The sequence below is a fragment of the Citrobacter sp. Cpo030 genome (assembly GCF_030333005.1).
Taxonomy (GTDB): Bacteria; Pseudomonadota; Gammaproteobacteria; order Enterobacterales; family Enterobacteriaceae; genus Citrobacter; species Citrobacter portucalensis.
On sequence record NZ_JAOWGT010000047.1, the window covers coordinates 115344 to 172477 of the forward strand.

Consider the following 57134-nt stretch of genomic DNA (forward strand, 5'->3'; position numbering starts at 1 on the left):
CGTTACAGAATAGTTCGTCATTTCCAGCTGTTTTTTAGCAAAGTTAATGCGGATTTCATTAATAATCTGCATCGGCGTTTTGCTGTAATAACGCTGGGTAGCGCGGGTCAGATACTCCTGGGATTTCGCGGACAGGTGTACCATATTTTCCAGCGCATTCTCGCTAAACTGCCGTTTGTCGTGCATGGTCTCGACGGTGGTTTTAAGCCACTGCGGAATATCATCCAGCACCTGCTCTTCGCGATGATGGCGTAACCGATTTATAATATAGAAGGTGACCACTTCTACAAATTCATCCAGCCCGCTCTCACGAAAGTTCAGTGATGCAATAACCGTTTCAATGTAGGTAAGAAACGAGTTATTTGCCCGGTAGACCTGCGATGCAACGAAACAAAATGGCAGCAGCGGGTGATAGTGCTGTTCAAAAAAACGTTTACTGATGCCGACGTTAAGGATCCTTGTCGCACCAAAATCATAAAAACTCTGGTGGTGCGATCCCAACGGGATAAAGACAAAGTCTCCACGTTCGAGCAGGACGCGTTTACCGTTGATTTCCTGATAATAGCGCCCGGTTAAAACCAGGGTAAATTCATAGTAGTCATGCTGATGCAGCCCGCTGATGCTCTCAGTTTTGTTATAGATGAACACATGGAAATTTTTGCCATTAAACAGCTGCTGTTCATAAACGGTTTTGATTTCCGGTGCGTTAATCTGTAGCTGCATTATGCACTCCTCGCTATTTCAGCTTTTCGTGAAGCTCAATCAGTTCAGTCACCAGCTCACGCGCCAGCATTGATGTCATCAGGTGGTCCTGTGCGTGGACCAGCACCAGGCTAACTTTCATTTTACCTTCGCCCTGATCGCCTTCAATCAATTTCGTTTGCACGAGGTGCGCTTCGTTCAGCGCCAGACGAGACTGGTCCATCATGGTCTTAGCTGACTCGAAATCACCCTGCTTGGCCATTTTGAGTGCGCCGTACGCCAGGCTACGCGCCTGACCGGAGTTGATGATGAGGCCCATCACCACTTCTTCAAGTTCTTCTGCTTCTGACTGCGTGTCGACGATGTTCTCGATATCCAACATACTTTTTTCCTCTGGTTCAGTCCGGCATGACCGTAAAGCCATGCCGGATTAAATTTAGAATTTTAATGCGTTAGCGATATCTTCTTCGCTTTCTTCTTGGTCAATAACGTTCTGCGCTTTGTTGGCTACCACCACGAACGGCAGGTAAACCAGCGTTGCGATACCGAGGTTGAACAACGCGACCAGCAGAGCAGCGACGCTACCGTTGGTGTTAAAGAACGCGCCCAAACCGGTTGGCATAGTCCACGGTGCAATATTGGTAATCGGTGGAATAATGCCTGAGTAGTAAGCTGCCAGCGTAATCGCCGCCAGAATCGGTTGCACCAGAATGAACGGGATAAACATCACCGGGTTCATGATGATCGGCAGACCGAACAGGATAGGTTCGTTAATCTGGAACAGACCTGATGGCAGTGCCAGCTTAGCAACCTGACGATAGTCAGGACGACGCGATGCCAGGAAGATAGCGATAATCAGACCCAGCGTTGCCCCACTACCCCCAAGGAAAATATAGGAGTCGAGCATCGGCTTCGCCCAGACGTGGAACGTCTTACCGGCTTCCAGCGCGGCATCTACGGAACCAAACTGTTGGTAGATAGAGATGTTTTCCAGCGCCCATGGCGTCATGATACCGCTGTCCAGCGCAGTCAGCGCCAGTGAACCGTGAATACCGAAGAACCACAGCAGCGGAACAAAAATCACGTAGGCCCAGCCCACCACGCTACCCAACGACGCCAGCGGAGTTGAAATGGAATCCATAATGATCTGGTGGAAGTTCGTACCCCAGGTGTTCAATGCCCAGGCGATGATCCCCATAATGGAGAGGATAAGGAAGCCAGGAATCAGCGCAGAGAAAGAGCGCGATACGGATGTCGGTACGCTATCAGGTAATTTAATGACCCAATTGCGACGAACCACAAAGGTGAACATTTCCGCGACCGCAAGGCCGATAATAATACCGGAAATAATATTGGCACCGCCGAGCCAGTTTGCGCCAACGGCATAGGCTTCACCCACGCTATAAGGCGTTACGGTCATAAACGCGGCGACGGATAACAACCCGGCTGCCAGTGAGTCGACTTTACGTTCTTCTGCCAGCGCCATGCCGATAAAGAACGGTGCCATCAATGACATGATACCCAACGTACCGTTATAGACGTTTCCACCAATGCCTTTCAAGCTATTCAAAGTTTCAATAGTTGAAGCATCAAGTCGAATGCCCATTGAATAAAAAAACGACCCCTCCCCAAAGCTCAGGAAAACGTTATTGATTAATACAAACATGGCCCCTGCGAGGGTTAACGGCATTAAACGAATAAAACCGTTCTTGATTGCATTAACGTGTGGCTGCTTTCCAATTTTTACAGCAAAAGGAAGGAGTACCTTTTCAAGTGAAGCAATAGCGTTACTCATAGAAAAATACCCTTAAATACCGCAATTAATAATTGCGGTGAATGTTAATGAAATAACTCTTTGACGGGAAAAATTAAAATAAAATAATTAATTTGCTGCGGCTTTTTTAATTGCTGCAACAGCAGCCTTAAGCACGCCTAAACCATCGACTTTGCCATACAGCAGCGAGTCAATCACTTCCACAGGCTTGTTGGGTAACAAACGCTGAATTTCGGGCAACATATAAGCAATTTGTGGACCTAATAACACGACATCGGCGACAGGACCTTTTTCTCCGGCCAGCGTTTCAGGAAATGCTTCAATAATAACCGGTACTTCGTATTTTTCGGCCTGAGCACGCATCTTCGAAACCAACAATGAAGTCGACATGCCCGCAGAACAAAACAGATAAATGTGTTTCTTTTCCATTAAAACGATCCTCATGTGCGATTATCTGTCAACCAGACACTCCGCAAGCCATAACCTGCATCCATGCTCTGGGTAACTTGCGTCAGCTAAATTACTTTTTTAGGTGGCTGAAATGAGTATACGGGATTGCACCGGTGGATGGTATTTCCTTGACCAACTAAATTGTCTCTCCTTGACCTGTCGTTATGACCCCCCTCACATTTCGGGTAAATAATTCGCGGCAATAAATAAGATCGTTCGGCACAAAAAAACCGGCACAATGGCCGGTTCTTCTGAATGCTCAGGCAATAAGCAGTTGTTACTTCTTCGCCGCCTGCGGGTCAGTGTCGTACTCTGCGCAGGTCTGGTAACCGGAGTTAATCACATGTCCGGTGTCGTCTAAAGCAACAAAATAGGTTTCAGCTTTACCATCTCGTTGACCCAGGATGTAGGTCTGGCATGTCCCTCGCGCATGAATCATGCTGACTTCAGAAGAAGGTTTACCGGCAATCTGCGCCACCTGCGCCCGGCTCATCCCTTTCTTCACATCTTTCACCACGGGCTGAACAAATTGGTCTTTAGTACGATCGTAGGCCGTACACCCTGCCAGCATAGTCAAAACAGCCGCTGCACTCAGAATTCCTGTTAGGTTCTTGTTCATATTCCGTCCTCTTGTATTTCAGCGTGTTATATAAGCCTGGAGCACAACAACACATTTTTCAAGCAATCAGATGATACTTAGGCCGTTTCGGAAAATTCTATTAAAACAAAATAATGTTAGATCAGGCCTGCATCCCTTGTCGTTTGGATCCCAACGCGTTAGCTTTAACACATCATTTTTTTGATCATTTCATTTTTCGGAGGGGGTTAAATGACTCTGCAGCAAGAGATAATCCAGGCGCTTGGCGCAAAACCGCAAATTAATGCAGAAGAGGAAATTCGCCGCAGCGTGGATTTCTTGAAATCCTACCTGCAAACGTACCCTTTTCTGAAATCACTGGTATTAGGGATAAGCGGCGGACAGGACTCAACGCTCGCGGGAAAACTTTGCCAGATGGCTATTTCCGAGCTTCGCGAAGAAACGGGGAATGACGCGTTGCAGTTTATTGCCGTACGTCTGCCGTATGGCGTTCAGGCTGATGAACAGGACTGTCAGGATGCCATCGCCTTTATCCAACCTGACCGCGTGCTCACAGTAAATATTAAGGGTGCGGTACTGGCCAGTGAACAGGCCCTGCGTGAAGCGGGTATTGAACTGAGCGATTTTGTCCGTGGCAATGAAAAAGCCCGTGAACGTATGAAGGCCCAGTACAGTATCGCCGGAATGACCAGCGGTGTTGTCGTGGGTACCGATCATGCAGCAGAAGCCATCACCGGATTTTTCACCAAATACGGCGATGGCGGTACTGACATTAACCCTATTTTCCGCCTGAACAAGCGTCAGGGTAAGCAGCTGCTTGCCGCACTGGGTTGCCCGGAACATTTATATAAGAAAGCGCCAACCGCCGACCTCGAAGACGATCGCCCTTCTCTGCCGGATGAAGCCGCATTAGGCGTCACCTATGACAACATCGACGATTACCTGGAAGGAAAAACGCTGGCTGCCGACGTCGCGAAAAAAATTGAAGGCTGGTATCTGAAGACCGAGCACAAACGTCGCACACCGATTACGGTGTTTGATGACTTCTGGAAAAAAGCGTAATTCTTTTAGTCGCATATTGCCGGATAGCACTGGGATCACCGCTGTCCGGCCCCTCCTCCTGGCCTGATGCCGCTTTTTTAATCGGTTTCAAACTGCTATACTGGATGAATAACCAGCATCCGGAGTGAGAAGTGGTACGGCGTCAATCAGCCCCACGCCTGACATTTGAGGCAGCGGCAATCTATGAATATCCTGAACACCTGCGTCCATTTTTGAGTGCGCTTCCCACCGCACCAGGCGTCTATCTGTTTCACAGTGAAAGCGACACTATGCCGCTCTATATTGGTAAAAGCGTCAATATTCGCAGCCGCGTGCTGGCACACCTGCGTACCGCGGACGAAGCGGCAATGCTGCGTCAGGCCAAACGCATTAGCTGGATTTGTACGGCGGGAGAAATTGGTGCCCTGCTGCTGGAAGCGCGGTTGATCAAAGAACAACAGCCGTTGTTTAACAAACGACTGCGGCGCAATCGTCAGCTTTGCGCCTTGCAGCTTACCGACCGAACTGTTCAGGTTGTCTACGCACGAGATATTGATTTCTCCAATGCACCCAATCTGTTTGGCCTGTTTGCCAATCGTCGCGCAGCGCTACAAGCGTTGCAAAACCTCGCGGATGAACAACAGCTGTGCTACGGCCTGTTGGGGCTGGAACCCCTGAGTCGCGGGCGCGCCTGTTTTCGCTCCGCGCTCAAACGCTGCGCCGGAGCGTGCTGCGGGAAAGAGAGTCATGAAGCGCATCATTTGCGTCTGTTAGCGGCGCTGGAAAGAGTGAGAGTGATTTGCTGGCCATGGAGCAATGCCATTGCACTGCAGGAAACCGGCGCTGAAATGACACAGTACCATATCATCAACAACTGGCTGTGGCTGGGAGCCGTTTCAACGCTGGATGAAGCGGCTACCCTGGCGCGTATGCCGGCTGGCTTTGACCATGATGGCTACAAAATTCTCTGCCGGCCTGTTCTGTCTGGTCAATATGACATTATTGAACTGCGCCCGGAGAATGCCCCGGCATCCAGTTAATCTCGCTGAACAGCAGCTTCCCCTCGCGCTCCAGCAGTCGTAATGTGTGTTTACCATCGTGCCAGCTTGCCCCCTGGTCGGCCGTCAGCAGTTTATCGCCCAGTTGCCATGCACCACTGATAACAAACACCACGCCGCCGCGTGAACCAAAGGTCGTAAAGGTGCGATCGGCCACTCTGACTTTTGCCTGGCAAACATCTCGTCGGGTCATGATATTAAAATCCATCGACATCTGCCCTTCCGTCAGCTTTGCTTTTACCACCTTGTCGCCGGCAAAGGTAAAAGGTTGATGCTGTTTCAGGGTATGCGTAAAGATGTTCGTTTCTTCCAGGGTCACTTCTCCACCTTCCAGCAGAGTAATCACACGTTCTACGCCGGGAAAAAGAGAAAACTCACCGTTTGCTGCAATGGAGGCGATACTCGCCCGCCAGTGAAAATCTCGTGTTGCTGGCGGAAAACAGCAAATCTCACGCGTTTCTCCCGCACCATTCCGCCAGAGGTTAACCGGCATTTTGCGGATATCAAAGTATTCCATCATCCCTCCAGAAAGGAGCAGCATGGCAGCCTGCCGTAAACAGACAGCCATAAATCATCATTGTTTTGTTCACCCTGCAGATTATTGTTATCGGCAGCAGAGTTGATTTGCCTTAGCGATGAACCCGGCATTTTGCAAAAAAGAATAACGCGCTGATCCAGGTAGAATTTTCGCGGGCTTCAGGAGAATAGCGTGTCGTGCGTCCGGTGCAATAGGCAGAAATGAAAAAACCGCCGATCCTGCCCACATCGTTATACGTGTTGTGGACAAGAGCGGCGGTCTTGAGTTTGGTTTCACACTGTGCGGCAATCAGCGCGACACCGTGTGAATGATTTAGTGTAGACGCTGATCGATTACTCGGCAGCTTCCGGCATTTTACCTTTCTGCGCTGCACGTTCTGTCAGACGCTTCTCAAAATTGGCATTAAACTGCTTTTTCTGTTCCGGGGTCAGAATGTTGTAAATTTTGTTCTGAGTTTCCATATGCGCCAGCATGTTGGCTTTGCGCTGTTCTTCCATCTTCGCAATCTGCGCTTCGGCTTTCGCTTTATCGAAGCTATCGCTGGCGATGATGTCGTGCATTGCACGGCGTTCTTCCAGCGGCGGACGTTTCATCTGATCGCGCTGGCCTTTCATGATTTCGCGGATCTGCTGTTTCTGTGCGTCAGTCAGGTTCAGGTCTTTAAACATCATGTCGTGATGCGGGGCAAATTTGCCGTTGTGATGCATCATCGGTTTAGCATCCGCTGGTGCAGCTGTTGTAGTGTCAGCAGCATGAGCCAGGTTCGCAGCACCCAGCGCCAGAGTAGAGGCAACAAACAGAGCAGTCAGTTTACGCATAATTTCTATCCTTTCTTTCAGTTATTTTTACGACACTCATGCGACTCTTATGCAATGTGATGTCGTGTTGACGAGATTAACTTTACCGGCTTAAGCGTCAATTAATCAGAGCAACGGTAAAACAGTGAAAGTGTAAAAAACAAACTTTCATCAATTATGAAGAAAAAAAGAATAAATTGCGGAGAGTTGCAATAAAAAATTACAACAGGATGATTTTGAACGGATTATGAAGAACTATACCTGAACCCTGTTTATTAAGAAAGCAATTCACCAGGAATAATCCGTAATAAATAAAAACAGCACGCAAAAATAAGCCCTAAAGGATAATCCTGCAGGGCGAATATATTGATCACAACTTTTCGAGCATCAATCCGGCACGTAAACCACAGGCCACGTTAGGGTTGGGAAAGAGAACGTATTCAACATCATGGGTGACGATAAAACGTTCATCTCCGTCCTGCGCCAGCAAGGTGCCTTCTTTAAAGGGGGTAAAGTTTAGCGTCTGGTTATCCATGTGGAGAATGAAATCATCGCTACGACGCGTGATTTGCGACACCACGCGATAACGCAGCGGGGATATTTCTCTCGTCGACACCCGTTCACCCCGCAGCAGTTTCTCCAGTGCGTCTGCCGTTTGTGCAAACTGGGTGAGATCGTTTTGTCCAAACGGCAGCGCTTTACCCAGTTCCAACGTACAGGCCAACGCACCAAAATGTTCCCCGCTAAAATGGGTGAACGTGCCGCCAGGCGTCTGGTGGAAAACCAGCGCTTCCAGTCCCGCGTCTCCCAGCCATTCAAGGAAATCCTCGTCCCAGGCAACGTTGCGTTGTGGCAATACGCCAAAGCGCAGATGCTGTGAACCGCGAATCGCGGTGTGCAGATCCAGATGCCAGCGCACAGGCTCCTTTGCGCGCGAATAAAAATCTTCCAGACACAGCTCAAGCCCATGGGCTCGGTGCGTTTCTTCACTTGCGGTAAAAATCTGCCACCGACCGCCAAACATACGATTCAGGTCGCTATGACAATATCGTTTTCCCGCAGCCAGCGCCTGCGGGTTTCCCAGAATCACCAGCAGCCGCCATGTCAGTGTCAGCTCGCCGCTAAACAGCCTGGAAAGCAATGAATCGAGTATCTCTACCGGCGCGGTTTCATTGCCATGGATCCCCGCAGACAGCACCAGAGAATGTTCAACGGGTGCAAGCGGCGTCAGTTCCAGAATTCCGTGACCGATCCACTGCCAGTCAAAACCATGAGTGGTTCCTTGCGTTTTCTCTGGAGTGGCGCCTGCGAGCGTGATCGCCAGAAAGTTATCCATGGCGCATCCCCTCCTGCTGGAAAGGATACACTGAGCCGAGGTTGAGCAATTGCGTCAGCGTATCCAGCGCTTCACGCCCCTCGCGCAACAGCTGTGGGTCGGCAAGGTCGGCAGCGGTAAGACGATCGCGATAGTAACGGTCAACCCAGTTATTCAACGTGTTAAACAGCGTGTCGTTCATGATAACCGCCGGATTCACCGCCTGCTGTTCCTGCGGAGTGAGCACCACTCTCAGGCGCAAGCATGCCGGACCACCGCCGTTGGACATACTTTCACGCAGATCGAATACCCGCAGGTCATCGATCGGATTGTCTTCCTCGAGAAGCCGGTTCAAATACCGCCACACGCCAGCATGCTCCCGACACTCCTGCGGCAGGACCAGCATCATCGAACCGTCACTACGACTCAGCAACTGACTGTTAAACAGATAAGTGGTCACGGCATCCTGCACCGACACTTCCGCTGTCGGGACTTCCAGCGGGGTAAAACCTGCCACCTGGCTGCGCAACTGCTCTAACAATGCCTGCTGTCTGACAAACGCCTGCTGATGACAAAACAGCACCTGGCGATTCGACACCGCAATCACATCGTTATGGAACACGCCAAGATCGATAACGTCCGGGTTTTGCTGAGCAAAAATGCGCTGATGTGGGTTGACCTGATTCAGTCGCGCGACCGCCTCGCTGGCCTCACGGGATTGCCTTGCCGGATAGCGCTTCGGTTGGGATGCATTGCCTTCTTCACGACCGTAAACAAACAGCTGTACGCCGGGGTCACCGTAATCTCCACCCAGGCGGTTATGGTTTGCCGCCCCTTCATCGCCAAATAGCGCAACCTGGGGTAACGCACCGTGGACCGCAAAGCTATTCTCATCACGGAAAATCGCCCGTAACAATGCTTCGGTAGTAGGCGCTTCCAGTGAACGGTGGAACTTATTATTCAGATTCGCCACCGTCAGATGCACTTTCCCGTCCAGCGAGTCTGCCGAAGGGCAAACCGTCGCCGCATTCGCTACCCACATAGGCGATGCGGAGCTGGCACTGGAGAGCCAGTGAGGCGCCTGACGCGCCACTTTATCCAGCACCTGTTCGTCACTGCCGCTAAAACCCAACTGACGCAGAACCGGAATATAAGGCCGCTCGTGGGGCGGGATCACCGCCTGAGGAAATCCTGCATCCGCCAGTGCTTTCATCTTTAGCAGACCTTGCTTTGCCGCCAGACGCGGGTTCGACACCTGAAAACGATGTTTGGTTGAGGCCTCATTACCAAATGACAATCCAGCATAGTGGTGAGTTAGCCCCACCAGACCATCAAAATTTACCTCACGGGCTTTCATAGCTTATCCTCGCGAGAAAAATCCAGTCCGGGGCTAAGCGCCGTTGGCAGCGTTAAGGCCGGGGATTCCAGACTTGCCATCGGCCAGGCGCAATAATCTGCGGCATACCACGCGCTGGCGCGATGGTTCCCGGAAGCGCCTACACCGCCAAACGGTGCGGTACTCGCAGCGCCGGTTAACGGCTTATTCCAGTTGACGATCCCTGCCCGCGCCTCCAACAGTAGCTGTTCGAACTGGCCGCGATCGGGCGAAACTAACCCACACGACAATCCAAAGCGAGTGTTGTTCGCCATACGAATCGCATCATCAAAGCTGTCATAACGCCAGACGCCGAGCAGCGGACCGAAAACCTCTTCATCAGGTACGTTCCCCGCCCCGGTCAGTTCGATGATTCCAGGGGTCAGCAGTGACGTTCCGGCATTTACCAGACGTGGCGCTAACAGCGTACGGCCGCCCAACGACGCCAGACGCTGCCAGGCATCATAGACGTGTTGCGCTGCTTGTTCGGAAATTAGTCCACCCATAAATGGCTGCGGTTGTGCATCCCAGTTGCCGGGCATTAAACGCTGACTAACCTCCACCAGACGCGTCAGGAACGCATCACCCTGCGCGCCTTTTTTTACGAGCAGGCGGCGGGCACAGGTACAGCGCTGTCCGGCGGTGACAAATGCGGACTGAATGGTCAGATGCACTGCGGCATCAATATCTTCCGGATTCTCAATAATCAGCGGGTTGTTGCCCCCCATCTCCAGGGCAAGGATTTTTTCCGGCTGGCCGGATAACTGCTTATGCAGCTGATAACCGGTATTCGCACTGCCGGTAAACAGCAGGCCATCGAGGTCTTCCAGCGCACTCAGCGCCTGCCCCGTTTCACGTCCGCCCTGCACCAGATTCAGCACGCCCGGCGGCAACCCCGCCTGCTCCCACAGTTTTGTAACTGCTTCACCGGTCCACGGCGTCAACTCGCTGGGTTTGAAAATCAACGTATTGCCTGCCAGCAATGCCGGAACAATATGACCATTGGGTAAATGACCGGGGAAGTTATACGGACCAAAAACCGCCAGCACGCCGTGTGGGCGATGGCGCAACGTTGCCGCGCCATCCGGTAGTTCACTATGCTGCTCACCGGTACGGGCATGGTAAGCTTTGACGGAGATGGCGATTTTATTGATCATCGCCGTCAGTTCAGTCGCGGCTTCCCAATGAGGTTTTCCGGTTTCCTTGGCGATAATCTGAGTTAGCTCGGCTTTATTGCTTTCCAGCAATAAAGCAAACTTTTCAACAATAGTCTGGCGTGCGCTGAAAGGCTGTTTAGCCCAACCGGCAAAGGCTGCGCGTGCGGCCTGGCACGCTTGCGTCACCTGCGTTGCATCTGCATCATTACCGTGCCACAGCACATCACCGCTTACCGGGTTGGTTTTCACCCGACGCTCGCCCAGCCCCGTCACCCAGTCACCGTTTATCCATAGTGTCATGCTGTTTTCTCCTCTGCACAAAGACGTACAAAACGTACATGGTCGCCAGCGTGGCATTTCAGTGCGTCCAGTTGCGCCGCCGTCAGCACCAGACGTTGGGTATCCGGGTCTGCGCGAACCAGCATGACGCGGAAGTTTTGATAGTTTTCATTGGCAACCAGACAGGCCGGATATTCGCCGGTTGCTGGCTGACCTTCGGCCACTTCCACCAGCCTGCTTTTACGAATAGCCCGAACCCGGTCAATATCGCATTCCAGCGTTGGCCCGCCGTCGAAAATATCGACATAGTTGCGGTAGCGAAATCCTTCTTTCTCCAGCACCGCCCGCGCCGGGGCAGTTTGCGGATGCACCTGACCAATCACGCCTTGCGCTTCATCAGACAGAAAATGGGTATAAATAGGATGCTTGGGCATCAGTTCAGCAATAAAGGCTTTTTGCCCGGTTCCGCAGAGAAAATCCGCCCGGCTAAACTCCATTGAGAAAAAGCGTTTACCGAGGCTTTGCCAGAACGGCGAGTAACCGTGCTCATCAATCACGCCGCGCATTTCGGCCACGACTTTCTCATTAAATCGGTCGCGAAAGGCCGCCATAAACATAAAGCGCGATTTTGACAGCAAATAGCCGTTGCCTTCTTTTCGCCAGTCCGGATCGAGAAACAGAGTACAAAGCTCGCTGCTACCTGTGTGATCGTTACTCAGAAACAACGTCGGCAGCGCGTTATAGACATTCAGCTCTTTCGAGGCGTGGACAAGGGTACCAACCCGGTAGTTGTACCAGGGATCGTTAAGCCCTACCGCCACCTCAATGGCGCAAATCCCGGCCACGGTTCCGCTGGTACTGTCTTCAAGCACAAACACATATCCCTGCTCACTTTTTGGCAACTCACCGCGCCAGGTTTGGAGTGAACGTTCGATACGCGCCATCAGCGTAGCTTCATTCGCCGGTAGCGAGGTCAACCCGCCGCCGGTCTTACTGGCAAGCTGCATCAACGCGGTGATATCCGCGCGTTCAATGGGACGAATCACCATCATGATGAACCCCCTGCTTTAATGCGTTCGCAGGCCAGCGCAAAGCGATCCAGTCCGGTGGCGACTTCTTCTTCGCTGACGTTGAGCGCTGGCGCAAAACGCACCACGTTAGCGCCAGCGATCAGTACCATCACCCCGGCAACAGCCGCTTCTTGCGAGATGAGTTTCGCTTTCCCGGCAAATTCCGCGTTCAGCACGCAGCCGATCAGCAGTCCGAGTCCACGAATTTCACTAAACAGTCCAAAACGTTCGTTAATGGCGTTTATACGCTCCACAAACCAGTCGTGGCGCTGTTTTACTCCGTTGAGCACTTCTGGTGTATTCACAATTTCCAGCAATTTACCTGCCACCGCCGTCGCCAGCGGGTTTCCGCCGTACGTTGTACCATGTGTACCAACCGTCATCACACTGGCGCAACGCTCTGTCGCCAGCAGTGCGCCGATGGGGAAACCACCGCCCAGCGCTTTTGCTGTCGTCAGCAGATCCGGCGTCACGCCGTAGTGCATATAGGCATACAGCTCCCCGGTACGGCCAACGCCGGTCTGAACTTCATCAAAAATCAGCAGCGCATTATGGCGATCGCATAACTCACGTAGCCCCTGCAAAAAGGCTTTTGTTGCCGGTACCACACCGCCTTCACCCTGCACAGGCTCCACGATAACCGCACAAGTAGTGTCATCAATCAGTTGGCTGGCAGAATCGAGATCGTTGTATACGGCATGACGGATATCCGGCGGCAGCGGCGCGAAATCCTGTGAGTAGGCAGGTTGTCCTCCGGCGCTGACGGTAAACAGCGTGCGGCCATGGAAAGCATTTTTAAACGCTACAATCCCGCTCTTCTGGCTGCCAAAACGATCGTGGGCATATTTACGCGCCAGTTTTAGTGCCGCTTCGTTGGCTTCTGCGCCGGAGTTACAGAAGAAAATGCGCTCGGCGAAGGTGGCGTCAATCAGCTTTTTCGCCAGACGCAGTACCGGCTCGTTGGTGTAGCCATTTCCCGTATGCCAGAATTTGCTCGCCTGGTCGTTTAATGCCTCGCGCAATGCCGGGTGGGCGTGACCCAGCGCGTTAACCGCAATGCCTCCCGCGAAATCGATATACTCTTTACCCTGTTGATCCCACAGACGTGAACCTTCACCCCGCACCGGAATAAAAGGGGCCGGAGCATATACGGGCATCATCCATTCATCAAAATTTTCACGCGTAATTGACAGAGACATAGCGACCTCAACGGTAAATAAAAGGTTATTTATATGTTAATAAATATAGTGTTTGCGGTGTAAATGTAGATTGCAGGGTTCGTGCCAGCCAGCGAAAAAAGTGCATAAACGGAGGTCGATGACGGAATATCAACAGGTTACAACGTGGCGATATTCACTGTATGTGCATATAAAGTGAATATGTTTGCGCATCAGGCGACTAAACAGAGGAAAAAACGCAGTTTTATTCAGTCGCCAAATATAATTCTGGAATTGTGATCGTATACGAAATTTTCGGAAATTATTGCTCCATTCCGACGCGCTTCGCGCCAAAACGGTGCAGTTTTTGCTCCATCGTTAACACCATTAGCAATCATTGTTGGAATCAGGTGACAAGAAGCAGTCAGCCTGCAGAAATTCTGCTACCATCCTTGCACTATTCATCTTGCAAAGTGGCAGCGACTATGAAATTTGTCTCTTTTAATATCAACGGCCTGCGTGCCCGTCCCCATCAACTGGCAGCCATTGTCGAAAAACACCAACCGGATGTTATTGGCTTACAGGAGACAAAAGTCCACGACGATATGTTCCCTCTCGAAGAGGTAGCAAAGCTCGGTTACAACGTCTTTTATCACGGCCAGAAAGGTCATTACGGCGTGGCGCTGTTAACGAAAGAAACGCCAATTGCGGTACGTCGTGGCTTCCCGGGCGATGACGAAGAAGCGCAGCGTCGTATCATCATGGCAGAAATTCCGTCCCCTCTGGGCAGCATCACGGTGATCAACGGCTATTTCCCGCAGGGCGAAAGCCGTGACCATGAAACCAAATTCCCGGCCAAAGCCGCGTTTTATCAGAACCTGCAAAACTATCTGGAGACTGAACTGAAGCGCGACAATCCGGTATTGATCATGGGCGATATGAATATTAGCCCAACCGATCTCGATATCGGCATTGGCGAAGAAAACCGTAAACGCTGGCTGCGTACCGGTAAATGTTCCTTCCTGCCGGAGGAGCGTGAGTGGATGGAACGCCTGCTGGGCTGGGGTCTGGTGGATACTTACCGTCACGCAAATCCTGAAAAGAATGACCAGTTCTCGTGGTTCGACTATCGCTCAAAAGGCTTTGACGATAACCGTGGCCTGCGTATCGATCTGCTGCTGGCGAGCAACCCATTGGCGGAACGCTGCGAAGAAACCGGCATCGACTATGAAATTCGCAGCATGGAAAAACCGTCCGACCATGCGCCTGTATGGGCTAAATTCCGCGTCTGACCTTCTGCGTCTTTTTACTCTCCAGGCCCGGTCTGGAGAGTCTGTTTATTCTGTGCAAAATCAATAAAGTGACGGTAATACATTGTTACGGCCGGGAATTTATTATATCTTCGCGCGCGCTTTTCGCTGATGAAAATGCTCCATTGCACTCGGTTTTACAGGAGAACCCCCATGAAAAAGAAGTTCGCATAAAGCAGAATACCGGCTGCTGATTGTCGCGGTCCTGTTCTGCGTTCTGGCGGGAGTTTTCCATCATTATGGTCTGACCGACCTGATAACCAATTTCCATCATTTACAAGACGTCATCCGCCAAAGCGGTATGTTCGGCTATACGCTTTATATCCTGCTTTTTATTGTTGCTGCGCTGTGTCTGATTCCAGGCAGCATCCTGGTGATCGTCGGCGGTGTGCTGTTTGGCCCCGTGGCTGGGACGCTTATCTCGTTAGTGGCTGCAACCGTGGCCTCAGCGCTGTCGTTTTTGCTGGCTCGCTGGCTTGGACGGGATCTACTACTGAAATACGTTGGGCACACGGCGACGTTTCAGGCTATCGAAAAAGGCATTGCCCATAGCGGAGTAGACTTTCTGATCCTGACCCGGCTCGTGCCGCTGTTCCCCTATAATATTCAAAATTACGCCTATGGGCTGACGACCATTCCGTTCTGGTCATTTACCGTAATATCGGCACTTACCACCTTACCCGGCATCTTTATCTATACGCTGATGTCGCATGAACTCGCCAGCGAAGGCATTACCCTGGTATTCATCGGTAAGCTCAGCGTGGCAGGGCTGGCGTTATTCGCCCTCGTTCAGGCAGCCAAAGCCTGGGCCCGATATAAGCATATCGATCCGTCAGCCAACCATGAGTGTACAGGTAAATGATAAAACGGAATAAAGCGCGGCTGGCTCGCTATTACCGGGTGGGTTTGATTGCTCTGCTACTGCTCGGGCTAATGGCATGGGCATGGATACCTGGCGTGAGTGATTTTCTCCACGGCAGCCTGGCAGCATTTACCACACTCGATCAGCATGCTCTGGAAAACTTTATTCGTTCTTATGGAACCCAGGCGGCGGTGGTGTCGTTCTTCCTGATGATCTTACAGGCCATCGTTGCACCGCTTCCTGCGTTTGTGATCACGTTTGCCAATGCCTCGCTGTTTGGCGCATTTTGGGGCGGCGTACTATCCTGGAGCAGCGCAATGGCAGGTGCGGCGCTGTGCTTTTTTATTGCCCGCATTTTAGGTCGCGGTGCGGTAGAAAAGCTGACCGGAAAAACGGTGCTGAACAATATGGACGCTTTTTTCGAGCGCTATGGTAAGCACACTATTCTGGTCTGCCGCCTGTTACCTTTTGTGCCGTTCGACCCGGTAAGCTACGCGGCAGGCCTGACCTCAATTCGTTTTCGCCATTTTTTCATCGCCACCGGCATCGGACAGTTACCCGCCACTATCGTCTACTCATGGGCGGGAAGCCTGTTAACCGGCGGCACATTTTGGTTTGTGACGGGTCTGTTTGTCCTGTTTGCCCTAAGCGTGGTGATATCGGTGGCGAGAAGCCTTTATCTTGAGCGCCAACGGAAAAAAAGCTGAGACCTTCCCCCATTTTTAACCATGGAGATATTATGCGTTACTGCTTATTGTGTCTGAGCTTGTTGCTCTGCCCGCTGGCGACGTTTGCCCAGGACGCCAGCTGGCAACAAATCAAAAATGACGCCCGTGGTCAAACGGTGTGGTTCAACGCCTGGGGTGGCGACAATGCAGTTAACCAGTATCTCGACTGGGTTAGCGGCGAGATGAAAACGCACTACGACATTAACCTGAAAATCGTGCGCCTGGCAGACGCTGCCGATGCCGTAAAACGCATCCAGACGGAAGCGGCATCCGGGCGAAAAACCGGCGGCTCTGTCGATTTACTGTGGGTTAACGGCGAAAACTTCCGTACGCTAAAAGAAGCCGGGCTACTGCAAACCCAGTGGGCGCAAACGCTGCCTAACTGGCGCTATGTTGATACACAAAAACCGGTGACCGAAGATTTCTCCGTTCAAACAGAGGGGGCTGAATCACCGTGGGGCGGTGCCCAACTCACTTTTATTGCCCGGCGCGATCTTACCGCGCAGCCGCCACAATCTCCGCAGGCACTGTTTAAATTCGCGCAGGCGCACCCTGGCACGGTGACCTATCCACGCCCGCCCGACTTTACTGGAACGGCTTTTCTTGAGCAGTTGCTAATTTCGCTCACCACCAAACCACAGGCATTGAAAGTTGCGCCTGATGCAGCGACATTCGCCGAAGTTACCGCGCCATTGTGGCAGTATCTTGATACTTTGCATCCTGTACTTTGGCGTGAAGGCAAAGATTTTCCGCCCACGCCAGCACGAATGGATGCACTGCTCAATAGCGGTACCCTGCGTTTATCATTGACCTTTAACCCGGCCCACGCGCAGCAAAAAGTGGCGAGCGGCGAATTGCCTAAAAGCAGCTACAGTTTTGGTTTCTCACAGGGCATGCTCGGCAACGTGCACTTTGTTGCCATTCCGGCGAATGCCCACGCCAGTGCCGGAGCAAAAGTCGTGGCAAACTTCCTGCTTTCTCCTGAAGCACAACTGCGCAAAGCTGACCCGGCTGTCTGGGGAGATCCTTCGGTGCTTGATCCACAAAAATTGCCTGACGAACAGCGTGATGCGCTGCTGGCGCGGATCCCACAGGGGCTCCCTGCCGTGTTGCCAGAACCGCATGCAGCCTGGGTAAACGCTCTGGAACAAGAATGGTTACGCCGCTACGGTACGCATTAATTCTGCTACTCTGGGCCATCATGGCGGCAGTTTATCTGCCGTTGGCGCCAGCGGCATGGTCTCTGATAACACCGGCGCTTAGTACCACACACTGGCTGGCGCTCTTTGCCGATCCTCAACTCCCGCAGGCGTTACTGGCAACGCTGGTTTCCGTCGGCCTCGCGGCTGGGGGCGCGCTGATCATCGCGCTGCTGGCGATCCTCGCCTTGTGGCCCGGCGCAGGCTGGGTACGTCTGTATACGCGTCTTCCTTGGCTGCTGGCAATTCCGCACGTTGCCTTCGCCACCAGCGTGCTGTTGGTTTTTGCTGAAGGCGGCATACTTTGGCAATGGCTCCCGTTCCTCAGCCCACAGCCGGACCGCTACGGCATTGGACTTGGCGTAACGCTGGCGGTGAAAGAGAGCGCTTTTTTGTTATGGATTCTCTCGGCCCTACTGAGTGAGAAACAACTTTCTCAGCAGGTTATCGTATTGGATTCGCTGGGTTACAGCCGACTGCAATGCCTGAACTGGCTGGTTCTGCCCGCTATCGGCCCGGCATTAGGTAAAGCTATGCTGGCGATTGTTGCCTGGTCACTCTCCGTTGTTGATGTGGCAATCGTTCTTGGCCCCGGCAATCCGCCAACGCTTGCCGTATTGAGCTGGCAGTGGCTCAGTCAGGGCGACGTCGAACAGCAGGCGAAAGGCGCACTTGCCAGTCTGTTACTGGTGCTGTTGCTCCTTGTTATCGCGCTGGTGGGTTATCTGCTCTGGCGTGCCTGGCGACATACTATTCCGGCAGTAAACGGTGAACGCCAGCATTTTTCATCTATGACAATCGCACGCCCGCTGGTACAGATTTTGCCCGTCAGCGGTGTGGTATGCGCGCTGGTACTGGCGCTTATCGCCAGCTATTCCTCGCTAAACAACGAGGCGCTCAACAATAGCCTGCAACTGGGGCTCCTTTCCAGCGTGCTGGCGCTACTGATACTTTTTGCCTGGCTGGAATGGGGTCCACAAACCGGACACCGCTGGGTCTGGCTACCGCTCATTTTGCCTGCGCTACCACTGGTAACCGGACAATATCTGCTGGCGTTAGATGCCGAACAAGATGGACTGATGACGACCATTATCTGGGGCCACCTGCTGTGGGTGATGCCCTGGATGCTATTTGTGCTTAAACCGGCTTGGCAGCGCATTGACCCACGATTAATTTTGATTGCGCAAACCCTGGGCTGGACGCGGGGGCGGATATTCTGGCTGGTGAAATGCCCGCAGCTGGCGCGCCCGGCATTGATTGCCTTCGCGGTTGGCTTCTCGGTCAGTATCGCCCAGTATATGCCAACGCTGTGGCTAGGTGCCGGACGCTATCCCACATTAACCACCGAAGCGGTGGCATTAAGCAGCGGCGGTAGCAGTGCGATTCTGGCAACACAAGCGTTGTGGCAGCTGCTTTTACCACTGCTCGTTTTCGCACTTGCAGCCTTTCTCGCCGCGTGGATCGGCCGCTTTCGACAAGGACTCCGCTAATGCTTACTGTACGAGGCGTTTCGTTGTACCAGGGCGCGAAAGCGCTGGTGAAAGACGTTAATTTTCAGGTTAACAAAAGTGACATCGTCACTATTATGGGACCTTCCGGCAGCGGGAAATCTTCGCTGTTTTCATGGATGATCGGGGCGTTGTCTCCCCAGTTCCAGGCCTCAGGCGAACTGTGGCTTAATGAACGACGCATCGATACGTTACCTACCGCGCAGCGCCAGATTGGCATTTTGTTCCAGGATGCGCTGCTGTTTGACCATTTCAGCGTTGGGCAGAATTTACTGCTGGCCTTACCCGCCAGACTGCAAGGTCCTGCCAGGCGCCATGAGGTAGAAAGCGCCCTCGCACGCGCGGACCTGGCAGGATTTTATTCACGCGATCCGGCTTCGCTCTCCGGTGGGCAGCGTTCGCGGGTCGCCCTGCTCCGCGCGCTGCTGGCGCAGCCCCAGGCGCTGTTACTTGATGAACCCTTTAGCAGGCTGGATGCGTCGCTACGCGATAACTTTCGCCAATGGGTCTTCACCGAGGTGCGTAAGCTGGGGATCCCGGTGGTACAGGTGACCCATGACGCGCAGGACGTGCCGCCTGCAGGCCGCGTATTTCAGATGGAAAACTGGGCGTGAATGTGTCGATATGCTGCGTTAACGCAAGGTTTTTACGTAACTGGCGGCACAGAATGTCGTCTTCTTTTTTTCAATGTCGGGCTATTCGATGAAACGTGTTTCTCAAATGACCGCGCTGGCACTGGCTTTAGGGCTCGCTTGCGCTTCTTCCTGGGCTGCTGAAACAGCACAGGCGCTCACCCTCAACCAGTTACAGCAAAAGCAAGGCGCGGCGATCGATACCCGTCAGAGCGCTTTTTACAACGGTTGGCCACAATCGCTCAATGGTCCTTCAGGACACGAACCTTCCGCACTGAATCTGTCTGCCGCCTGGCTCGACAAGATGAATGATGAACAACTCAGCGCCTGGGTTAAGTCACATCAACTTAAGACCGACGCTCCGGTGGCGCTGTATGGCCGTGATAACGACATGCAGGCCGTTAAATCCCGTCTGCAAAAAGTTGGCTTTAACCATATCTCAACCCTCAGCGATGCGCTGACAGATCCTGTGCGTCTGCAACGTCTGCCGCACTTCGAACAGTTGGTTTACCCACAGTGGCTGCACGATCTTCAGCAGGGTAAAGACGTGACTGCCAAACCAGCGGGTAACTGGAAAGTGATTGAAGCCGCCTGGGGCGCGCCGAAGTTGTACCTGCTCAGCCACATCCCCGGCGCGGGTTACATTGATACCAATGAAGTTGAAAGCGAACCGCTGTGGAATAAGGTTTCCGATGAGCAGCTTAAAGCGATGCTGGCGAAACACGGTATCCGCCACGACACCACGGTAATTTTATACGGCCGCGATGTCTATGCCGCCGCACGCGTGGCACAAATTATGTTGTACGCAGGCGTGAAAGACGTTCGTCTGCTCGACGGCGGTTGGCAAACCTGGTCCGACTCAGGTTTACCGGTCGAACGCGGCACTCCGCCAACGGTGAAACCAGAACCTGATTTCGGCGTGAAAATCCCTGCCCAGCCGCAGCTGATGCTCGATACGGAACAGGCTCGCGGTCTGCTGCATCGCCAGGATGCGTCTTTAGTAAGCATTCGTTCATGGCCAGAATTTGTCGGTACTACCAGCGGCTACAGCTACATTAAGCCAAAAGGTGAGATCGCAGGCGCACGTTGGGGCCACGCGGGCAGCGACTCCACCCACATGGAAGATTTCCATAACCCGGATGGCACCATGCGCAGCGCGGATGACATCGCCGCCATGTGGAAGCAATGGAATATCCTGCCGAATCAACAGGTCTCTTTCTATTGCGGTACCGGCTGGCGTGCTTCAGAAACGTTTATGTATGCCCGCGCGATGGGCTGGAAAAACGTCTCTGTTTACGATGGTGGCTGGTACGAGTGGAGCAGCAATCCGAAAAACCCGGTCGCCAGCGGTGAACGGGGTCCGGACGCCAGCAAATAAGAGCGTCATTATTGCCGGATGCGGCGAGAGCGCTTTACCCAGCCTGGATAAACCATCATTGGAGGCCGGATAAGCGAAGCGCATCCGGCAACGTAATATCTTACGCCTGACGCTGAACCGCTTTCAGCGTCAGATATCCGCTCCAGATCCGGGTGAACGTTGTCATCCAGCACAGCGCGCCAAAGACCCACGCCAGCACGGCAAAATAGTCCGGGAACAGACACCCCAACACAAACAGCAAAATCGTCTCAGTTCCTTCGGTTAATCCACCCAGATAATAAAACGATTTATGCGCGTAACCGGGGTTATCAATCTGATGTTTTGCTGCCAGTGCGGCGAAGGCCAGAAAGCTGCTACCGGTGCCAATAAACGCGAACAACAGCCAACTGCCTGCCAGCGCATTTTGCGCCGGAGCGGCAAGAATAAAACCAAACGGCACTAAGGCGTAAAAGAGAAAATCGAGCGAGATATCGAGAAATCCGCCGGCGTCGGATAGTCCTCTGCGCCGCGCCAGCGCCCCATCCAGTCCGTCAAACAACCGATTGAGTACAATGGCCACCAGCGCCGCCAGATACCAGCCTAACGCCAGAAATGGCAACGCCAGCACGCCAATGGCAAATCCGACCAGCGTAAGTCCGTCCGGGGTAATCGCCGGTTTATCAATAATACTTACGCACCGATGCAACAGCGGTTTTAATCGTGGATGAAGATGGCGGTCAAGCATGCGGGCGTCCTTTAAAACTGTCACACAGTCCCTGCGAGGGAATATCGAGAGCGGCATTAAAACGCGCCGAGAGATTTTGAAACGCAATCAGCGCGGTCATTTCCGTAATGGCATCATCGGTAAAATGCTGCTTCATCTGCGCTTTCAGCGCATCGTCAACCTGTGGAGGCGTTGCGGTAACCGCATCGGCATAGGCCAGCGCTACGCGTTCTTCAGCGCTAAACAGCGTCGAATCTTGCCAGTTGACAACCTGCATGACTTTATCCAGCGCGCCACAGCGTTCTGCCAGCCGTAAACTATTCGCATCAACACAGAAAGCACAGTGGCAGACCTGAGAAACGCGGGTCATCAACAGCGCGCGCATCACCGGCGTTAAGCGCGCCTTTTTACGCTCCAGAAACCCGACAAACAGCGCCACCAGCCAGAACAGAAACGGCATCCGCCCCCACCAGCGCGTGGGATGCAGCACATCGCCATAATGTTTTTTCTGCGTGGCAACGAGCGGTTTTAAACTGGAAGGGATACGCGTTAACGGCTTTACCCACGACTGAGGTTCGTTCAACGGTGACTCCTGAATACTTTAGATAAAACAAAGATAACGATAGTATGTCATTTTCTGCTGTTAGATCTTGATGAATATGATGAAAACCCTCGACGTGGTCGCCGCTATCATTGAACGTGATGGCAAAATTTTACTGGCTCAGCGTCCGCTTCATGCGGATCAGTCAGGCATGTGGGAGTTTGCCGGGGGTAAGGTTGAGCCGGGCGAAAGTCAGCCCGAGGCGCTGATCCGTGAATTGCGTGAAGAGTTGGGCATTGAGGCGGTCGTGGGGCGCTACATTGCCAGTCATCAACGCGAGGTTTCAGGCCGATTGATTCACCTACACGCCTGGCATGTGCCGTCTTTTCAGGGGGAATTGAGAGCATTTGAACATCAGGATATCGTCTGGTGCTCACCTGAAGAGGCGCTGCGTTATCCACTGGCGCCCGCCGATATCCCGTTGTTAGAGGCGTTTATCCTTTTACGCGCCGCCAGACCAGCGGATTCGTGCTGATCGTTTTATCATCGCGCTGGCACTGCAACAGAACGCCATCGGCTTTAATCACCGCCCCTTCAGAGTAGTTTTGATCCTGATAAATACAGCACTGGCTACAGGGCTGTGCCCGTTGACCGCTGGAACTGAACACTTCCGGCGGTACATTCACCTGCACATCCGGGCGATAAAGCTGATTTGCCATCGTCGCGCTGGACACCAGAACCAACGCTCCTGCCATGATTAAACGGCGCATTGTGTTTCCTTTTTAACTGACATTTATGCTCAGTATAACGGTATAAATCGGCAGAAACTTTAGTCCCTTCCATCATCGTTTTTGGTTATGACCCACGGCGCAATATTAATTTACTTAGCGGGGTTAATTTTTTCTTGCGTCACGTCACACTGCTGATGGTATAGTCAAAAACTGCACAACACATAACATAAATATCAAAAATATAACCATATCAATACATAAGAGGTTCTTATATCTATGGATCAGACATGTTCTCTGGAGTCATTTCTCAACCATGTGCAAAAGCGCGACCCGAATCAGACCGAGTTCGCGCAAGCCGTTCGTGAGGTAATGACGACGCTGTGGCCCTTTCTTGAGCAGAACCCGCGTTATCGTCAGATGTCGTTGCTGGAACGTCTGGTTGAACCGGAGCGCGTGATCCAGTTCCGCGTAGTTTGGCTGGACGATCGCAATCAGGTGCAGGTCAACCGCGCGTGGCGCGTACAGTTTAGCTCTGCCATTGGCCCGTACAAAGGCGGTATGCGTTTCCACCCTTCCGTGAACCTGTCTATCCTGAAATTCCTGGGTTTCGAGCAGACCTTTAAGAACGCCCTCACCACGCTGCCAATGGGCGGTGGTAAAGGCGGGAGCGATTTCGATCCGAAAGGTAAAAGCGAAGGCGAAATCATGCGTTTCTGCCAGGCACTGATGACCGAACTGTTCCGCCATTTAGGTCCTGATACCGACGTCCCGGCGGGCGATATCGGCGTGGGTGGTCGTGAAGTCGGCTTTATGGCCGGGATGATGAAAAAACTGTCCAACAACAGCGCCTGCGTCTTTACCGGTAAAGGTCTCTCTTTTGGCGGCAGCCTGATCCGCCCGGAAGCCACCGGCTACGGTCTGGTGTACTTCACCGAAGCAATGCTCAAACGCCATGGTCTGGGCTTTGAAGGCATGCGCGTGGCGGTTTCTGGCTCCGGCAACGTGGCGCAATTCGCCATTGAGAAAGCCATGGAGTTTGGCGCGCGGGTAGTTACCGCCTCTGATTCCAGCGGTACCGTGGTTGACGAAAGCGGATTTACTAAAGAAAAACTGGCGCGTCTGTGTGCGATCAAAGACAGCCGTGACGGTCGCGTGGCGGATTACGCCCGTGAGTTTGGTCTGACCTATCTGGAAGGCAAACAACCGTGGTCGGTTCCGGTCGACATCGCCCTGCCGTGCGCCACTCAGAACGAACTGGATGTCGATGCAGCGCGCGTACTGATCGCCAACGGCGTGAAAGCTGTCGCCGAAGGGGCAAACATGCCGACCACTATCGAGGCCACAGATCTGTTCCTCGAAGCGGGCGTACTGTTCGCACCGGGTAAAGCCGCAAACGCCGGTGGCGTAGCGACATCCGGTCTGGAAATGGCGCAAAACGCCGCTCGTCTGGGCTGGAAAGCGGAGAAAGTGGATGCGCGCCTGCACCACATCATGCTGGATATTCACCATGCCTGCGTTGAATACGGCGGCGAAAGCAAGCAGACCAACTACGTACGTGGCGCCAACATCGCGGGCTTCGTGAAGGTTGCCGACGCGATGCTGGGTCAGGGCGTGATTTAATTCAGAACTGTTGTTTCCGTAGGCCTGATAAGCGTCGCGCCATCAGGCATTGCCGGATGCGGCCACGTGCCTTATCCGGCCTACAAATTACACGCCTGCCTCTTCCGATGGCGGGCTTTTTTTCGCCGGACGTTTACGCGGCGCGCTTTTTTTCTTATCGCTACCACTACCGCCAGGTGCAGCAATTCCACGAAAGCGTCGTACCGGTGTGCTGCGCGCCTGATCGATAAGCTGATACAGCGTCCCCACCAGCGGCTGCATGAAATCCTGATAGCGACACTGCTTTTCGCTGATTTGGGTCAGGATAGATTCCCAGTGCGCTGTCATGTCCGGGCGCGTCGCCATTTCTGGCAACGAGTGGAACAGCGCTTTTCCCGCGTCAGTCGAATGGATATAACGTCCTTTTTTCACCAGGAATCCACGCTTAAACAGCAGCTCGATAATTCCGGCACGCGTCGCTTCCGTACCTAAACCATCCGTTGCGCGCAGGATCTTTTTCAGATCTTTATCCTGCACGAATCGCGCAATCCCGGTCATCGCTGACAGCAGAGTTGCATCAGTAAAGTGCCGCGGGGGCTGGGTCTGACGTTCAACTACTTCGCCTTTTTCGCACAGCAGTTCGTCATCTTTTGCCACCATCGGCAGCGGCGTCCCGTCATTATCTTCGTCGCGCTCTTTGTTGCCGAGCAGCGTGCGCCATCCGGCTTCCGCCAGAAAACGCGCTTTAGCGACAAACTTACCTTTGGCGATATCCAGCTCAATAACGCACTTCCTGAATACCGCATCTGCGCAAAATTGCATCAGATACTGACGGGCAATCAGGTTGTAAATTTTCGCTTCGTTGTCATTCAGGTTGATGGACGAACTGCGCGCGGTAGGAATGATGGCGTGGTGCGCATCCACTTTTTTGTCGTCCCAACAGCGATTTCGCGTATCGGGATTGACCGCCGGCTGCGGGAGCAGATCCGGCGCATGGACGCTAATCGCGTTCAGTACCGCGTGACGCCCGGCAAAGTGTTCTTCCGGCAGATAACGGCTATCCGAACGCGGATAGGTAATCAACTTATGGGTTTCATACAGTTTCTGGCAGATATCCAGAACGTTTTGCGCACTTAAACCGAAGCGCTTCGCCGCTTCAATCTGCAACGCAGACAGCGAGAACGGCAACGGCGCGGATTCTGATTCCCGTTTATCGTTATAGCTGGTGACTATCGCCGGTTGACCGTTAATGCGGTTCACCACGTGTTCAGCCAGCGTGCGATTCAGCAAGCGCCCTTCTTCATCCTGATACGGCTCACACGCTTCGCTCGGCTGCCAGATAGCGGTAAACCGCTCATCGGAAGGCGTTACGATATGCGCTTTCACTTCGAAGAAGTCTTTGGCGACGAAGTTCTCTATCTCTTCATCGCGACGCACAACCAGCCCGAGCACCGGCGTTTGTACGCGCCCGACCGAAAGTACGCCCTGATAGCCCGCGTTACGTCCAAGAATGGTGTAAGCGCGCGTCATATTGATACCGTACAACCAGTCCGCACGCGCTCGCGCCAGTGCCGACACGCACAGCGGGATAAACTCACTGTTGGCGCGCAGCCGCTCAATAGCCCGCTCAACGGCCTGCGGGTTGAGGTCGTTAATCAGGCAACGCTGCACCTTCTGGCGCTTTTCAGGTGCCAGTTGCAGGTAATCCAGCACTTCATCCACCAGCAGTTGCCCTTCACGATCGGGGTCACCGGCGTGAATAACTTCGCTGGCTTCATGCAAAAAGCGCTTAATGACGTTGAGCTGTTTGGTCACCGAGGGGCGCGGTTGCAGTTGCCACTTTTCCGGGACAATCGGCAGATCGACCAGACTCCAGCGAGCATAACGACTGTCGTAGGCATCCGGCTGCGCCTGTTCAAGCAGGTGACCAATACACCAGGTCACCACTTGTCCATTTCCGCATTCGATAAAACCATCGCCTTTGCGATGCGGCTTCGGCAGCACATCGGCGATAGCACGCGCCAGACTTGGTTTTTCGGCAATAAACAACCGCATCGAGTTAACGAATCTCAACCATGGCGCGACCGCCACGAGCTTCCACCAACTCACCAATGGCGGTGAGATCGATACCGAACTGTGCCGCTGCCGCTTTCACTTCGGCTTCAGCTTCCGGCGTTACCGCCAGCAACAGGCCACCGGAAGTTTGCGGATCGCACAGCAGATCGCGTACCGATTGCGGCATTTCACCCATCAGGTGTCCGTAGCTGGCAAAGTTACGTTGGGTACCACCCGGCACCGCGCCCTGCGCGATGTATTCTTCAACGCCAGGCAGTTTAGGAATATCCTGGTAGACGATCTGCGCCTGAACGCCTGCACCCTGACACATCTCACTCAGATGTCCCAGCAGACCAAAACCGGTAACGTCGGTCATGGCTTTCACGCCGTCGATATCGGCGAATGCCGCACCGGCAATGTTCATCCGGCACATCACTTCTGTCGCCAGTCCTTTGTGTTCTTCTTTCAGCAGTGATTTTTTCTCAGCAGTTGTCAGAACGCCAATACCCAGAGGCTTGGTCAGGAACAACTTACACCCTGCTTCAGCGGTGCTGTTTTTCTTCACGCGTTCGGTCGGCACAACGCCGGTTACCGCAAGGCCGAAGATTGGCTCTGGGGCATCGATAGAGTGACCGCCCGCCAGCGCAATACCCGCCTGACGGCAGGCAAAGCGTCCGCCTTCGGTTACTTCGCGGGCGATTTCCGGTGCCAGCTTATCCAGCGGCCAGCCCAGAATAGCAATTGCCATAATCGGTTTGCCGCCCATAGCGAAAATATCGCTGATGGCGTTAGTCGCAGCGATGCGGCCAAAATCAAACGGATTATCGACAATCGGCATAAAGAAATCGGTGGTGCTGATAACGCTGGTGCCGTTTCCCAAATCGTATACGGCCGCGTCGTCGCGGGTTTCATTACCCACCAGTAAGTTCGGATCAACAAACTTCGCCTGCTCGCTGTGCAGGATGGTTTCCAGCACTTTTGGGGAAATTTTACAACCGCAACCGGCTCCGTGGCTGTATTGCGTTAAACGAATAGCTTGCTCGCTCATGGACATCTCCTGTCATTGCAATCCGGATATGGTAGCGCTCATTCCATGATGTGGTAAGAGTGACTGTCTGAATTCGGGTGTCTTTGCTCAGAATCCAGACAGTTTTGCCGTTGAGATCAGAAATAACGGACGAATGCGCCCGGATCGGCAAGGTTAATCGTCGTGGATGCTTTTAGCTGCGGTGTGCCCAGATAGAGGAAACCGACGATTTTATCTTGCGGGCGACAGTCGAATGCTTCGCGAACGACCGCACTTTCGGTTAATGCACCACTGCGCCAGATACCGCCAAAGCCCTGGGCAATTGCGGCCATCTGCATAGCCATCACCGCACAACCGGCAGACATTTCTTGTTCCCACAGAGGAACCTTGTCGTTTTCTTCACATTTCGCCACCACGGTAATAATTAGCGGCGCGCGAAACGGTGCGCTGCGGGCTTTGTCCTGGGCTTTCTCGTCACTGCCTGCGGCAATCGCGCCTTTTTCAAGCACCGCGCTAAAACGCTCACGCCCTTCGCCCTCAATGACAAAGAATTGCCACGGTTGCAGCGTTTTGTGGTCTGGCGCGCGCATACCCGCCCGCAGAATGTTTTGCAGTTGCTCTCCTGTCGGGGCCGGCTCGACGAGACGAGAGGCGCTACGACGGGTAATCAGTAATTCGAGTGCATCCATTTGCTTAACTCCAACAATGAGATTTGTTCACAAAATTAACACGTGAGCAGATTTTGTTACAGCACAGGCGGTGATTCCTGCTGACAAGTGCCTGTCGGGTCATTACGATAGCCTCATCTTATCGCCTTTCTCCGGAATTTCGGGGTGGCGTGTTGTTAATCGGTAGGGAGAATACATGCGAACCCTGTGGCGATTTATTGCCGGATTTTTTAAATGGACATGGCGATTACTGAATTTCGTCCGTGAATTTGTGCTTAACCTGTTCTTCATCTTGTTGGTGCTGGTGGGTGTGGGCATCTGGATGCAGGTCAGCAGCAGCAATACCAGTGAACACGCTGAGCGAGGCGCACTGCTGCTGGATATCTCGGGGGTGATTGTCGATAAGCCTTCGAGCACCAGTCGTTTAAGCGTTATTGGTCGTCAGCTGTTTGGCGCCAGTTCCGATCGTCTGCAGGAAAACTCCCTGTTCGATATCGTGAATACTATTCGCCAGGCAAAAGATGATCGCAACATCACCGGCATTGTGATGGATCTGAAAAATTTTGCCGGGGCCGACCAGCCTTCCATGCAGTATATCGGTAAAGCGCTGCGGGAATTCCGCGACAGCGGCAAACCGGTCTTTGCCGTGGGCGATAACTTCAGCCAGGGGCAGTACTACCTCGCCAGTTTCGCCAATAAAATTTATCTCTCTCCGCAGGGTTCCGTTGATCTGCACGGCTTTGCCACCAACGGTTTGTACTACAAGTCCCTGCTCGACAAGCTGAAAGTTTCCACACACGTATTCCGTGTCGGGACTTATAAGTCTGCCGTAGAACCGTTCATTCGTGATGATATGTCTCCTGCCGCGCGCGAGGCCGACAGCCGCTGGATCGGCGAGCTGTGGCAGAACTATCTCGACACGGTCGCTGCCAACCGCCAGATCCCTGCTCAGCAGGTGTTCCCGGGCGCACAGGCCATGCTGGACGGTTTGACAAAAGTCGATGGCGATACCGCGAAATATGCGCTCGACAACAAACTGGTGGATGCACTCGCTTCCAGCGCTGAAGTCGAAAAAATGCTGACCAAACAGTTTGGCTGGAGCAAAGCGGATAAAAATTATCGCGCCGTCAGCTATTACGATTACTCGCTAAAAACGCCAGCGGATACTGGGGACAGCATTGGCGTCGTCTTCGCGAATGGCGCAATTATGGACGGTGAAGAAACCCCTGGGAACGTGGGCGGAGACACGACTGCCGCGCAGATCCGCGAAGCGCGTCTTGATCCGAAAGTGAAAGCAATTGTCCTGCGCGTGAACAGCCCTGGCGGCAGCGTCAGCGCTTCCGAAGTCATTCGCGCTGAGCTGGCTGCGGCAAAAGCGGCAGGCAAGCCGGTTGTCGTGTCCATGGGCGGCATGGCGGCATCCGGTGGGTACTGGATCTCCACCCCAGCAAGCTACATTGTGGCGAACCCCAGCACGCTGACCGGTTCAATTGGGATCTTTGGCGTGATCAACACTGTGGAAAACAGTCTGGATTCCATTGGTGTACACACCGACGGCGTGGCGACATCCCCACTGGCGGATATCTCCATTACCAAGGCGTTACCACCTGAAGTGCAGCAAATGATGCAACTGAGCATCGAGAACGGCTATAAGCGCTTTATCACGCTGGTCGCAGATGCGCGTAAGACAACGCCTGAGCAGATTGACAAAATCGCGCAGGGCCACGTCTGGACCGGCCAGGATGCGAAAGCCAACGGTCTGGTAGACAGTCTGGGTGATTTTGATGACGCCGTGGCGAAAGCGGCTGAGCTGGCCAAACTGAAGCAATGGCACATTGAATATTATCAGGACGAACCGACATTCGTTGATATGGTGATGGACAGCATGTCCGGTTCCGTTCGTGCCATGCTGCCTGAAGCGATCCAGGCGATGCTCCCGGCGCCGCTCGCTTCTGCGGCGAGTACGGTTAAAGCAGAAAGCGAAAAGCTGGCCGCGTTTAACGATCCGCAAAACCGCTATGCGTTTTGCCTGACCTGCGCCAACGTTCGCTAACTATTGACCCCTCTTCGGGATGAAGAGGGGTTTTCTTTGAGACAGAAGAAAAGTCATGCAAAAGAAATCGATTTACGTTGCCTATACCGGCGGTACCATTGGTATGCAGCGCTCAGAACAGGGTTATATTCCTGTTTCCGGTCATCTCCAGCGTCAGCTGGCACTGATGCCTGAATTCCACCGCCCAGAGATGCCAGACTTCACCATCCATGAATACGTTCCGCTGATGGATTCCTCCGACATGACGCCAGAAGACTGGCAGCATATTGCGGAAGACATTAAAGCGCACTACGACGATTACGATGGTTTTGTCATTCTGCACGGCACTGACACCATGGCGTTTACGGCTTCGGCACTCTCATTTATGCTGGAGAATCTGGGCAAGCCAGTCATTGTGACAGGGTCACAAATCCCATTAGCAGAGCTACGTTCTGACGGACAAATCAATTTGCTGAATGCGTTGTACGTTGCAGCAAATTATCCGATCAATGAAGTTACCCTGTTTTTCAACAATCGATTGTTTCGCGGCAACCGGACCACTAAAGCGCATGCTGATGGTTTTGACGCGTTTGCCTCACCCAACCTTGCACCACTGCTGGAAGCCGGGATCCACATTCGCCGGCTGGGAACTCCGCCCGCACCTCACGGCACAGGTGAGTTGATTGTGCATCCTATCACTCCGCAACCGATTGGCGTGGTCACTATTTATCCTGGGATCTCCGCTGATGTAGTACGCAACTTCCTGCGCCAGCCGGTAAAAGCATTAATTTTGCGCTCCTACGGCGTGGGCAATGCGCCGCAGAATAAAGAGTTCCTGAAAGAACTTGAAGATGCGAGCTCGCGTGGCATTGTGGTGGTGAACCTTACGCAGTGTATGTCCGGCAAGGTGAACATGGGGGGCTACGCGACAGGGAATGCGCTGGCACATGCTGGCGTGATTGGCGGCGCGGATATGACCGTCGAAGCCACTCTCACCAAACTGCACTATTTGCTGAGTCAGGGACTGGATACGCAGACAATTCGTGAAGCAATGACGCAAAATCTGCGTGGTGAGCTCACACCTGACGATTAAAGGAGTCTATGCCCATGGCCCGAGCCTTACTGTTGGTCGATTTACAAAATGACTTTTGTGCCGGTGGTGCCCTCGCGGTCCCACAAGGTGACAGCACAATCGATATCGCCAACCGCCTGATTGACTGGTGTGCCATACGCGGCGACACGGTCGTTGCCAGTCTGGACTGGCACCCGGCGAATCATGGTAGTTTTGCCAGCCAGCATCAGGTCGAGTCCTACAGCCAGGGACAACTCGATGGCCTGGCGCAGACGTTCTGGCCCGATCATTGCGTACAAAACAGCGAAGGTGCTGCCCTGCATCCGCTGCTGAACCAGCGTGCGATAACTCAAACGTTCACTAAAGGTGAGAACCCGCTGGTCGACAGCTACAGCGCGTTTTTTGATAATGGTCGTCGTCAGGCTACCGCGCTGAATGCATGGCTACTCGAACACCGCATTGCCGAGCTCATCATCATGGGTCTGGCTACCGACTATTGCGTTAAATTCACCGTTCTGGATGCGCTCGATCTTGGCTACACCGTCAGCGTTATAACCGACGGCTGCCGTGGCGTTAATATTCAACCCCAGGACAGTGCAAATGCCTTTATGGAAATGGCAACTGCGGGCGCAACGCTGTATACGTTGGACGACTGGCTGGAAACCCAGCCGTAAGCGATGCCGACAGGGTCTCTCCTGTCGGCGCGTTATCTCAGGCCAGCGCTGAAATCTCTTCCAGCGATACTTTGCGCGTTTCGATGCCGAAACAAAAAAGAATCAGCGCACATAGTACCAACATTACTCCTAGCACGATAAAGACCGTAACCGAGCCATAGCGGGTCAACAAAATAGCGACACCATAAGGCGTAAACACAGCGACAATCCTCCCCACAGCATTCACAAAACCCGATCCTCTCAATCTAAGATGCGTGGGCCATAGTTCCGGGACATAAACTGCAGAGGCAAAGCAGACATACATATACAGAAAAAAAATCATCACCAGCCCGTAGCTCAGAATTGCCCACTCTTCAGTTTGAAGCGAATAGAAATACCCAAGCAAGGCGATAATAATCAACAAGAATGAGCCAAACAATCGCCGAGGAAAGCGATCGATAATTAACGCGGCAATAAATATCCCAACCGGCGCGCCAATCATAATTATCGCGGTCATAAATATGGATTTCGTTACATCGATTCCCGAATTAACAAATATCGTCGGGATCCATACAGTAATGGTATAGAGCGAAATATTCATTGCGATAAGCACCGTGATCGCCACCAATGTACAGCGTAACATTGGCCCCTTAAATAAGAGCCAAAATGAACCACTTATCGTACTTAAATCCGCCGACGAGCATTCGCTCCGGCAGGATGGTAAAGTGATGTTTTTTTCTTTCTCAATTTGCGATTCCACCTGCATAAGATGTTTTTCAGCTTCGCTTCTCTGCCCTTTGCCAGCCAGCCAACGCGGGGATTCAATATAGTATTTTCCCGACAGATACCAGGCCAACAGCATTGCCATGCCGCCGAGCAGAAACATCACCCGCCAGCTTAAAAGTGCAATAATCACGACGCCAATTGCCGCAGATAGCATTGGTGCCCAGTTGCCGACAAATGACAGACGGGCAGACCATTTCCCACGAACCGCGGGTGGAATGAATTCTGTAAATGAGGCATAGCCCACCATAATTAGCGCCCCCATTCCAATCCCCATCAGACAGCGGAAGAAAATAAGCCAGTACATGTTGGGCACAAACGTTGCAGCGCAGGCTGAGGCCCCGACGATTAACAAATTGACGCGGAACGCTTTGCGTCGACCGAGATAATCACCAATAAACCCACCGGCTAGCGAACCGATAAAGTAACCAAACATCAGCGCTGAGGTAAACGCGGCATTTAGATAATTGTTTGACCAGCCTGTGCTGACTAGTTTTGCTAATACCACATTCCCGGAATAGCTGAGAAAACCAGTGATTAACAAACTAAAACTAATAATTCCAAAAATACGAAAATGAAATCGAGATAAAGGTAAGCGATCTAATCTTGCGCCGATAGGGTCACATTGTTCCATCTGGATGCCTCAAATTCAGCTAAATAGAAAGTATGGCGATCGCGGCAGAAAAATTTTGCCGCGCCATCCATCATCATTAGATTCTTATGGCATTTACCAGGTGCAAACTTAAAATAATATCGACACAACCCTCGTTATAGCTAATAAACGAGTTGAATATTATTCTCTTTGCAAAATGCAATCCACTCTGCACCCGGTGCCTTATTGGTTATTAGGTAATTAATATGGCTAAAGTCCACGAGCTGAACGAAAGCTTTACGGTCAAACTTTGAGTGATCAACTAACAGGGCCACCTCAGTCGCCTGACGGATCATGGTTTTTTTGATTTCCGCTTCCGCTTCATTAGAATCAAGCGCCCCACTCTGCATATCCAAACCTTTGCAGCTCATCACCATGATATCAACATGATAACGGCTGATAATCTCCTTGGTGATTCTTCCCTGCAGCGACAGCGTATTCTTATTCAGCTCACCGCCGGTAGAAACCACGTTAATTTCTGACTGCGCCAACTCATGAAATGCTTCAGCCGAATTGGTAAGCAACGTCAGATCGTTTCTTTCCTTCAACAGCTTTAATAATTCCATCGCGGTACTGCTGGAGTCGGCAGCCATTGTGGTCTTATTTTTAATAAACGGTAATGCATTACGGGCAATGATCTGCTTTTCTTCGAAGAAAGATTTTGCACGCTTATAAAAATGAATATTGTCGGACAACGCGGTGGTATTGAGCACTGCACCGCCATATGTTCGGGTCAAAAAACCTTCATCTTCCAGTTTTTCAAGATCGCGGCGAATCGTTTCCTCAGTCACCTGAAAGATTGAACTTAAATTAGATACCGCCACTTTCTTATCGTTAGCCACCATTTGCTTAATGGCTTGAATCCTGTCTTTTGCCGCCACGATGACACCTCTGTTTCCTGCAAAGTAATAATAAGACCCTAGTATCTCACAGGCTATGTTTATTTTCAAAAGAACATGTCTGAATCACAGATTTCAATACTTTTTTACGCAGAAACAGAGGTCAATTCTATCCGACTTAATTTATATCCAACGCTTCCGCCATTCGCCTCATCAATAATGAATCATCATCTGTCAGGGGAATGGTTAACGCCTCGACGTTCTCGCGAACCTGTTCAGGTGCGGTTGCACCACTCAGTAAGGTGATCAAATCGCTTTGCTTTAAAATCCACGCCAGAGCTAATGCGGGGATTGTGCAGCGGTATTTTTCACACAGTGGCTGCCACTGCTCTAGCATATCAATCACCCGCAGCATATTTTCCCGCTGAAACCAAACCTTGTTAGCCCGTGCGCCGCCAGGAACATAATCTCGGGCGATAGTACCGGTCAACAACCCCTGCTCAAGCGGTGAATATACCTGCACGATGATGCCATTCTGCTGGCATAGCGGCAGCAGATCAGCTTCCAGCGCCCGGTCAAGAATGCTGTACTTGGCCTGGATGATATCCAGCTCACCGTGTTTGAGATACTCTTTGATATGCCCGGCATCGACGTTCGCCGCACCAATCGAACGGATTTTCCCCTCTTTTTTCAGTGCATTCAGCGTGTCTACGGTTTCCGCAATCGGCGTAAAACAGGGTTCGACCGACTGCCAGTGGGTCATATAGATATCAATACTGTCGATACCCAATCTTTGCAGGCTGGCATCAACCTCCTCACGAATAGACTCAGGCGTGAGGTTTTTATACAGCTGGCGATCGCCCACTTTGTTAAACAGGCTGCCTGTTCGCTCCCAGACGATGCCGCATTTGGTTTCAACAACTACCTCGCTGCGCTGCAGCTTTTTCAGCGCCTGACCGACAATCACTTCACTGTTGCCAAAGTTGTAGCCTGGCGCGGTATCAATCAGATTAATACCGCAGCGATGCGCCTCAACAATGGTATCAATACAAATCTGCAAATCGAGATCGCCATTCCATGCCGGACCGCCGCCAATGGCCCATGTACCTAATCCCATGCGGGAAAGCGTAATATCCGTACTGCCTAAAGGAATCATTTTCATCTGCCGCTATTACCCTTCGTATTCGTCAAGAAGTTGTTCAACCAGCTTTCTGTTCTTCACACCCGTCGTCGCGCCCACGCTCAGTACCGATATTGCCGCCGTTGCATTAGCAAACAGCGCGCAGTCGCGAAGCGGCTTACCTTCAAGCAGCGCGGAGATAAATCCTGAAGCAAAGTTATCCCCCGCGCCGATGGTGTCGATGGCGGTAATCCCCGACACGGCCGGGACTACCATTTTCATATCGACACGTTTGATAAAGCAGCCTCTTTTGCCGGTCTTAATCACGACGGTTTTCACACCACAGTTCAGGAAACTGTCGGCAATCTCATCCAGCGTATCTTTCCCGGTGAGCAGTTTTGCCTCTTCAAAATTGGGAAACAGATAATCCACGTAGCTCAGCGCTTCACGGATGTCGTCCAGCGTTTCATTCAGTCGCGGTTTAATCATATCCGCGCAGATAATGAGCTTATGCGCTTTCGCCTGTGTGAAAATTGCCGTCAGTGCATCACCATCCAACAACGGGCTATTAAAAATACTCGCTAGCGACAGCAGCTTTGCCTGAGAAAAACGGTCGAAATCAACATCGTTTATATTCAGTTTCCATAAGCTGCCGTTACGGTTAGTCACAAAGGTGCGTTCGCCATCAGCGGTGACTAAACCTACGTTAATGGAAGTATCAATATCAGCATCCTGCTTCAGGCTTTTAATATCAATATTCTCCCGATGGCAGTGGTCGACAATAAAATAACCGGCTGCATCATTACCTATCCGACTCATTAACGCCGTGCGATGGCCAAGGCGAGAAATAATCGTCGCCTCATTAATAGCGTCACCTCCCGTGGTCATTGCTATTCGTTCTAATGGATAAGAGTCAACATCAAAGATATTTTTACTCACTGGTTGCAAGGGAATATCAACAATTGCCGCCCCTATACAAATAACCTCGATATTATCCATATTGTCATTCCGCTTTACCGTCAGAGCCAAACAGTTTGATTTTCTCCAGCGCGCGCTCTTTTACCGCTTTGCGAACTTCACGCTCAACGTGCAGGAACGGCTGATTCTGGTTCTCCTGCACCGCCGCCATTGCCGCCTGGCACAGTTCGGTATGAATATTGATTTTCGAAATACCTAATGAAATGGCTTTTTTGATATCCGCATCGCTAATGCCGGACGCGCCGTGCAGCACCAGCGGAACGGATACCGCCTCGCGCACGCGTTTGACCACATCGAAATTCAGTTTCGGCTCAGAGGTATAAACGCCGTGCTGGTTACCAATCGCCACCGCCAGAGAATCGCAGCCGGTACGCTCGACAAATTCCGCCGCCTGACTCGGGTCGGTATAGTGATAGCCCGCCAGCGCTTCTTCATAAACCGTTTCATTCCCCACGTGGCCCAGCTCCGCCTCAACCGGAATACCCAACGGATGGAAGAAGTCCACCGCCTCTTTAGTCAGGCGAATATTCTCTTCGAAATCAAAAGCGGAGGCATCGCGCATCAGTGAATTCATGCCGTGAGTCCAGGCGTTATGAATAATTTCCATGCTGCGCCCGTGATCCCAATGGGTAATAACCGGCACCGAGGCTTTTTTCGCCATCGAAACCATCATATGTGAAAAATCTTCAAACGAGGTATTACCCACAAAACCGGTGCCGAATGAGATAATCACCGGCGATTTAGACTCTTCCGCCGCATCCATCACCCCCATTAACATTTCCGCATTCCACACGTTAAAGTGGGCAATCGCATAATGTTTATTCTGGGCATCATTTTCCCAATATTTAATATCTGCCAGCATAGTTGTTTCTCCCTTTTCAATAAATTAATGGTTAACTTTAATAACGCCTTTGATAATTTCACATTTGTTGTTAACTGACTCATCAAACGCGCGCTGAACATCTTCATAATCATAAATATGCGTCACCATCGACTTAACATCGAAACGCCCGGAGGAAATGGCTTCAATAGTGACCGGATAGCGGTTGGCGTAGCGGAAAACAGTCTGAATGGAGACTTCACGGTTAATTTTGAGGAAATTAATTGCCGAATCACCAGGAACCGTCCCAACGATCATGATTTTCCCACCGCGCATCACCAGGTACGGAGCCTGCTTAACGGTGATTGCCGAGCCGGCAGTTTCAAAAACAATGTCAGCCCCCATATCGCCGGAGAACTGCTGACAGCGGGCAACGGTGTCCTCTTTCGCCCCGTTGATCACAGTCGTCGCGCCAAGCTGCTCGGCCATGGCCAGACGCTTTTCCAGGACATCAACAACGGCGATGTCGGTAGCACCCAAACATTTACAGGCTTGCAGGGTCATTAAACCAATACAGCCCGCCCCCAAAATGACGATTTTCTTGCCCGGTTTAACGTCCGCCAGCATTGCGGCATGCATCCCTACCGCCGCAGGCTCTACCAGCGCGCCTTCCATGGTGTCCATGTTATCGGGCAGCTTGTAAGTGAAGCTCTCCGGATGGCACAGATAGTGGGTTAGCGCGCCGCGATAATTAGGCTGCGTGGCCATAAAGTCGACATCAGGACAGATGTTGTATTTGCCCTCCAGACAGTAGCGGCAGTGACCGCACGGCACGCCGGGTTCAATGTTCACCCGGTCGCCCGGTTTAAATTTACTGACGCGATTTCCTACCGCCACCACCGTACCGGCACATTCATGTCCGAGGCCAATTTCCTGGTTCGGGTCTTTTGGCGGAATAAAGGGACCTGATTCGAAACCGTGAACATCTGAACCGCAAATACCTACGTATTCAATTTTGATCAGTACTTCATGCTCTTTGGGTACCGGGATATCGGCGGCAATAATTTTCATCGTGCCCGGCGTTTTTAATATCGCTTTTGAATTTTTCATTTTATTTCCCATCAATATTATTTGCTGGTAACTGCATCAATACCGAGACTTTCGACAGAGACGCCTTTGGTTTCAATTCCGATGGTAGCAATGGCGACAGCGACAATAATGGAGACCGCACCCAGCAGTACAAATACACCCGTCACTCCATAACCGTTAAGCAATACCGCGACCGCATAAGGCGCGGCGATACCGCTGATACGCCCTACCGCATTCGCCAGACCAGAACCGCGAAGTTTCGCTTCGGTCGGCCATATTTCCGGAACATAGACTGCCGAGGCGTAACAAACGTACATATAGACAAAAGTAATCAGGAAGAAACCAATTAGCGTAATCAGTAGCATGCTGGTTTGCAGTGAATAGATATATCCCAGCACGGCAATTAACACTAATAATCCCACACCCATTGTCTTTCTGGGAATTTTATCCATTACCAGCATGGCGATAAAAATCCCAAACGGCGCGCCGAACATACTCATGGTATTTAAGACAATGGAGTCTTTCAGATTAATACCCTGAGTCATAAATATTGTCGGTAGCCAATTAATTAAGGTGTACTGGACGACGTTCATGGCAATCAGAACAAAGGAACCCAAAATAACCCGCTTCAGTAATACCCCGGTTAATAATGCGGAGTACGGAACAGAACGCGGTTGTTTGCCATCATCATCGATTACGACTGGTGGCAGCGGTTTGCCGGTCTGTCGAATAACGCCATCCTCAATGACCCGCATCACCTGTTCAGCTTCCTGGTAACGTCCGCGAGATTCCAGCCAGCGAGGCGACTCAGGGAAACTGCGCCACGCAATAACAGTTGCTATGAGCGATAGCACAGCAGGAATCAACAACTGTACGCGCCAGTTCCATTCCGCGCTGATAAGTGGCGTCAGCCCCATCGCAATCAGTGAACAGAGTGGATAAGACCAGTTGCCAATAAACGATACCCGACTGGACCAGGTTCCACGATTTCGGCCTGGCATATACTCGGTAAACCCTGCAAATAAGGTCACTAACAGTGCGCCTAATCCAACTCCCATTACAAAACGGCAGGCGATCAGGAAAGTCATATTGGGTGAAAACGCGCCAACGATCATAGAAATAATATGAATCGCTTCATACAAAATAAATGCGTTTTTACGTCCGGTTTTATCGCCGATAATTCCCCCACCGAGCGCGCCGAGAAACATTCCCGCCGTCGTAATGGCAGAAAACGTGGCGGTGGTGGAATTATCGGTCCAACCAAGCTCTTTTAACTGCGCGAGAATTAATCCGCCAACGGCATTACTCCAACAAACCAGTAATCCAAAGGCAACCATCGCAAAAATCGACGTGTGCCAACGGCAGTCAGGTAGCCTGTCCAGCCTGGCGCCGCAGTGCGGTTTTGCTATTTGTTCCATGCGATAACATCCTTTTAATAAACATGTTATTCATCAAAGTCGTAAGTCATGATGACTTTAATCGCGGTTTTATCGACCATGGCGTCAAACCCTTCACGCCATTGCGACAGGCCGATACGGTGAGTGATCATCGGTTTAACGTTGATTGCGCCGCTGGCCAGCAGGCGTATAGCATTGCGCCAGGATGTGGAATCGTAGGCCATATGGCCAATGATGCTTTTATTCCACGCGGTGATATCGTTGATGGAGAAATCGAGAGGTTTAAAGCCCATACCGACGCGAACGACTTCACCATTCGGGCGCAGCATTTCGATCGATTGTTTTAGGGCGATATTGGCACCAGAGCATTCGATGACCAGCCCCAGATTGTCTTTACCGCAGATTTCCTGGCAGCGTGCAACCACATCTTCGGTCGAACCGTTAACGACAGCTGTCGCACCCAGCTCTTTGGCGATCGGGAAGCGTACGGCAACATCCTCTTCCAGCCCGACCATCACAATATTAACGGCCCCCATAATGCGCGCCATTTGAACGGAAAAGAGTCCTAATGGACCGGTACCAAAGACCACCACATCCTGGCCTGGAAGAAATTTGGATTGCTGAGCGATAGATTTGTAGGCATTGCATATAGGATCCAGTACAGCCGCCTCTTCATAATCTACCCCTGCCGGGATTTCCCACAGAGCATGGCGGTGAATTTTGAGTATTTCCCCAGGGACCAGACAATATTTAGAAAACCCACCGCCCCAGGTATTGTTGTCCAGACCTAAATTCACCTTTTCTGTACAACAAAGAAAATCGCCCTGTTCACAGGCCGGACAAACGCCGCAAACGTGCCCGCTGTTGTCAGACACAACTCGCTGTCCCACCTTCCAGTCCTTAACCTTGTCGCCAACCTGCACAATTTGACCCGCAAATTCATGACCACGAATCGAATTAAACTGCTCGGATCCACTGTCGACATTGTAGTGTTTCATGTCAGCGCCGCAGATAGCAGCAGCCTTAATTTCAATCACAACGTCATCCGGACCACATACCGGTTCCGGAACATCAATCATCTTGTAGCCGCCAAAGGCCTTGCCAAATCTTGCCAGTGCTTTCATGGAATTTTCCTTTGTGTTTAGTTTTGCATCAGTGACCATCATACTTATCCATATAATTTTTGAGGTCAACACCAAATCTTTAAAACACAGATTTTGATCTGTATTTCACAACCAAGATCACAAATAAATGCAAAGTTGAACTGAAACCCAAGTGAACGTGGCTGCCGCTTCGCTAAAATGGCGTGAACCCCTTCGCATTTTTCCTGTTATGAAACTGTTAACCTGTGGGTGCTGTTTTTTTCGCCACGCCATTTCCGTGGCGTGTTTGCTTGTTTAAATGTCAAAGAGGAACACCGATGAAACTATTGCCTTTGTTGGCAGCACTACCCCTGCTCTGCGCCAGCGTTGTTTCCGCCAGTTCACTGATGTCAGTTGGCTACTTTAATGGTGGCGGCGACGTCACTGCCGGTCCCGGTGGCGACATCAATAAACTGGATGTTCGCCAGATAACCCATCTCAACTATTCGTTTGGCCTTGTCTATAACAACGAAAAAGACGAGACCAATGACGCCTTAAAAGACGCCAGCAAACTGCATCAGATTTGGCTTTCACAGAAAGTGCAGGATGATTTGCTGAAAATTCCACAGCTGCGTAAACAAAATCCAAACCTGAAAGTTTTGCTTTCCGTCGGCGGTTGGGGAGCGCGTGGATTCTCTGGCGCGGCAGCAACGAAGGAAACACGCGCAGTGTTTATTCAGTCTGCGCAGGAGATAATTGCGAAATATGGTCTGGATGGCATCGATCTCGACTGGGAATATCCGGTTAACGGCGCCTGGGGACTGGTCGAAAGCCAACCGGCTGACCGCGTTAACTTCACCGCGCTATTAACAGAGCTGCGCGCCGCATTGGGGCATAAAAAACTGCTGACCATCGCCGTGGGCGCAAATGCAGAAAGTCCGAAAAGCTGGGTGGATGTCAAAGCCATTGCACCATCGCTCGACTACATCAACCTGATGACCTACGACATGGCTTACGGCACCCAATATTTCAACTCGAACCTGTATGATTCGACGCAATGGCCGACGGTCGCCGCAGCGGATAAGTACAGCGCCGATTTTGTGGTCAATAACTATCTCGCCGCCGGTCTGAAACCGAGTCAAATGAATCTGGGCATTGGCTTTTATGGCCGCGTACCAAAACGCGCCGTTGAGCCAGGTATTGACTGGAGCAAACCTGACGCGCAGAAAAACCCGGCTACCCAGCCCTATTTCGAGTCAGCTCAAATTGAGTTTTTCAAATCACTGGGCATCGACCTGAGCAAAGATACCTACGTGAAGTACAACGATATTGTGGCGAAGTTGATTAACGATCCGCAAAAACGCTTTAGCCAACATTGGGATGATGAAGCGAAAGTGCCGTGGCTGTCGGTACAGTCTGCGGATGGAAAAAAACTCTTTGCCCTCTCCTATGAAAACCCGCGTTCAGTGGCGATCAAAGCCGACTACATCAAAAGCAAAGGGTTGGCAGGCGCCATGTTCTGGGAGTACGGCGCAGATGACAATAATCAGTTGGCGAAGCAGTTAGCCGATTCGTTAGGCATCAAACACTGATCCCAACACCTGACACAATAGGTTATGATTAGCGCATTCCGCTGCGCCAGCTTTTGGCGCAGCTCTTCATTTCTACTGGAGGCATGAGCTTTATGGCTTTTATCCCTAAAAATTACGCCCGTCTGGAAGTCGGTTACCGGGAAAAGGCGCTTAAACTCTTTCCCTGGGTCTGCGGACGCTGTTCCCGTGAGTTCGTGTATTCAAATTTGCGCGAGTTGACGGTACACCATATCGATCACGATCACTCGAATAACCCGGAAGATGGTAGCAACTGGGAAATGTTGTGCCTGTACTGCCACGATCACGAACATTCCAAATATACGGAAGCGGACCAGTATGGTTCAACGGTGGTTGCAGGAGAAGATGCGCAAAAGGCCGTAGGCGAAGCGAAATACAACCCGTTCGCCGATCTGAAGGCGATGATGAACAAGAAATAATATCAACTGCAGGCCCGACACAGATGTTTGCCGGGCCTGGGTAATTAGGATTTAAACGTCGCAATCGGTTCTGGCGTAATACCAAACTCAACCTTCAACTGCTGCTTGCTCTTCATAACCATCTCACCGTTGGTATCAATCGTCATATGCTGTGCGTCAATATTGTTTCGCGCCTGCCATAACATCACCAGCTGTAAGCTATTCTCTTTTTGTTCTGCCGTTAGCGCTACGCCATCCGGCCATTTCCCTAGCTCAACGGCAGTCGATAAGCGCTGATAAACTTCCGGCGTCATGCTGTTGATCATCTCATCAAGATTCATGTTAAATCCACTCTCCGTAGAATAATTTGCTGAATCGTTTCTTCAACCCTTGGTTTGCTCACCGTTTTCACCATCGGTGAAGTTCAAAGACGCTGAGTTAACGCAGTACCGTTCACCGGTAGGTTTCGGACCATCCGGGAAGACGTGTCCCAGGTGCGCATCACAGTTTCCACAGCGGATTTCAATGCGCTGCATGCCGTGTGACGTATCTTTTATGTAACGGATAGCCTCATCGCTGACAGGCTCGTAAAAGCTGGGCCAGCCGCAGCCAGAGTCATATTTTGTCTCGGAACGAAATAGCGGATTGTCGCAGATCAAACAGTGATAGATGCCGTCACGTTTGTTATGTAGCAAACGTCCGGTAAATGGCGGTTCTGTCCCGTGATTCTGCGTTACGTAGAACTGCATTTCGGTTAAATTTTTTTTCAGTTCTTCTGGAGAAGGTTGATTAGCCATTTGCTCACATCTCGCTTTATCTAAACTCACATCGCGGGACAGATTCTAACAAAACATTAACACCGGAGTGCGAACTTTTGTTCTAAACTTGATCCTTGCGAAATGGCAGCCTGCAATTCGTGATCAGAATCACGTTTTTATCTTGATTGCCCTTTAAAATTCGGGCCGCCGACCCCATGTGGTTTCAAGCCCAAAGGAAGAGTGAGGCGAGTCAGTTGCGCAAAGCTTAGGCAGCAGATTGATTTGTCGCAATGATTGACACGATTCCGCTTGACGCTGCGTAAGGTTTTTGTAATTTTACAGGCAACCTTTTATTCACTAACAAATAGCTGGTGGAATATATGACTATCAAAGTAGGTATCAACGGTTTTGGCCGTATCGGTCGCATTGTTTTCCGTGCTGCTCAAGAACGCTCTGACATCGAGATCGTTGCAATCAACGACCTGTTAGACGCTGACTACATGGCTTACATGCTGAAATATGACTCCACTCACGGCCGTTTCAACGGTACCGTTGAAGTGAAAGACGGTCATCTGATCGTAAACGGTAAAAAAATCCGTGTTACCGCTGAACGTGATCCGGCTAACCTGAAATGGGACGAAGTTGGTGTTGACGTAGTAGCTGAAGCTACTGGCCTGTTCCTGACAGATGAAACCGCTCGTAAGCACATCACTGCTGGCGCGAAAAAAGTGGTTCTGACTGGTCCGTCCAAAGATAACACTCCGATGTTTGTTAAAGGCGCTAACTTTGACAAATACGAAGGTCAGGACATCGTTTCTAACGCTTCCTGCACCACTAACTGCCTGGCTCCGCTGGCTAAAGTTATCAACGACAACTTCGGCATCATCGAAGGTCTGATGACTACTGTTCACGCGACCACCGCTACTCAGAAAACCGTTGATGGCCCGTCTCACAAAGACTGGCGCGGCGGCCGCGGCGCATCCCAGAACATCATCCCGTCCTCTACCGGTGCAGCTAAAGCTGTAGGTAAAGTACTGCCAGAACTGAACGGCAAACTGACTGGTATGGCGTTCCGCGTTCCTACCCCGAACGTATCCGTTGTTGACCTGACTGTTCGTCTGGAAAAAGCTGCTTCTTACGAAGAAATTAAGAAAGCAATCAAAGCTGCTTCCGAAGGCCCGATGAAAGGCGTTCTGGGTTACACCGAAGACGACGTAGTATCTACCGATTTCAACGGTGAAGTTTGCACTTCCGTATTCGATGCTAAAGCTGGTATCGCACTGAACGACAACTTCGTGAAACTGGTATCCTGGTACGACAACGAAACCGGCTACTCCAACAAAGTTCTGGACCTGATTGCACACATCTCCAAATAAGTTGAGATGAAACAGTAATCTGTAAGAGCGACTCAGGTCGCTCTTTTTTTTGCCTGAAGAAAGGATTGCGTAATGATTAATAAAATTTTTGCACTTCCGGTAATCGAACAAATTACCCCTGTCCTCTCCCGCCGTCAGCTTGATGAGCTTGAGGTTCTTGTTGTCGATCACCCACAGGTTAAAGCTTCTTTCGCACTGCAGGGCGCACATCTTCTTTCCTGGAAACCAAATGGTGAAGAGGAAGTCCTGTGGCTAAGTAATAATACCCCGTTTAAAACCGGCGTAGCGCTGCGTGGCGGCGTACCAATTTGCTGGCCGTGGTTTGGTCCGGCTGCTCAGCAGGGCCTGCCTTCGCATGGTTTTGCCCGCAATCTGCCATGGACGCTGAAAGCTCACAACGAAGACGACAATGGCGTGGTGCTGACGTTTGAACTGCAGAGCAACGCTGAAACGCGTCAGCTTTGGCCACACGAGTTTTGCCTACTGGCCCGCTTCAAAGTGGGAGCCACCTGTGAGATGGAGCTGGAAGCTCATGGTGAGTTTGAAACCACCTCGGCACTGCATACCTATTTCAACGTTGGTGACATTGCGGCAGTGAAAGTAAGTGGTCTTGGCGATCGCCTGATCGATAAAGTGAATGATGCTAAAGAAGATGTGCTGGCTGATGGTATCCAGACCTTCCCGGACCGCACCGATCGCGTTTATCTGAATCCGGAAGCGTGTAGCGTGATTCATGATGATGCGTTGAATCGCAATATCGACGTTGTCCATCACCACCACCTGAATGTCGTTGGCTGGAACCCTGGCCCGGCGCTGTCCGTCAGCATGGGCGACATGCCGGATGATGGCTACAAAACGTTTGTTTGTGTAGAAACGGCTTACGCGACCGCTCCGCAGAAAACCACCGAAGAAAAACCATCTCGCCTCGCGCAGACTATTCGTGTAGCTAAACGCTAACACAGCTCTGCGCACCGTGCCGGATGCTGCCAACGCCTTATCCGGCCTACAAACTACACGCAGCCGTAGGCCTGATAAGCGCTGCGCCATCAGGCAGTTCCGCGCACCGTGCCGGATGCTGCCAACGCCTTATCCGGTCTACAAACTACACGCAGCCGTAGGCCTGATAAGCACAGCGCATCAGGCAGTTCCGCGCACCGTGCCGGATGCGGCCAACGCCTTATCCGGCCTACAAACTACACGCAGCCGTAGGCCTGATAAGCTGTGGGAACATCGGCATTTGGCAAATCAGGCCATATCCAGCGCGGTTTTACCTTTTGGCGCCGGATACGCCTTATCTAACTGCTTCAACTCATCTACAGAGAGCGTTATCTCCAGCGCGGCGGCATTTTGTTCGACATGCGCTACGCTTGCGGCTTTCGGAATTGCTATTACACCCGACTGGCGAATCACCCATGCCAGCAAAATCTGCGCAGCGCTAACATTGTGCGCGTGCGCGATGTCATTCACCACAGAGTTAGAAAGCAAATCGCCACGCAGTCGTCCCGCCTGGGCCAGCGGACTGTATGCCATGACCGGCATCTGCTGCTGCTGGCACCACGGCAGTAAATCATATTCAATACCGCGCGAGGCTAAATGATAAAGCACCTGATTAGTTGCACACTCTCGTCCACCGGGTACCTGCCATAACGCCTGCATATCATCATAATCGAGATTCGAGACGCCCCAACGGCAGATTTTCCCCTGCGCAATCAGTGTTTCCATGGCATCGACGGTCTCTGCAAATGAAAAATCGCCCATCCAGTGCAGCAAATAGAGATCCAGATAATCAGTTTTCAGTCGACGCAGGCTCGCTTCGCAGGCGGCAATGGCTTTCTGTCCGCCGGCATTCCATGGGTAAACTTTCGAGACTAAAAAAGCGCTATCACGCCGCCCCGTTAATGCTTCACCCACTACCTCCTCCGCTGCACCATCAGCGTACATTTCTGCGGTATCAATCAATCGCAAGCCTAGATCCAGTCCGGCCTGCAGCGCAGACACTTCATCCCGGCGTCGGCTTGGATCCTCGCCCATGTACCATGTTCCCTGCCCAATAGCAGGAAGCGATACCTGGTTTGTAAACGTCACCTGTTTCGCTGTCATCGCACCCTCCTGTGTTAATGCACCACAGTAAAGCAAAACAACGCGCATGTGTCCTGTTAGGGTGCACAAATTGCACCATCATGGATTGGAAACCGATCGTTAAGGCGAGCGAAATAAAAAGCCCGGGAACAGCAGATGTTCCCGGGCCGAAATAATACAAAATCTTAACTACGAAGTGGTTATTTTAACCGACCTAGATATTTTCCCTCTTTCATGGCGTTGATTTTTCCGTTTTTATAGACGATGACGGAAATCAAACCTGCGCTATAAGACTGAGCTTCTGCACTATTCTCATCATTTGCCGCAGGTTTGCCATTAATATAAGCAATGCCATCAGCACCACGTTTAAAGTCCACTCCAAGTTTATTCACATGCACGGGCGTGATTTTACTGGCGTGTACCGGGGCATTCGCGTCACTGACCATGGTTTTCTGTTCATGCTGTAACTGCTGGCGGTAAGCCTCGCTAATGGCATACGCAGGTGCAGTAGAGGAAGCCACCAACGCAGCGATAATAATTAATTTTTTCATACGTTACACCTTAATACTTATCGTGTTTGTGGTGATGGCTGGAATTAGTATCATTTGTGCCATACACGTTTTGCGCGTTTTCCATAGCCTGTTTTTCAGCAGCAGCATTGATTGTCGCCTGACGGTTTTGCTCCGCAATATAGCAGGCATCACGGCTCACACCCTTACTTTCGCAAGCATTCATGCGTGAAGCCTCGGTGGAACAACCAGCCAGAATCCCGCCCATCACAGCTATCATGATTAACTTTTTCATTATATATACCAGGTTTATTCTCAAAAAATCCACATGGCGTATTATATTTAATGCCATGAAGAGTTGCTGTCGCTACTTTAAAGTTTACTTAATATCTGCAATGGAATATTTAATGTCAATTTTAATTTTTTCAGATAAACACCTAAAGATGTAAAATTAAAATCAATCGATTAATTTTTGTTTTTTTCACATGAAAGTTAACTTTCGCCATGAGATAAACATGCTAAAAGAGTTATCAATAATTTTCATTGCGCTTAACAATAAGAAAATTACGCTTACCTCGATCGTAAATTTTAGTATTATCAACGCATTGAATAGCTACAAACCATTACTTCATGACAATGATTTGCTAAACCATCACGACTTTATTTCGTTCAAAAATGAATAGATAACAGGCTAATAAAATAGCAAGTATATTTTTAGTAACAGCGACAGGAATAATACGTTAAAAATTCGTTGTAGCCTGACAGAATGCCAAAACAGCACAAAAAATCAAATCTCATGTTTTAGATCAATATTCATCTCCGTCAAGCACAAAAAAGCCCGCACTGATGCGGGCTAGTGTTTGACGCGCATTAGTATCAGAACTTGTAGGTTACACCCACCGAGAAGATGCCAGACCAGGACTTATCGACCATCGGGCTGTCTTTCACTTCATCACTCAAACGCACATAACGGCCAGTGCCGTATACGTTCCAGTTGCCAAGGAAGTTATAGCTCGCGGTCAACTCCAGGTACGGATCCCATCCATCGTCAGCGTTGTAGCTTTTCAGACCACTGCGGCGAGACTCGCGATTGGACACGCCATAATAATAGTCGTTGTAGTTTTCGCTGCTGTACTGCACACCGATACCCGGCGTCAGAGTCAGCCCACCATTAGTGTAACGGTAGAGCCAAGCCAGATCCCAGATAAAGCCGTTGCTGTTATCCAGAGTATCACCCGCCAGTGCAGTACGCAGGAAACCATACTGGGTGTTATGTACATACGAGAGGCCAGCCATCATGCTGCTTTTACGCTTGTCGAGTTGGCGCAAAGCATGGCTATCGCTATCACCTGGCTTGAAATGCGTCGGATCATAGTACGCCATGATGGAAAGCTTATCTGTCGTGTCATTCCACAAATAGTAACCGCCACCCAAGCCGTGGAACCACACATTATCGCCTTCATAGGTGACAACCGGAACAGGGTAAACATCGCGGTCATACTGTTTGTATGGGCTGTTAATCACGCCGACACCCGCGCCAACAGTCCACTGGCTTTCAGCCTGTGCGGTGCTAACTGCGGTTGCGGCAAGGACGCTAAGTGCCAGAAGTTTGAGTTTGGTCACAATCCATAATTCCTTATTCAAATGTGTAGCGGTCAAAGTGTAACCGCCAATACGCTTCAGCCCAACTATTTTACGTATTCGCCCCAGAATGTAACCCCCTAATTTCTCAGCGAGTGATGACATTTTGCTTGCAGGACGATGAACACCGCATGAATCCCGCTCCAATTCTTTACATAAGATGTGCTTTTTTTGCTGATGAGTTATTGATATGCCATTGAAATTCATTTGCGCACACAGGCAAGTTTTGCAAATGCCATCTACGCTTAATTTTAGAAGGTGTATCACCGAATACGTTGATCTCCTGACCACTAAAATGGCATGAGAGTTGCTTATTTCCTCAGCAGCGACGTCGTTCAGTTTACCTCTTCAGGGGCCTCTACTATTCATATGAACGGCTCTTAACATGTGCTAAAAAACGAAAGGACGGCATACCATGAATATATTCGATCACTATCGCCAGCGTTATGAAGCTGCCAAGGACGAAGAGTTCACGCTGCAGGAGTTTCTTACCACTTGTCGGCAAGATCGCAGTGCTTATGCCAACGCGGCAGAGCGGCTATTAATGGCTATTGGTGAGCCTGTCATGGTCGACACTGCCCACGAACCTCGACTTTCTCGACTCTTTTCGAATCGGGTAATTGCACGCTATCCCGCCTTTGAAGAGTTTTACGGCATGGAAGACGCCATTGAGCAAATTGTTTCTTATTTGAAACATGCGGCTCAGGGTCTGGAAGAGAAGAAGCAGATTCTGTATCTGCTGGGGCCTGTGGGAGGGGGAAAATCATCTCTTGCTGAGCGGCTGAAGTCGCTGATGCAGAGAGTACCAATTTATGTCCTGAGTGCCAATGGCGAACGTAGCCCGGTCAACGATCATCCGTTATGCCTGTTTAATCCGCAGGAGGACGCGCAGATCCTGGAAAAAGAGTATGGGATCCCGCGTCGCTATCTCGGTACGATCATGTCGCCTTGGGCTGCGAAACGTCTGCACGATTTTGGCGGGGACATTACAAAATTCCGCGTCGTCAAAGTCTGGCCGTCTATTCTGGAGCAGATCGCTATCGCCAAAACGGAGCCTGGTGATGAAAACAACCAGGATATTTCTGCGCTGGTCGGGAAAGTGGATATTCGTAAACTCGAACACCACGCCCAGAACGATCCTGATGCCTACGGTTATTCGGGGGCACTGTGCCGCTCAAACCAGGGGATTATGGAATTCGTTGAGATGTTTAAAGCACCGATTAAAGTGCTGCATCCTCTGCTGACCGCCACCCAGGAAGGAAACTACAACGGTACAGAAGGTATCTCTGCCCTGCCGTTTAACGGGATTATTCTTGCCCACTCGAACGAGTCCGAATGGGTAACGTTCCGTAATAACAAAAACAATGAGGCGTTCCTTGACCGTGTTTACATCGTCAAAGTGCCTTATTGCCTGCGGATCTCTGAAGAGATCAAAATTTACGAAAAACTGCTTAACCACAGTGAGCTGACCCATGCGCCTTGCGCACCGGGCACGCTGGAAACGCTCTCTCGCTTTACCATTCTTTCTCGCCTGAAAGAACCTGAGAACTCGAGCATTTATTCGAAGATGCGCGTTTACGATGGCGAAAGCCTGAAAGATACCGATCCGAAAGCGAAATCCTATCAGGAGTATCGGGATTACGCCGGGGTTGATGAGGGAATGAACGGTCTGTCCACGCGTTTCGCGTTTAAGATCCTCTCTCGCGTCTTTAACTTTGACCATGCCGAAGTGGCAGCTAACCCGGTACATCTGTTTTACGTACTGGAGCAGCAAATCGAACGTGAACAGTTCCCGCAGGAGCAAGCTGAGCGTTATCTTGAGTTCCTGAAAGGCTATTTGATCCCGAAATATGCTGAATTCATCGGCAAAGAGATCCAGACGGCTTATCTCGAATCCTATTCCGAATACGGACAGAACATTTTCGACCGTTATGTCACTTATGCGGATTTCTGGATTCAGGATCAGGAGTATCGCGACCCGGATACCGGTCAGCTGTTTGACCGCGAGTCGCTGAACTCAGAACTGGAGAAAATTGAGAAGCCGGCGGGTATCAGTAACCCGAAAGATTTCCGTAACGAGATCGTCAACTTTGTTCTGCGTGCCAGAGCGAATAACAGCGGTCGCAATCCAAACTGGACCAGTTACGAAAAACTACGCACGGTTATTGAGAAGAAAATGTTCTCCAATACCGAGGAGTTGCTGCCGGTCATTTCGTTCAATGCTAAAACCTCGACTGACGAGCAGAAAAAACACGACGATTTTGTCGACCGTATGATGGAAAAAGGCTACACGCGTAAACAGGTGCGTTTACTGTGCGAATGGTATTTGCGCGTACGTAAATCGTCTTAACATAAGTGCCCGGTGGCGCATGCCTTACCGGGCTTGCAAAACAATGTTCCGTAGGCCGGATAGCGCCAGCGCCATCCGGCACTTACAGACATGGCGAACAGTTGGCAGTACGGGGGGCTTATGACCTGGTTTATTGACCGGCGTCTTAACGGCAAAAACAAGAGCACGGTAAACCGCCAGCGCTTCTTACGCCGTTATAAATCGCAAATTAAACAGTCGATCTCCGAGGCCATTAACAAGCGTTCGGTGACTGATGTGGATAGCGGCGAATCTGTCTCTATTCCGACTGATGATATTAGCGAACCAATGTTTCATCAGGGACGTGGTGGTCTGCGCCATCGCGTGCATCCGGGTAACGACCATTTTGTGCAGAATGACCGCATTGAACGCCCACAGGGCGGCGGTGGCGGTTCAGGAAGCGGACAAGGCCAGGCCAGCCAGGATGGTGAGGGTCAGGATGAGTTCGTCTTTCAGATCTCTAAAGATGAATATCTCGATCTGTTGTTCGAAGATTTAGCACTTCCTAACCTGAAGCAGAATCAGCAGCGTCAGTTAACGGAGTACAAAACGCACCGGGCAGGTTTTACCTCTAACGGTGTGCCTGCCAACATCAGCGTGGTGCGATCCCTGCAAAACTCACTGGCGCGCCGCACGGCGATGACAGCGGGTAAGCGTCGCGAACTGCATGCTCTCGAAGCGGATCTGGAAACCATCGCGAAAAGCGAACCAGCGCAGTTGCTGGAAGAGGAACGGTTACGCAAAGAGATTGCCGAACTACGGGCAAAAATCGAACGCGTGCCATTTATCGACACCTTTGATTTACGCTACAAGAATTATGAAAAACGCCCCGACCCTTCCAGCCAGGCGGTGATGTTCTGCCTGATGGACGTCTCTGGTTCAATGGATCAGTCGACCAAAGATATGGCTAAACGTTTTTATATCCTGCTGTATTTGTTCTTAAGCCGGACCTATAAGAACGTGGAGGTGGTTTATATTCGCCACCATACCCAGGCGAAAGAAGTGGATGAGCACGAGTTCTTCTACTCTCAGGAAACCGGGGGAACCATTGTCTCCAGTGCGCTGAAGTTAATGGATGAAGTGGTGAAAGATCGCTACAACCCTGCCCAATGGAACATCTATGCTGCACAGGCATCGGACGGTGATAACTGGGCTGATGATTCACCGCTGTGTCATGAGATTTTGGCGAAAAAACTGCTGCCAGTGGTACGCTATTACAGCTATATCGAAATCACTCGCCGCGCTCACCAGACCTTGTGGCGTGAATACGAACATCTACAGTCAACCTTTGATAACTTTGCGATGCAGCATATCCGCGACCAGGATGATATTTACCCGGTATTCCGCGAACTGTTTCATAAACAAAGTACGACCAGCAATAGTTAACCACCTAAACAAATCAGCCAGAGGTTATCTTCTCTGGCTGATTTATTCCGGGTGTGGTGCCTTCCGTTCAGCACGTAAAATGACCCTACATCCTTTCCACCAGCGGATAGAAATCTTTATTTTCTTTTTGCATACGCTCAAACACTTTGCGTAGAACAGTGTTGGCATCGCGCCTGAATGCTTCATCATTGCCTATTAATTTACTGGCAATATTCCAGCGCCGGGAAAATACGTCATAATCACTGACGATATCTGTCATTTCACGTTGAAATTTTGAGCTAACCTGTCTGAGCGTGCTATTTCCATCCTGCTCAATATGCGGATAAAGGAACTGATCTTCAGCAGACAAATGCGTTTTTATAATCGCACTCATGCTAACGATCGCAGTAGCAATTTCCTGCGCGTTGGATGATACACCTGCCTGGCTCAACTTACGTAAAAATGAAATTTTCTCAAGGATTTCAACATGCTGATTTTTCATCTTATCAATATTCATCCGTTTATCCTTTTTATTTTCCCTTTACAGAGCAGCAGGCAATATAGTTGAGTTGATGACGTTGCGAACGGAAGAAGCGAAACATTTTCAGGAACCGACGACGATTTTCGCTCGTGCGTAAGCCGTTAAACACAATTTTAACCGCCCCTGTAAGCCCTTCATCACGAATTAATCCGCGCGGCGACATCAGCGACATGTTGCCATTCTGCTGCAGGACCTGTTCGAACCCGCAGTTAAGAAACAAATCACGCCAGCCTTGTCTGGTCATTGGGCTAACGTTTGATTTCACCACATCAACAAGCTGGTCCTGATCGCCCGCACCCAGTTTCTGGGCGGTGAACATAATATCGTGGGTGAGCAGACGTCCACCGGGCTTCAACACGCGATAATATTCGGCAATTAACTTCGCCTTCGCTTTGTCGGCATACATTGTCAGCATGGCTTCGTTAATCACAACATCGAAACTGTTATCCGCAAAAGGAAGAGTGTTGGCGTTTGCAGCCATCACATGAATGTGATTTTCCAGACCATTTGCCGCTACGTTATTCCTTGCGTTTGACAGTGCGGTTTTATCCATATCAATGGCGTATACCGTACAGCCATAGCGTTGAACTAACTCTATCGCCGTCGTCGCCATATTACACGCCACTTCAAGCACCTGGCTGCCGGGCGTCAGCTGAGACTGACTAAACAACCATTCTGTTGCTTCAACGCCGCCCGGACGCAGACGGGTTTTGCCCAGGCTGGCTAAAAATGTATGACCCGCTTTTTCAGTCGCGCTCATTGGCCTGTCTCCTTTCTATAAGTTGCATTATAAATACAACATTAAGAGTTAAAGGTGAAGTACGCGAATGATTTTTATTTCAAAATGTCCTTTCCCGTAGCGTTAGAGCGGATGTATGCCGTGTGATAGACTGAAGTATCAGACTTACAGGGCTGTAAATCATTATGAAATTGCATCATAAAGCGCTCAGGATCTTTATCTCCGTCAGCGTAATTGTTTTGACGTCTTCTTTTTTGGTTTATGAGCTCATTGCCAGCGATAAAGCAATGAATGCGTACATGCGCTATATCAATGAGAAAGCCGACTCCTCGTTTCTCTATGATAAGTACACAAATCAGAGCATCGCAGCCCATCTGATGCGCACATTTTCGTCCCCTCAGGGGCCTGCTTCTCTCGAACAGCAAAAAGCACTTTGCAACGCTTTCGACAGCGTTAACGGCACTCATGGGCTCAATCTCACTAAGCGTAACTATCTGCCATTACACGGTACGTTGCAGACCACCTCAACAAAATGTAGCGAACAACTTGATGACATTTTTCTGCTGCCCTCTTTTGACCGGGCGGTCAATGTTAATCGCCAGCAGAAAGATTACGGTCAGGGATTAGGGACGCTGGAGTATAAATTTCGATATTACGTCGATCTTAAAAATAACTACGTCTATTTCTATGACCTGATCGACTCGCGGAAATTTGCGATACACAACTGGTCGTTTTTGCAAAAAGGCACGCTGGGAATCGACCAGAATGATATTGACGGTATTTTTACTGGCCGCACGGTGATCTCCAGTATTTATGAAGATAACCTGACCGAGAAAAAGGTGATGAGCTTTTTAACACCGGTTTACTACGCCAATAAGCTAAAAGGCGTGGTGATGGTGGATATTAACAAAGAGAATTTACAGAATATTTTCTATACCAGCGACCGCCCTCTCGTCTGGCGTTATCTTAACGTAACCGTCTCTGATACCAGTTCAGGTAAAGAGATCCTCGTTCATAAAAGTGAAACCGATCTGTTCCGCTATGTTCACTATGAGAAGGACATACCTGGCGGTATACGTATCACCCTCTCACTTGATGTTATGTACTTTATTGTCTCGTCCTGGAAGATATTCGCGTTCTATCTACTGGCAACGATATTGCTGCTGAATATGGTCAGAACGCATTTTCGGCTGTATCACAACGTCACGCGGGAAAATATCAGTGACGCGATGACCGGGCTCTACAACCGTAAAATTCTAACGCCGACGCTCGAACAGCGTTTACAACAGTTAGTAAACTCCGGCACCCTCGTGACCTTTATCGCTATTGATTGCGACAAACTAAAAGTTATTAATGATACGTTGGGGCATAAGGAAGGCGACCGCATTATCACCCTCCTGGCCAAAGCTATTCAAACGTCCATTCGCAAAAGTGACTATGCCATCCGCCTCGGTGGCGATGAGTTTTGCATTATCCTCATCGATCACCCCAGTGAATTAACGCCCCGCCTGCTGGAGAGGATTCGCTATAACTTACAAATTATTGCGCAAGATAGATCAATCAGCTTCTCTGTCGGAATTTATAATATGCAGCCAAACGACACCATTGATGATGCCTACAAAGCATCTGATGCACAGCTCTACCTGAACAAACAGAAAAAACGCACCGATGCGTAATCATTTTTCTGACAGGATTTTCATTGTTGTACCAGGAGTAAGTCATGACGGAAGTAAACAAAGGTAACGCAACGCACCAGCGTTTAATCTCCCTGTTGTCAGAACACGGTGCGACCTACCGCGTAGTCAGCCATGAAGCCGTAGGCAAATGTGAAGCTGTCTCTGAAATTCGCGGTACCGCGCTGGGTCAGGGTGCAAAAGCGCTGGTCTGCAAAGTAAAAGGCAACGGCGTCAATCAGCATGTTCTGGCGATCCTCTCTGCCGATCAGCAGGCGGACCTGAGCCTGTTGGCTAGCCATATTGGCGGGTTGAGAGCGTCACTTGCCAGCCCGGCGGAGGTAGATGAACTAACAGGCTGCGTATTTGGTGCTATCCCACCGTTCAGTTTTCATCCGAATCTCAAGCTGGTCGCCGACCCGCTGTTGTTTGAGCGTTTTAATGAAATTGCGTTCAATGCCGGAATGCTGGAAAAATCCGTGATCATGGATACCGCAGATTACCTGCGCATCGCGAAACCGGAATTAATCCCGTTCCGCAGAGCACAATAACTGCCCAAGTTAGCAGTAAAAAACATCGCTTCGTGCGTTAGCCCAAAAAAAATCATAATCATTAAAAAAAGCCTGTTCCGTCACGCGTTTACGCGTACAGTAAGCAGGCTTATTTTTTCTTTTGGCAAGGAAACTACGATGTTTGATGTCACTCTGCTGATCCTGCTCGGACTGGCAGCTCTGGGCTTTGTCAGCCACAACACCACTGTCGCTGTTTCAATTCTGGTGCTGATTATTGTCCGTGTTACCCCTCTGAATACCTTCTTTCCCTGGATTGAAAAACAGGGCCTGACCGTCGGGATTATAATTCTGACCATTGGCGTCATGGCGCCGATCGCCAGCGGAACGCTACCGCCCTCCACGCTCATCCACTCCTTTGTGAACTGGAAATCACTGGTTGCTATTGCCGTTGGGGTATTTGTCTCCTGGCTTGGCGGACGCGGCGTTACGCTAATGGGCAGCCAGCCTCAGCTTGTTGCTGGTTTACTGGTGGGCACGGTACTGGGCGTGGCGCTGTTTCGCGGTGTGCCAGTGGGGCCGCTTATTGCGGCAGGTCTGGTCTCATTGATTGTTGGGAAGCAGTAGCCAGCCCGTTCAGATAACGGCCTGGTGTCTGTCCCAGGCCTTTTTTGAACATAGTGATAAATGCCGTGGGCGAATCGTACCCGAGCATTTGCGCGACCTGTTGTACATTGCGACCATCAATTAACGCCTGCAGCGCCAGAATCAGCTGGAGCTGGTGACGCCAGCGGCGAAA

At 51.0% G+C, this 57134-nt stretch carries 57 protein-coding genes and 1 pseudogene (2 of these 58 cut by a window edge); 23 read left to right on the plus strand and 35 right to left on the minus strand.

The annotated features are described in order from the left end of the window. From chbR to osmE, 5 genes are all read right to left on the minus strand, one after another. On the minus strand, positions 1–726 hold the 5' portion of the coding sequence (gene chbR, locus OGY37_RS05615; protein WP_085951046.1) for a transcriptional regulator ChbR. 117 nt of this gene lie to the left of the window's left edge; 726 of the gene's 843 nt are visible here — the first part of the coding sequence; it begins with the start codon at positions 724–726; its stop codon lies off the left edge, out of view. A gap of 10 nt (positions 727–736) precedes the next feature. Next, entirely contained in the window at positions 737–1084 is a 348-nt protein-coding gene (chbA, locus tag OGY37_RS05620; protein ID WP_003832549.1) for a PTS N,N'-diacetylchitobiose transporter subunit IIA, read from the minus strand. Between the two features lie 54 nt (positions 1085–1138). Continuing rightward, entirely contained in the window at positions 1139–2497 is a 1359-nt protein-coding gene (gene chbC, locus OGY37_RS05625) for a PTS N,N'-diacetylchitobiose transporter subunit IIC (protein WP_003030619.1), read from the minus strand. Between the two features lie 87 nt (positions 2498–2584). Next, on the minus strand, positions 2585–2905 hold the full coding sequence (gene chbB / locus OGY37_RS05630) for a PTS N,N'-diacetylchitobiose transporter subunit IIB (protein ID WP_003832547.1): 321 nt from the start codon (positions 2903–2905) through the stop codon (positions 2585–2587). 298 nt (positions 2906–3203) lie between these two features. Beyond that, complete coding sequence (gene osmE, locus OGY37_RS05635) at positions 3204–3545, minus strand: osmotically-inducible lipoprotein OsmE (protein ID WP_003030621.1); 342 nt, start codon at positions 3543–3545, stop codon at positions 3204–3206. Between the two features lie 210 nt (positions 3546–3755). Between osmE and nadE the strand changes: the two genes are divergently transcribed. Further along, complete coding sequence (gene nadE, locus OGY37_RS05640) at positions 3756–4586, plus strand: NAD(+) synthase (protein ID WP_003832544.1); 831 nt, start codon at positions 3756–3758, stop codon at positions 4584–4586. A gap of 131 nt (positions 4587–4717) precedes the next feature. Continuing rightward, positions 4718–5605, plus strand: coding sequence for an excinuclease Cho (cho, locus tag OGY37_RS05645; RefSeq protein ID WP_286620315.1), 888 nt, complete (start codon positions 4718–4720; stop codon positions 5603–5605). Here cho and ves read toward each other — a convergent pair. The 7 genes from ves to astC all read right to left on the minus strand — a co-directional run bounded on the left by ves (position 5565) and on the right by astC (position 13353). Beyond that, positions 5565–6140, minus strand: coding sequence for an environmental stress-induced protein Ves (gene ves / locus OGY37_RS05650; RefSeq protein WP_079938538.1), 576 nt, complete (start codon positions 6138–6140; stop codon positions 5565–5567). The genes cho and ves overlap by 41 nt on opposite strands. Positions 6141–6493: 353 nt before the next feature. Then, complete coding sequence (gene spy, locus OGY37_RS05655; protein WP_003832537.1) at positions 6494–6979, minus strand: ATP-independent periplasmic protein-refolding chaperone Spy; 486 nt, start codon at positions 6977–6979, stop codon at positions 6494–6496. Positions 6980–7328: 349 nt separating this feature from the next. After that, complete coding sequence (gene astE, locus OGY37_RS05660; RefSeq protein WP_149384633.1) at positions 7329–8294, minus strand: succinylglutamate desuccinylase; 966 nt, start codon at positions 8292–8294, stop codon at positions 7329–7331. After that, complete coding sequence (gene astB / locus OGY37_RS05665) at positions 8287–9630, minus strand: N-succinylarginine dihydrolase (protein ID WP_204191770.1); 1344 nt, start codon at positions 9628–9630, stop codon at positions 8287–8289. Before astB ends, astE begins: the two co-directional genes overlap by 8 nt. Then, positions 9627–11105 (minus strand): succinylglutamate-semialdehyde dehydrogenase, encoded by a 1479-nt coding sequence (gene astD, locus OGY37_RS05670; protein WP_126318345.1) that lies wholly within the window; start codon positions 11103–11105, stop codon positions 9627–9629. Before astD ends, astB begins: the two co-directional genes overlap by 4 nt. Next, positions 11102–12136 carry an arginine N-succinyltransferase gene (gene astA / locus OGY37_RS05675; protein WP_003832529.1) on the minus strand — a complete coding sequence of 345 codons (1035 nt, stop codon included), beginning with the start codon at positions 12134–12136 and terminating at the stop codon, positions 11102–11104. Before astA ends, astD begins: the two co-directional genes overlap by 4 nt. Next, a complete protein-coding gene (astC, locus tag OGY37_RS05680; protein ID WP_048214345.1) occupies positions 12133–13353 on the minus strand; it encodes a succinylornithine/acetylornithine transaminase in 1221 nt (406 codons plus the stop codon). Before astC ends, astA begins: the two co-directional genes overlap by 4 nt. A 443-nt stretch (positions 13354–13796) precedes the next feature. Here astC and xthA point away from each other — a divergent pair, with 443 nt between their 5' ends. The 7 genes from xthA to OGY37_RS05715 all read left to right on the plus strand — a co-directional run bounded on the left by xthA (position 13797) and on the right by OGY37_RS05715 (position 20928). Continuing rightward, positions 13797–14603 carry an exodeoxyribonuclease III gene (gene xthA / locus OGY37_RS05685; RefSeq protein ID WP_003030642.1) on the plus strand — a complete coding sequence of 269 codons (807 nt, stop codon included), beginning with the start codon at positions 13797–13799 and terminating at the stop codon, positions 14601–14603. A gap of 223 nt (positions 14604–14826) precedes the next feature. After that, entirely contained in the window at positions 14827–15483 is a 657-nt protein-coding gene (locus OGY37_RS05690; protein WP_286620337.1) for a TVP38/TMEM64 family protein, read from the plus strand. Next, entirely contained in the window at positions 15480–16190 is a 711-nt protein-coding gene (locus tag OGY37_RS05695) for a TVP38/TMEM64 family protein (protein WP_063941485.1), read from the plus strand. Before OGY37_RS05690 ends, OGY37_RS05695 begins: the two co-directional genes overlap by 4 nt. 32 nt (positions 16191–16222) lie before the next feature. Next, positions 16223–17392 (plus strand): ABC transporter substrate-binding protein, encoded by a 1170-nt coding sequence (locus OGY37_RS05700; RefSeq protein WP_286620318.1) that lies wholly within the window; start codon positions 16223–16225, stop codon positions 17390–17392. After that, on the plus strand, positions 17365–18900 hold the full coding sequence (locus tag OGY37_RS05705) for an ABC transporter permease family protein (RefSeq protein ID WP_149280855.1): 1536 nt from the start codon (positions 17365–17367) through the stop codon (positions 18898–18900). Before OGY37_RS05700 ends, OGY37_RS05705 begins: the two co-directional genes overlap by 28 nt. Next, positions 18900–19532 carry an ATP-binding cassette domain-containing protein gene (locus OGY37_RS05710; RefSeq protein WP_204191775.1) on the plus strand — a complete coding sequence of 211 codons (633 nt, stop codon included), beginning with the start codon at positions 18900–18902 and terminating at the stop codon, positions 19530–19532. Before OGY37_RS05705 ends, OGY37_RS05710 begins: the two co-directional genes overlap by 1 nt. A gap of 88 nt (positions 19533–19620) precedes the next feature. After that, complete coding sequence (locus OGY37_RS05715) at positions 19621–20928, plus strand: sulfurtransferase (protein WP_126318358.1); 1308 nt, start codon at positions 19621–19623, stop codon at positions 20926–20928. A 100-nt stretch (positions 20929–21028) separates the two neighbouring features. On the opposite strand, the gene OGY37_RS05720 is transcribed toward OGY37_RS05715, so the two are convergent. Beyond that, a complete protein-coding gene (locus OGY37_RS05720) occupies positions 21029–21652 on the minus strand; it encodes a CDP-alcohol phosphatidyltransferase family protein (RefSeq protein WP_286620320.1) in 624 nt (207 codons plus the stop codon). Next, a complete protein-coding gene (locus tag OGY37_RS05725) occupies positions 21645–22214 on the minus strand; it encodes a carboxymuconolactone decarboxylase family protein (protein ID WP_149280853.1) in 570 nt (189 codons plus the stop codon). Before OGY37_RS05725 ends, OGY37_RS05720 begins: the two co-directional genes overlap by 8 nt. Positions 22215–22293: 79 nt before the next feature. Here OGY37_RS05725 and OGY37_RS05730 point away from each other — a divergent pair, with 79 nt between their 5' ends. Continuing rightward, a complete protein-coding gene (locus OGY37_RS05730; protein WP_126956334.1) occupies positions 22294–22707 on the plus strand; it encodes a pyrimidine (deoxy)nucleoside triphosphate diphosphatase in 414 nt (137 codons plus the stop codon). Here the strand turns inward: OGY37_RS05730 and OGY37_RS05735 are convergent. Next, positions 22667–22927, minus strand: a complete 261-nt coding sequence (locus OGY37_RS05735; RefSeq protein ID WP_197971219.1) for a YnjH family protein — start codon at positions 22925–22927, stop codon at positions 22667–22669. The genes OGY37_RS05730 and OGY37_RS05735 overlap by 41 nt on opposite strands. Before the next feature lie 252 nt (positions 22928–23179). On the opposite strand from OGY37_RS05735, the gene gdhA reads away from it, so the two are divergent. Next, a complete protein-coding gene (gene gdhA, locus OGY37_RS05740; protein WP_003832501.1) occupies positions 23180–24523 on the plus strand; it encodes an NADP-specific glutamate dehydrogenase in 1344 nt (447 codons plus the stop codon). Between the two features lie 87 nt (positions 24524–24610). Here the strand turns inward: gdhA and OGY37_RS05745 are convergent, their stop codons facing one another. The 3 genes from OGY37_RS05745 to OGY37_RS05755 all read right to left on the minus strand — a co-directional run bounded on the left by OGY37_RS05745 (position 24611) and on the right by OGY37_RS05755 (position 28273). Further along, complete coding sequence (locus OGY37_RS05745) at positions 24611–26557, minus strand: DNA topoisomerase III (protein WP_286549825.1); 1947 nt, start codon at positions 26555–26557, stop codon at positions 24611–24613. Between the two features lie 4 nt (positions 26558–26561). Continuing rightward, positions 26562–27605, minus strand: coding sequence for a selenide, water dikinase SelD (selD, locus tag OGY37_RS05750; protein ID WP_003832497.1), 1044 nt, complete (start codon positions 27603–27605; stop codon positions 26562–26564). Between the two features lie 116 nt (positions 27606–27721). Continuing rightward, entirely contained in the window at positions 27722–28273 is a 552-nt protein-coding gene (locus OGY37_RS05755) for an NAD(P)H nitroreductase (protein WP_148362079.1), read from the minus strand. 175 nt (positions 28274–28448) lie between these two features. Here OGY37_RS05755 and sppA point away from each other — a divergent pair, with 175 nt between their 5' ends. Genes sppA through pncA form a run of 3 tightly spaced genes read left to right on the plus strand, consistent with a single transcriptional unit; the run spans position 28449 to position 32030 of the window. Then, on the plus strand, positions 28449–30305 hold the full coding sequence (gene sppA, locus OGY37_RS05760) for a signal peptide peptidase SppA (protein WP_286620322.1): 1857 nt from the start codon (positions 28449–28451) through the stop codon (positions 30303–30305). A 55-nt stretch (positions 30306–30360) separates the two neighbouring features. After that, positions 30361–31377: an asparaginase gene (gene ansA / locus OGY37_RS05765; protein ID WP_003832492.1), complete on the plus strand. Its 1017-nt coding sequence runs from the start codon at positions 30361–30363 to the stop codon at positions 31375–31377. Between the two features lie 14 nt (positions 31378–31391). After that, complete coding sequence (gene pncA, locus OGY37_RS05770) at positions 31392–32030, plus strand: bifunctional nicotinamidase/pyrazinamidase (RefSeq protein ID WP_148362081.1); 639 nt, start codon at positions 31392–31394, stop codon at positions 32028–32030. A gap of 37 nt (positions 32031–32067) precedes the next feature. On the opposite strand, the gene OGY37_RS05775 is transcribed toward pncA, so the two are convergent. From OGY37_RS05775 to OGY37_RS05810, 8 genes are all read right to left on the minus strand, one after another. Next, the gene (locus tag OGY37_RS05775; RefSeq protein ID WP_191219443.1) at positions 32068–33426 is read right to left on the minus strand and encodes an MFS transporter; all 1359 of its coding nucleotides are present in this window, start codon (positions 33424–33426) and stop codon (positions 32068–32070) included. A 140-nt stretch (positions 33427–33566) separates the two neighbouring features. Beyond that, a complete protein-coding gene (locus OGY37_RS05780) occupies positions 33567–34325 on the minus strand; it encodes a DeoR/GlpR family DNA-binding transcription regulator (protein ID WP_032943120.1) in 759 nt (252 codons plus the stop codon). Between the two features lie 136 nt (positions 34326–34461). Beyond that, positions 34462–35445 carry an NADH-dependent methylglyoxal reductase gene (gene ydjG, locus OGY37_RS05785; RefSeq protein ID WP_003832488.1) on the minus strand — a complete coding sequence of 328 codons (984 nt, stop codon included), beginning with the start codon at positions 35443–35445 and terminating at the stop codon, positions 34462–34464. A gap of 9 nt (positions 35446–35454) precedes the next feature. Next, positions 35455–36402, minus strand: a complete 948-nt coding sequence (locus OGY37_RS05790) for a carbohydrate kinase family protein (protein WP_126318370.1) — start codon at positions 36400–36402, stop codon at positions 35455–35457. A gap of 4 nt (positions 36403–36406) precedes the next feature. Then, positions 36407–37243 carry a ketose-bisphosphate aldolase gene (locus tag OGY37_RS05795; protein WP_003832486.1) on the minus strand — a complete coding sequence of 279 codons (837 nt, stop codon included), beginning with the start codon at positions 37241–37243 and terminating at the stop codon, positions 36407–36409. A 24-nt stretch (positions 37244–37267) separates the two neighbouring features. Next, positions 37268–38311, minus strand: a complete 1044-nt coding sequence (locus tag OGY37_RS05800) for an NAD(P)-dependent alcohol dehydrogenase (protein WP_149608243.1) — start codon at positions 38309–38311, stop codon at positions 37268–37270. A gap of 17 nt (positions 38312–38328) precedes the next feature. Continuing rightward, positions 38329–39708 (minus strand): MFS transporter, encoded by a 1380-nt coding sequence (locus OGY37_RS05805; protein ID WP_286620324.1) that lies wholly within the window; start codon positions 39706–39708, stop codon positions 38329–38331. A 26-nt stretch (positions 39709–39734) separates the two neighbouring features. After that, on the minus strand, positions 39735–40811 hold the full coding sequence (locus tag OGY37_RS05810) for a zinc-binding dehydrogenase (RefSeq protein WP_003832481.1): 1077 nt from the start codon (positions 40809–40811) through the stop codon (positions 39735–39737). A 296-nt stretch (positions 40812–41107) separates the two neighbouring features. Between OGY37_RS05810 and chiD the strand changes: the two genes are divergently transcribed. Further along, positions 41108–42361: a chitinase ChiD gene (chiD, locus tag OGY37_RS05815; protein ID WP_286620326.1), complete on the plus strand. Its 1254-nt coding sequence runs from the start codon at positions 41108–41110 to the stop codon at positions 42359–42361. A gap of 92 nt (positions 42362–42453) precedes the next feature. Continuing rightward, complete coding sequence (gene yajD / locus OGY37_RS05820; RefSeq protein ID WP_003832478.1) at positions 42454–42798, plus strand: HNH nuclease YajD; 345 nt, start codon at positions 42454–42456, stop codon at positions 42796–42798. A gap of 44 nt (positions 42799–42842) precedes the next feature. Here yajD and OGY37_RS05825 read toward each other — a convergent pair whose 3' ends face one another. Together OGY37_RS05825 and msrB are read right to left on the minus strand one after the other, a co-directional pair. Then, positions 42843–43118, minus strand: coding sequence for a YeaC family protein (locus OGY37_RS05825; RefSeq protein WP_003030693.1), 276 nt, complete (start codon positions 43116–43118; stop codon positions 42843–42845). A 42-nt stretch (positions 43119–43160) separates the two neighbouring features. After that, positions 43161–43574: a peptide-methionine (R)-S-oxide reductase MsrB gene (gene msrB, locus OGY37_RS05830; protein WP_003832475.1), complete on the minus strand. Its 414-nt coding sequence runs from the start codon at positions 43572–43574 to the stop codon at positions 43161–43163. Positions 43575–43915: 341 nt separating this feature from the next. On the opposite strand from msrB, the gene gapA reads away from it, so the two are divergent. Continuing rightward, positions 43916–44911, plus strand: a complete 996-nt coding sequence (gene gapA / locus OGY37_RS05835) for a glyceraldehyde-3-phosphate dehydrogenase (protein WP_003030697.1) — start codon at positions 43916–43918, stop codon at positions 44909–44911. A 72-nt stretch (positions 44912–44983) separates the two neighbouring features. Continuing rightward, complete coding sequence (locus OGY37_RS05840) at positions 44984–45868, plus strand: D-hexose-6-phosphate mutarotase (RefSeq protein WP_123267004.1); 885 nt, start codon at positions 44984–44986, stop codon at positions 45866–45868. 288 nt (positions 45869–46156) lie between these two features. On the opposite strand, the gene OGY37_RS05845 is transcribed toward OGY37_RS05840, so the two are convergent. The 4 genes from OGY37_RS05845 to OGY37_RS05860 all read right to left on the minus strand — a co-directional run bounded on the left by OGY37_RS05845 (position 46157) and on the right by OGY37_RS05860 (position 49122). After that, positions 46157–47011 carry an aldo/keto reductase gene (locus tag OGY37_RS05845; RefSeq protein WP_126956079.1) on the minus strand — a complete coding sequence of 285 codons (855 nt, stop codon included), beginning with the start codon at positions 47009–47011 and terminating at the stop codon, positions 46157–46159. A 179-nt stretch (positions 47012–47190) separates the two neighbouring features. Beyond that, positions 47191–47541, minus strand: a complete 351-nt coding sequence (locus tag OGY37_RS05850) for a hypothetical protein (protein ID WP_148362085.1) — start codon at positions 47539–47541, stop codon at positions 47191–47193. A 10-nt stretch (positions 47542–47551) separates the two neighbouring features. Then, on the minus strand, positions 47552–47794 hold the full coding sequence (locus OGY37_RS05855; protein ID WP_148362086.1) for a hypothetical protein: 243 nt from the start codon (positions 47792–47794) through the stop codon (positions 47552–47554). Between the two features lie 581 nt (positions 47795–48375). Continuing rightward, positions 48376–49122, minus strand: a complete 747-nt coding sequence (locus tag OGY37_RS05860; protein WP_148362087.1) for a MipA/OmpV family protein — start codon at positions 49120–49122, stop codon at positions 48376–48378. Between the two features lie 433 nt (positions 49123–49555). On the opposite strand from OGY37_RS05860, the gene yeaG reads away from it, so the two are divergent. Continuing rightward, a complete protein-coding gene (gene yeaG, locus OGY37_RS05865; protein WP_003030707.1) occupies positions 49556–51490 on the plus strand; it encodes a protein kinase YeaG in 1935 nt (644 codons plus the stop codon). 120 nt (positions 51491–51610) lie between these two features. Further along, on the plus strand, positions 51611–52894 hold the full coding sequence (locus OGY37_RS05870; protein ID WP_003832459.1) for a YeaH/YhbH family protein: 1284 nt from the start codon (positions 51611–51613) through the stop codon (positions 52892–52894). Positions 52895–52979: 85 nt separating this feature from the next. On the opposite strand, the gene OGY37_RS05875 is transcribed toward OGY37_RS05870, so the two are convergent. Then, entirely contained in the window at positions 52980–53390 is a 411-nt protein-coding gene (locus OGY37_RS05875) for a hemerythrin domain-containing protein (protein ID WP_148362088.1), read from the minus strand. Between the two features lie 13 nt (positions 53391–53403). Continuing rightward, on the minus strand, positions 53404–54174 hold the full coding sequence (locus tag OGY37_RS05880; protein WP_126318384.1) for a class I SAM-dependent methyltransferase: 771 nt from the start codon (positions 54172–54174) through the stop codon (positions 53404–53406). 164 nt (positions 54175–54338) lie between these two features. On the opposite strand from OGY37_RS05880, the gene dgcJ reads away from it, so the two are divergent. The 3 genes from dgcJ to OGY37_RS05895 all read left to right on the plus strand — a co-directional run bounded on the left by dgcJ (position 54339) and on the right by OGY37_RS05895 (position 56962). Then, entirely contained in the window at positions 54339–55829 is a 1491-nt protein-coding gene (gene dgcJ, locus OGY37_RS05885) for a diguanylate cyclase DgcJ (protein ID WP_148362089.1), read from the plus strand. A 44-nt stretch (positions 55830–55873) separates the two neighbouring features. Then, a complete protein-coding gene (locus OGY37_RS05890) occupies positions 55874–56377 on the plus strand; it encodes a YbaK/prolyl-tRNA synthetase associated domain-containing protein (RefSeq protein WP_126318388.1) in 504 nt (167 codons plus the stop codon). A 138-nt stretch (positions 56378–56515) separates the two neighbouring features. Then, a complete protein-coding gene (locus OGY37_RS05895; protein WP_003832453.1) occupies positions 56516–56962 on the plus strand; it encodes a DUF441 domain-containing protein in 447 nt (148 codons plus the stop codon). Here the strand turns inward: OGY37_RS05895 and OGY37_RS05900 are convergent. After that, a pseudogene (locus OGY37_RS05900) lies at positions 56939–57134 on the minus strand (AraC family transcriptional regulator) (it continues 603 nt past the right edge of the window). The gene OGY37_RS05895 and the pseudogene OGY37_RS05900 sit on opposite strands and share 24 nt — an antisense overlap.

Bases quoted from the DNA above. Each gene is read 5' to 3' on its own strand.
- chbA (WP_003832549.1), bottom strand. From the start codon at position 1,084: ATGTTGGATATCGAGAACATCGTCGACACGCAGTCAGAAGCAGAAGAA.
- chbC (WP_003030619.1), bottom strand. From the start codon at position 2,497: ATGAGTAACGCTATTGCTTCACTTGAAAAGGTACTCCTTCCTTTTGCT.
- chbB (WP_003832547.1), bottom strand. From the start codon at position 2,905: ATGGAAAAGAAACACATTTATCTGTTTTGTTCTGCGGGCATGTCGACT.
- osmE (WP_003030621.1), bottom strand. From the start codon at position 3,545: ATGAACAAGAACCTAACAGGAATTCTGAGTGCAGCGGCTGTTTTGACT.
- nadE (WP_003832544.1), top strand. From the start codon at position 3,756: ATGACTCTGCAGCAAGAGATAATCCAGGCGCTTGGCGCAAAACCGCAA.
- ves (WP_079938538.1), bottom strand. From the start codon at position 6,140: ATGGAATACTTTGATATCCGCAAAATGCCGGTTAACCTCTGGCGGAAT.
- spy (WP_003832537.1), bottom strand. From the start codon at position 6,979: ATGCGTAAACTGACTGCTCTGTTTGTTGCCTCTACTCTGGCGCTGGGT.
- astE (WP_149384633.1), bottom strand. From the start codon at position 8,294: ATGGATAACTTTCTGGCGATCACGCTCGCAGGCGCCACTCCAGAGAAA.
- astB (WP_204191770.1), bottom strand. From the start codon at position 9,630: ATGAAAGCCCGTGAGGTAAATTTTGATGGTCTGGTGGGGCTAACTCAC.
- astD (WP_126318345.1), bottom strand. From the start codon at position 11,105: ATGACACTATGGATAAACGGTGACTGGGTGACGGGGCTGGGCGAGCGT.
- astA (WP_003832529.1), bottom strand. From the start codon at position 12,136: ATGATGGTGATTCGTCCCATTGAACGCGCGGATATCACCGCGTTGATG.
- astC (WP_048214345.1), bottom strand. From the start codon at position 13,353: ATGTCTCTGTCAATTACGCGTGAAAATTTTGATGAATGGATGATGCCC.
- xthA (WP_003030642.1), top strand. From the start codon at position 13,797: ATGAAATTTGTCTCTTTTAATATCAACGGCCTGCGTGCCCGTCCCCAT.
- OGY37_RS05695 (WP_063941485.1), top strand. From the start codon at position 15,480: ATGATAAAACGGAATAAAGCGCGGCTGGCTCGCTATTACCGGGTGGGT.
- OGY37_RS05700 (WP_286620318.1), top strand. From the start codon at position 16,223: ATGCGTTACTGCTTATTGTGTCTGAGCTTGTTGCTCTGCCCGCTGGCG.
- OGY37_RS05705 (WP_149280855.1), top strand. From the start codon at position 17,365: ATGGTTACGCCGCTACGGTACGCATTAATTCTGCTACTCTGGGCCATC.
- OGY37_RS05710 (WP_204191775.1), top strand. From the start codon at position 18,900: ATGCTTACTGTACGAGGCGTTTCGTTGTACCAGGGCGCGAAAGCGCTG.
- OGY37_RS05715 (WP_126318358.1), top strand. From the start codon at position 19,621: ATGAAACGTGTTTCTCAAATGACCGCGCTGGCACTGGCTTTAGGGCTC.
- OGY37_RS05720 (WP_286620320.1), bottom strand. From the start codon at position 21,652: ATGCTTGACCGCCATCTTCATCCACGATTAAAACCGCTGTTGCATCGG.
- OGY37_RS05730 (WP_126956334.1), top strand. From the start codon at position 22,294: ATGAAAACCCTCGACGTGGTCGCCGCTATCATTGAACGTGATGGCAAA.
- OGY37_RS05735 (WP_197971219.1), bottom strand. From the start codon at position 22,927: ATGGCAGGAGCGTTGGTTCTGGTGTCCAGCGCGACGATGGCAAATCAG.
- gdhA (WP_003832501.1), top strand. From the start codon at position 23,180: ATGGATCAGACATGTTCTCTGGAGTCATTTCTCAACCATGTGCAAAAG.
- OGY37_RS05745 (WP_286549825.1), bottom strand. From the start codon at position 26,557: ATGCGGTTGTTTATTGCCGAAAAACCAAGTCTGGCGCGTGCTATCGCC.
- selD (WP_003832497.1), bottom strand. From the start codon at position 27,605: ATGAGCGAGCAAGCTATTCGTTTAACGCAATACAGCCACGGAGCCGGT.
- OGY37_RS05755 (WP_148362079.1), bottom strand. From the start codon at position 28,273: ATGGATGCACTCGAATTACTGATTACCCGTCGTAGCGCCTCTCGTCTC.
- sppA (WP_286620322.1), top strand. From the start codon at position 28,449: ATGCGAACCCTGTGGCGATTTATTGCCGGATTTTTTAAATGGACATGG.
- ansA (WP_003832492.1), top strand. From the start codon at position 30,361: ATGCAAAAGAAATCGATTTACGTTGCCTATACCGGCGGTACCATTGGT.
- pncA (WP_148362081.1), top strand. From the start codon at position 31,392: ATGGCCCGAGCCTTACTGTTGGTCGATTTACAAAATGACTTTTGTGCC.
- OGY37_RS05775 (WP_191219443.1), bottom strand. From the start codon at position 33,426: ATGGAACAATGTGACCCTATCGGCGCAAGATTAGATCGCTTACCTTTA.
- ydjG (WP_003832488.1), bottom strand. From the start codon at position 35,445: ATGAAAATGATTCCTTTAGGCAGTACGGATATTACGCTTTCCCGCATG.
- OGY37_RS05790 (WP_126318370.1), bottom strand. From the start codon at position 36,402: ATGGATAATATCGAGGTTATTTGTATAGGGGCGGCAATTGTTGATATT.
- OGY37_RS05795 (WP_003832486.1), bottom strand. From the start codon at position 37,243: ATGCTGGCAGATATTAAATATTGGGAAAATGATGCCCAGAATAAACAT.
- OGY37_RS05800 (WP_149608243.1), bottom strand. From the start codon at position 38,311: ATGAAAAATTCAAAAGCGATATTAAAAACGCCGGGCACGATGAAAATT.
- OGY37_RS05805 (WP_286620324.1), bottom strand. From the start codon at position 39,708: ATGGAACAAATAGCAAAACCGCACTGCGGCGCCAGGCTGGACAGGCTA.
- OGY37_RS05810 (WP_003832481.1), bottom strand. From the start codon at position 40,811: ATGAAAGCACTGGCAAGATTTGGCAAGGCCTTTGGCGGCTACAAGATG.
- chiD (WP_286620326.1), top strand. From the start codon at position 41,108: ATGAAACTATTGCCTTTGTTGGCAGCACTACCCCTGCTCTGCGCCAGC.
- yajD (WP_003832478.1), top strand. From the start codon at position 42,454: ATGGCTTTTATCCCTAAAAATTACGCCCGTCTGGAAGTCGGTTACCGG.
- OGY37_RS05825 (WP_003030693.1), bottom strand. From the start codon at position 43,118: ATGAATCTTGATGAGATGATCAACAGCATGACGCCGGAAGTTTATCAG.
- msrB (WP_003832475.1), bottom strand. From the start codon at position 43,574: ATGGCTAATCAACCTTCTCCAGAAGAACTGAAAAAAAATTTAACCGAA.
- gapA (WP_003030697.1), top strand. From the start codon at position 43,916: ATGACTATCAAAGTAGGTATCAACGGTTTTGGCCGTATCGGTCGCATT.
- OGY37_RS05840 (WP_123267004.1), top strand. From the start codon at position 44,984: ATGATTAATAAAATTTTTGCACTTCCGGTAATCGAACAAATTACCCCT.
- OGY37_RS05845 (WP_126956079.1), bottom strand. From the start codon at position 47,011: ATGACAGCGAAACAGGTGACGTTTACAAACCAGGTATCGCTTCCTGCT.
- OGY37_RS05850 (WP_148362085.1), bottom strand. From the start codon at position 47,541: ATGAAAAAATTAATTATTATCGCTGCGTTGGTGGCTTCCTCTACTGCA.
- OGY37_RS05855 (WP_148362086.1), bottom strand. From the start codon at position 47,794: ATGAAAAAGTTAATCATGATAGCTGTGATGGGCGGGATTCTGGCTGGT.
- yeaG (WP_003030707.1), top strand. From the start codon at position 49,556: ATGAATATATTCGATCACTATCGCCAGCGTTATGAAGCTGCCAAGGAC.
- OGY37_RS05870 (WP_003832459.1), top strand. From the start codon at position 51,611: ATGACCTGGTTTATTGACCGGCGTCTTAACGGCAAAAACAAGAGCACG.
- OGY37_RS05875 (WP_148362088.1), bottom strand. From the start codon at position 53,390: ATGAATATTGATAAGATGAAAAATCAGCATGTTGAAATCCTTGAGAAA.
- OGY37_RS05880 (WP_126318384.1), bottom strand. From the start codon at position 54,174: ATGAGCGCGACTGAAAAAGCGGGTCATACATTTTTAGCCAGCCTGGGC.
- dgcJ (WP_148362089.1), top strand. From the start codon at position 54,339: ATGAAATTGCATCATAAAGCGCTCAGGATCTTTATCTCCGTCAGCGTA.
- OGY37_RS05890 (WP_126318388.1), top strand. From the start codon at position 55,874: ATGACGGAAGTAAACAAAGGTAACGCAACGCACCAGCGTTTAATCTCC.
- OGY37_RS05895 (WP_003832453.1), top strand. From the start codon at position 56,516: ATGTTTGATGTCACTCTGCTGATCCTGCTCGGACTGGCAGCTCTGGGC.